Origin of the sequence: Salinimicrobium sp. WS361 (assembly GCF_050750585.1) — a bacterium.
Lineage (GTDB): Bacteria > Bacteroidota > Bacteroidia > Flavobacteriales > Flavobacteriaceae > Salinimicrobium.
The window spans coordinates 111355-169025 of the sequence record NZ_JBOJLM010000007.1; the positions used below are offsets into that span (position 1 = coordinate 111355).

A 57671-nucleotide genomic window follows, 5' to 3' on the forward strand; every position below is an offset into this window, starting at 1 on the left:
GATAATTTAAAATTTTGGAGAGGTATAGATGTACCTAAAGGATTCTTTTTTCATGAATAAAAAATTAAAAAATGAATATAACAAGAACTACTGCACCTATTCCATGGGGCCGAGACAGTGAAATGATTATTCTCGCCATGTCAATAAATCTTGAATGGAAAGAAGACGAGAATAGATGGATAGTATCCATTCGGGAATATAAACAAGTGCCCTACCAAAATCCTGAACCGGGGACACCTCTTTATTACTACCCTACCCTCCTACAACAAAATGGAGAAAAATACAAGAAGAAAACCCGTACCCCCGAACAGGTAAATGCGCTATTCACCCAGTTTAATGTGACAATAGCACCCGGAGACAATTTCACAGATAAGTTTAGACACGTGATTGCCCTCTCAACTATTTATGAGAACCAGGTGAAGCCGCCTTATGCCTATGCTCTTAATCCGGCAGATCTTGAAATGGTAGATACCACCACTGAAGTTGCACCAGAACCAATAATTGAATGATAAATAACTCGGTACCCGGAATTACCCTAACAGTTCCTTTTTTTTTGATAAAGAAAATTTTGGGATAAGCCCTAAAAAACAAAACCAGGAAGACCTGGGATAATCTCCCGGTACCGATTTTAAATAACCTACTTATGAAAAAACCCACACCTCAAATCGCCTGGCTAAAAGAAGCCGCATTCAACATTGGCAGCCTGCTTGGCAACCTCTTTTTGATCATCCTTGCTCTTGTGCTGTTCGTGCCGCTTTTTATAGTGGCAATGCCCTGGAAGGTATGGGTGAGCTTCACCCGGGATAACAGGAAGGCCCGCGAAATACTTTCGGGCACCGGGAAGTTCTTCGTGGGTATAGCCATTGCGATAGATCAGTTAGGCAATGTTGCTTTTGCCGGCCTGTTCAATGATGTTCTTGTGAAAGACGCCTCTATATTTGCTTTTGGCCGCACGCACGAGACCATTAGTGAAGTGCTTGGCTGGAACGAGTACCTGAAGAACCTTACCAGCACCGGTAAATTTTTGGTAGCCGCGGTAAACTTTTTTGACTTCACCAAAGAGCAGCATTGCGCCCACGCCATGGCCAGCGGCATAGATGAAGCGAAGTACAAGATCGCTTTTCAGAAAAAAGCCTTAGTGCAGCACGAAACTATCATCGCCTCCAAAGAATTCATGGCAAAATATTGATATGAAAAAACCCGCCCCTCTACTTAACCGCCTGTCCCTGGGAATAATTTTAGGGTTATGTATGTTTGCCTCCCTCCCAGCCGCCGGGCAAAAGCTGTACACCAACGCTCCAGATGTGGTTTATCCAATTTTGGAAGAATACGTGGCCGAGAACTACCTGCGGCAGGAAGGAAGCTTTGAAATGATCCACCGGCTTGACAGCATCATAGTGACTGATATTCCGCTTATTCTTATTCCCGCGACCAATGACAGGCCTGCCATGATCAAAAAAGTATATGGGCAACATGTCATTAAGGGAGACAAAGAATGGATAGAAATCGATTCTTCACTCCTTGACAATCTCAGGAAATTCCATGCTACCCTGCTCCACGAACTCAAACATGCCGCCGGGCAAAAGGAACATGTAAATGCATCCGGCTATAGCTACGACCATCCAATCTATGAAGACCTCATGGCCATTCCTGCCTATCCCTACTACATCCCCGATGACAAGTGGGCACGCATGAAGAAAAAATACTACGATTCACTCAAAACTTCCCAACCATGAAAAAAATATTCCTGCTCCTCATTTTACTTGCCTGCTCATGCGGTTCTTCAAAACCTGAATGGCCTAGAAAGGCAAAATTAGTAATGACGGTTTCCGAAATATCGGGAGACTCGGCCACGTTGACCTCGATAAATTCGAGTGTGAAGTACTTTGTGTCTTCAGACGGACGCAACCTTCATGAACAAAAAATGTTTTTCATGTACGTCCAGCCCGCCGAGTTGCCGGGGGAATTCTATGGCAAAGTATACCAGGCATTTTCACTGGCCGATACCATTGGTATTAGGCGCCAAATGAAGATGGAAAGCTATCTTAAGCTAAACCCAAAACTATAGCATGAGTAGAAGTGTCATTCCTGTACACATAACTCCTCACCTTGTGCCTTTCTTCTTTGAAGAATTTGAAGGCATAGAAGCGCTCTACCTCAATAAGAGGGTGAAGGCTGCAAAGATCTCCACAAAAAAACCATTGGGCAGGATCCTTAGAATGTTGGTTGAGCAGTCTCCTTCTCCTGCCAAGGCCGAAAAATTCCACATGTACCTTTCCATCCAGGACAGGGAGCAGTCAAAGAATTTCTTTGGACAGTTTTATAAATGCTCCTCGGGGAATAATACCTGGTTGCGTCTTCCCCAGGTTGGGGTGCAGCTAATCAATGATCACCTGGAGAATATCTTCAGGACATCAATGATGTTTTTTGTGAAGGGTCATATTACCGATAATGATGCCGGTGAAATTCGAAGGGCTGTAGATCTCTTTCTTATTGAGTACGACCTGTACGAGTATGGCTTCGAGAATGAGACCCTGCGGCGATATTATTACCGCGTGATGAAAGACGGGTACTTCCTTAAAAAGATGCAGCACGAAGGCCCTGTGAAGTTCAAAAAGAAGGAAAGGCAAAAAGCAGATCCCGTAAAAACTCACATTTTTCCCGTCGGGCAAACTTCGCTTTTCTAGCAGTTAACTTGTTGTCACACCTTAAACCTATTCTTCGGGGTAAACTTGTCTAAACATTACCCCAAATGGCCAAGAGAATTGTAGACGAAGAGATGAGATTTTCCATTGTGATCAATGGAAATGAAGCTCAAAAAGAAATGTTTGAACTGGAGCGATCTACCCGAAAGCTTACCCAGGAGAATAAAGATCTGCGTGCAGAAAAAGCACGTCTCAAGGCCCAGGGCAAAGAGGAGTCTGCCGAATATAAAAACCTCACTGCCCGCATCAAAGAAAACAGCCTGGCATTGTCTTCAAACAAAGCCAGGACAAAAGAACTTCAAAAAGAAATAGGGATCACCGGCCTAACCATGGCGCAGCTCAGTAAAAAAGCATCGATGCTAAAGCTGGAGCTGCGAAACATGATCCCCGGAAGTGCAGCTCACAAAAGGATGCAAGCAGAGCTCCAGGCCATTAATGCCAGGATGAGAGAATTGAGTCTGGGTGCTAACCAGGCAGAATCTTCTATTTCAAGACTGGCCCAGGGCTTCAACAAATATTTCATTCTTGCTACTTCTGTGATCGCAACCGGTACCGGGGTGGTATTGAGCCTTCAAAAGGTGATCGACTTCAACGGGAAACTCTCCGATTCCCAGGCAGATGTCATGAAGACCACCAACATGACCCGGGAGGAAGTTGATGAACTTACCAGGTCATTTGGAATGATGAAGACCAGGACAGCAAGGATTGAGCTGCTCAATCTTGCTGCCGATGCCGGAAAACTTGGTGTTACCGGGGTTAAAAATCTGGGGGATTTTGTGGAGCAAATGAACCAGATGAAAGTGGCCCTGGGAGATGATCTTTCTGACGAGCAGATCAAGGAAGTGGGGAAAATCACCGACATCTATGGTGTTACAACTCAAACAGGAAAAGAATTAGCCGGTGCCATGAATGCCGTGGGATCTGCAATTAACGAGGTGTCAGCTTCCGGTGCGAATGCTGCACCTTTTTTGGTTGATTATCTCAAGAGGCAGGCAGGTATTGCCAAACAGGCGAAGATAGGAGCCGATCAAAACATTGGGTATGCTGCGACCTTTGACGAAATTGGGCAGAGCGTGGAAGTATCAGCCACGGCCATGAACAAGGTGTGGCTTGATCTTTTTGATGATCCGGCAACTTATGCCAAGATTGCAAAAATGGAATTGCGGGATTTCAATAACCTGCTGCAGACAGATTCTAATGAAGCCATGATACGATTCCTGGAAGGCTTGAACGGGAATAATGAAGGTCTTTCTGTCATGGTTCAAAAGCTTAAGGATATCGATGTGGGAGGGGCGCGTGGTGCTCAGGCACTTTCTGCCCTGGCAGGAAGTACAGATAAGCTTCGGGAAAAACAGGAGCTTGCAAACAAATCCCTTATTGAAGCCACTTCCCTTACCGAAGAATATAACATCAAAAATAACAACTTCGCCGCCACCATTGACAAGATCAATAAAAAGGTGATGGGCTGGTTTGCCAGTGAAGCTATTGTTTCCCGCCTGGAGAGCTGGGCTGTAGCCTTTGCAAAATTTATTGGAGCTACAGAGGATGCTACGGGGGAAGTGGAGATCTGGAGAGAAAGGTTACTGGCTGCTTTTAAAGTGCTTCTTGTCCTCGTTGCTGCCGTATTGAGTTATAAAGCTGCTATTCAGCTTTCAGCAATTTGGACGGCAAGGGCCAGCGCAGCAACCAGGATTCATTATGCCTTACTTATAGCCCAGGAAATTGCCACTAAATCCCTGGCCATTGCAAAGGCGCTGCTTACCGGGAACATAAGGAAGGCCGTGGCGGCTTACCGGGCTTTAACTGCCGCGATGGCACTCAACCCTATTGGGGCTGCAGTTGCTGTAGTAGGTGGTCTTGTCGCTGCCTATTATGCTTTTTCTGAAAATGCAGAGAAAGCCGCCACAGCTCAGTCTATTCTTAATGACGCCCAGAATGAAGCGATTAGGACTACACGTTCTGAAGTGAATGAGATCAACGGCTTGTTAGCAGTTGCAAGGGATGAGAAGATCAGCAAGGAAGAGCGTATCAAGGCCATCAATAAACTCAATGAAATTTCTCCGGAATACCTGGGCAACCTTTCCCTGGAGAACATCAATACGCAGGAGGCAACTACCTCGCTCGATAAGTATGTGGAGAGCCTGGTGAGAGCTGCCAAGGCTAAGGCCTTGAAAACTCAGCTAGATGCCAAGGCAGAGGAGCTGGCAAAAGCTGAAGGATCTTCATTGCAGGAAAATATCAAGTGGTATGAGGAGCTTTGGAATAACCTTTCTTCTCTTAATGATCCTTATAAATCGATGTCCAAGAACCTTCAGACGGCCATTGAGAATAAAAAAGAATTTGTTGAAGCTACTAAGGCAGAGCTAAAAATCATTGAGGAGCAATACAAGTTACAGCTGAAAGAAAACGCCCAGGCGAATGGGAATAATGAACCCAAAGGCCCCAAAGAAGGAGATACACAGGTAATTGGGGAGCAGCTTTTCAGGTTCACCAATGGTAAATGGATGGCCGTAAAAACTCCTGGACCACAGAATGATCCCGGAGGGAAGAAAGCAGAATACAAAGTAGATCCCAAAAAAGAAGAGGCAGAGCTTCGCAGGATCCAGGAAGAAAATGATAGGTTAAAAGCTACGCTCATTAGCGATTCCTTTCAAAAGGAAATTGCTCTTTCTGAGGCCAATCATGCTGCCAAGATGCAGAAGCTTCGCGAGCAGATGATTGAGGAGGCAGAGCTCATGAACCTGGATCTTGAGATCGATAAAGCTGAAGCTGCAGGCGATAGTAAAAAGGTTGATCAACTGAGTAAGACCAAAGAAATATGGCTTCAGCGAAATGCCGAGCTTAATAACCAGATGCTGTATGAAGAAGAACTTCACCAGCTGGAGATTGGCAAGCTCATCCAAAAAGGCCTGGAGGAAGATTTCCAGGACAAGCAAAAAGCATATGAGCGGGAAGCCTTGTTGCGGGAAACTGCACACAACAATGAAATGGCTGCCCTTGGCAATAATGAAGTTGCCAAAAAAGCCCTGCAGGAAAAATTTAACCAGGAAGAATCTAAAAGGCAGGAAGAACATCTTCGGGAATTAATTTCCGAGATGAACGCCATCATGAAAAGTGGCAACTTTGAAGGTTTTGACCTGGAACTGCTTTCCCCTGAGCAGAAAGAGGCGCTTCTGGATTTCCTTGACCAGGCAAACCTTAAGCTATCAGATCTTCTCAATAAAATGTCCTCTGCCGGTAAAGGCGGGGAGCCTTCGGCTACCGGTGATTTTGCTTCGGGTGTGGATATCCTGGGCATGTCACCAGACCAGTGGATTTCCATGTTCGACAACCTCGATACCACGGCAGGCAAAATTGAGGCTGCCCAGTTTGCCGTTCAAACCATGTTGGGTGCCTGGTCCATGTATAGTGATTACATGAACAAGCGGGAGCAAATAGAATTGCGAAACTGGGAGCAGGCACAGGAAAAGAAGAAAGAATCTTTAAGCCGTCAGCTCGATGCCGGTTATATTAACCAACGCCAGTACAATTCAGCCGTGGAGGCCATGGAAAAAGAGGCTGCCAGAAAAAAAGCAGAACTCGAGTATAAGGCGGCCAAGCGTGAACGTGCTATGAACCTTGCACAGGCTGCCAGTGGAACTGCCTTAGCTGTCATTAACGCCCTCCAGACGAAACCTTTTGTGCCTATGGGCTTAATTATGGCTAGTGTGGCCAGTGCTATGGGGCTTGCTCAAATGGCTATGATTGCTACCACTCCGCTGCCCGCCAAAGGATATGAGACCGGTCTTTACCCCGTTCAGCGTGAACAGGATGGAAAGATGTTCAATGCAGCCTATGGTGGGGAAACCCGCAGCGGTTTGGTTGACAAGCCTACGTTGTTCCTCGCCGGGGAACGGCGTAAACCCGAGATGGTTATTGATGACCGCGCCTGGGCAAAGATGGATCCAGATGTGAAGAATTCGGTTTACCGGGAGCTTGGCCGCCTTGGCCGGGTTCCAGGTTACGAGGGAGGATATTATTCCCCCCAGCCCCCAAAGGGGGAGAGTGAGGGTCCAAGGCCTTCGGGTGAATCACCTTCCGGAGATTATATCCTTTTTGTGAAAGCCCTGGATAGGAATTCTTCAGTGATGGAAAGGCTCGAAAATTCAGGCTTACCGGCCTACCTGGTAAGGAACATGGAGAATACCAAAAAAATCAGGGATGACCTGAAAGATTATGATAATCTGAGAAACGAAAACAGAAAATAAATGGCCTACGATAAATATTCAGTAAAAAAAGTCTTCAGCAATGAGCTGGTAAACATACACTGCAACAAATTATTTGATGCTGTGTATAGTGCATTCCCCGCTTCAGAAACAAAGCTCATGGCCGGGGGAGATCTTTCCCGTATGATCCAGGGGATGGAAAAGGTATCGCTTCCTGTGGTAGAACTAGTGACCAAGGATGCGGCGATCTACAGTTACCTGGTGAAAAACCTGCAGGGGATTGTGAGTGTTGAGACGCAGCTGTCTTTTACGAACAGGATTCAGTTCACTACTGCCCAGGCTTTTTTTGAGATTTGGATAGACCAGGCAGCCACCGCAGTCAATGTGGATGAAGTTTATTGTCAGGATCTCGGTGGCGCTTATCCTGCCCCGGTGCCTCCATACAACATTCTACTCCTGGAGGAGCAGGCTTTTGCAGAAGTAGCTCAAAATGAGCTTTATTATAAAGACTGGAGTTCAAATATTGAAGCTCCTGTTAATGTGATCTCGGTGGTGGGTGCTGCTTCGCCTGCGCCTGTTCCTATTGAGGTCCAGGTGGAAAATGTTTTTCTCTCGCAGCCAGAGGGAAAATACAGTGGCTTCAAAATTCAGACCCGGGTGGCCAACTGGGTTTCTTCCAGCAATACCGCAAATTACGGCATCGTCTCATTAACCGGTGATGTCAACGTGGTTTATCCAGGGGACAATCTCCTGGAGGCCGAACTTTTGCGGAGCATTACTACCAATTTTTCGGTTTTGGGATATGTCGAGCCCGGAACGTTCACCTGGGATCTTCTTATTGAAGTTCACGGGGTGCGTGTGGATTCGGGATTTACAGATCGGGCTATAACCAGTTATAAAATTCCTTTTTCTCTGCTTATCCTGGCCGAGGATGAAATTTCAGCAAACCTGGAGAATATTGTTTTAACTCATGTTAGGAATGAACTTCCGCTTGCGGGGCAGGAAATTCAGGTTATTACAGGTAGCAATTTTGCCTTTACGCTTCCTAATGTTTTTGAAGTCACGGGTGGCAATGTTGTTGAACAGGCACCCATTTACAACCGGCGCATTTATCACGGGACAGGCAGTCAAAATTTAACAGTGAAGGCTACTGCTTCGCTGGACGCACATGTTGGTAACTTGTTTAGCGGTTCTTTTCAACTGGGCACCCTTGGATCATCGGGAGGAAGAATTCGTAACAGAAAGTATTTTAATGGTACCATAAATGCCCATATTTTTGAGGAGCACGGCATCTTCGTTAATCCAGAGGCTCTTGAATTTTTTGTCATAAAAGGAATTCAAGCTGCAGTTCCCCAGGATCTCGAGGTAATCTCCACCCAGGCATTTACTGTGGAGCATCCTTTTTGGCTGCAGGTATTTCCTCTTTCCGGTCTCTATTTTAAAATGCTCAAAGTGCAGCCTATCAATGCTGCCAATCTTGTTTCGGGCGAGTACTTTGGAAACATTGTCATCACTTCGGCATCGGCCCAGATAGAAGTGCCGGTCACCCTAACAGTTGTGGAAAGTATCGATGAAGGTTTTTCTTCTGAAAACCTGAATTTCACCCACGACAATAAGAAATTCACCTACATGTACAGCGACAACCCTGCAAATCGTGCTTCCTGTAATTTAAAAGTGAATGCTTATAATTTCAAAGGTTTTCCCTCGCTTACCGAGCTTAATTTTAAAGGCACCTTTTTCAACAACCGCTTTAAGATTCACCTGGGCGACATTGTTGCCCGAAGGTTTGCGGCGCTGGATGCACCTTCGCAAATAGGTTTTAAGCATTATAACCTGGAGGAAAACCAATACCCACTCTTCAAAATTTATAAGTATTACCGCCCGGCCAGTGCAAACATTAGCCTGGACATTGAAGAGCGTGCCACAGGCATAGTTGCCGAAAATGAGAATTTTGAGGGGGTTCTTTTTGTGCGTGGCCGGAAGCCGAAAAAATTCAGTGATGACTACGGCATTCTAAATTTTGAAGCAGGGCCTGTGCGGGTTACCGAAAATTCACAGCTCCTTTTCAATTTTGCGCGGCGGTTTTCCCAGCATGAAATAAAAATCTATCGCAATAATGCCCTTTTTAAGACCCTACCACATTCCCCTGGCAACGATTCCCTTTTTGGATTGGCCATGTTCTTCAAGGACTTTCGCCCGGGGGATGTTATTGATGTGAGGCTGGCCGATATTCATGTACAGCAGTATTTGATGTTCCCCTCGCAGCAGCACAGCAATCACTTGGTATTTCTCAATGAATACAATGTAGTGGAGGCATTTGAATTTACGGGGGAATATGAGTTTTTCACCGATAAAAAAGTGACTTCGGCGAGGCGTTACAAAAATTTGGTTGAGCATATAGAGAACCTGGAGACAGGAAAAGAGCAGCGGTTCAGGATCAATACCGGGTGGATCTTAAGATCCAACCAGCTTATTGTCGATGCCATTACCGATGCACAACATGTGTGGCTGGTGCACCATGGCCGGGAAATATCCCTGAGGCCTGTAGATATGAAAATGAGCAACCATGATTCCACCAGGGATCTTTACCAGTACGATGTAGAATTTATAATCAACCGCGAAAATGAACTTGAAATTTACAGCCTCTAACTTTGAGCTTGATCTTTACGGACTCAATTTGAACATCGTGGAGGAGAATCACTGGTTTTCTGACCAGTTTTTCACCAAGTACTCTTTCCCGGTTGAATTTGATATTACTGATGATCTCGATGCTGCGCTGCAAATGATTACCCATAACAATACAGCCCGCAGTGCAAAAACTTTTCCCGGGTACCTCGAGCTCTTCGGGAAAGAGCCGGAGGCCTTGTTGGTGATTGAGCGCATACAGGGAAAAAAGGCACAGGGAAAATTCCGCTATGGATTTGAGGAGTTTCCCAACTATGACAAGAAGCTTTCTGAACTTGACCTTGAGCGCGAAGAGTTGACGGTTCCTATTACAGATTTTGCTGTTCCTTTTTTAAATAAGACCTATCCTGAAGTTAATTACAACTTCCCACAGGCGATCGTCGATAAATTTGACACGAGCACAGCACAATGGCAGTATTTTGAAGGCATTTTAAATAATTATTCCGGAGGAGCTTTCCTGGTCAATGAATTCGACACAAACACCCAGGAGCAAATCAACAGGAATATCATGCAGCCTTTCCCTTACCTGTTATATGTGATCGCACAAGGTTTTGCAGAAAAAGGACTAGAGCTTCGAGGTGAGATCCTCACCGATCCCGATTTAAAAGATGCCGTGATTCCCATGATCTCAGATTACTACAGCACAGCTTCTGAAGGAGGAAGTGAATGGGTTGTCAAGGCAAATCAATATGACAATCTTGAAATGATCGAGGCTTTTGTGGCACCTTTTATTGTAGATGTAGAAGTGGGGAATTATTCTAAAACTATCACACTTGATTCCCCAGGCGTTTATAAAATAGCAGGGAACGCAATTTTAAGAAGTGAAGCGAACACTGCGGTGGCCGAAATTAAGCTTGATGGGCGCAGCGTATGGAAAGCAGCAAAAAAATATGTTTCATATAGGGAATACTATTTTTCCATTGACAGGAATGTAGAGATCTCTGTAGAAGCCGGATCTGGTATTCTTACATTTACGAGTCAGCAGCTGCCTTATGCTAAGATAGACGAGAACCAGGATCCCGAAGCAATAATTTTAGATCTTACCATTACCAAAATTGCAGGTTACGATCAAAATGGTGACCTGGTACCAACACTTGTGTCTCCACAAGAAATTAACCTTCAAAAATGCGTTCCCGATATGACTTTTGGGGAGCTGTTGAAGGTTGTCAAGAACTGGAAAAATTATGATATAGCTATTGGGGAAGGTTTCGTGGAGATGAATAAGATCCAGAACCAAATAAAAACTGCACAGGTTGTGGATCTTTCGGGTTTTGAAGTGAAATATCCGGTAAGAAAATTTTACCAGGATAATACTTTTCTTCTCCAGTTCCAGGATATTTCTTCGGAAGAATACGAATTCGAAAAAGTATTTGTGGATGCAACGGGGAGTAGAACATCCTCTTTTGTGAAGCGGGAAGACACCCAGGAGATCACCATTAAGGGGCTGCCACTTCCCTTGAAGCAGAAAGGCCCTGTAAACACGGCACACCTTTTTACCGATGCAAACAACATTTTGATCCTGGCTATTTACCCCGGCCTTGTGAACGACCTAAACCTGTGCCGTGACGCTTCAAACCTTCTGGTTCCTGCGGTGTACGAAAGTGACTGGCGGGAGTGGCTTGATTTCAGGATCAATGCCGAAGGTTTTGAATGGGAATTTGAAGTATACCCCGAACTTGCCGGCAAGATCTCCAGGGATTCCAAAATTGCAGCGTATGGCCGAAGCTTCATTGTAAGAAGAGTGAGCAAAAAAAATACCAGCCGGTGGTTTTGGATGGTATCTTTAGAATGTGACGGAGTGGATTAGTAAGAAGTGCGCAGTGGTCAGTAATCAGGCAGTATAAATTGTTATTTGGTTTTTTTCTCTAGTTTCTTTGCCGAAGTGACAATATAATCTTTCAAATCCTCCAGGTTTTTTTGGTTGAACGAATGATCTAAACTCTTTTCCGATTTCTTTTTTCGGAAAGTAGCTGTGGTAACGCCCATTGCTTTTGCGGCTACTTCAGCCTTCATGCCGAAGGTGTCTATTATTTTTTGTATTTCCTTCATAGGGTGAAAGAGAAACCCCTTTGAAGTTATCGCCGGGGACTCTCGAAGTTTTAAAATTTTACAAGATTATTTCTTACCATTTTTTTTGCACCATCTCTTCTACTGTAAGAAGTATCAAATTTATAAAGCACTTCTTCATAGTCACTAAGACTTTCTTTGTTGATCACTTTCTCTTGGACATCATTCATTTGTCTTTCAACTAATTCAACCTGATCAGTAAATTCTACAGGAAGAAGAGTTTCAGGATTGATTTCTACAACTTTAACTCCGTTGGTAGATTCAAATTTATTGCTTGCAAAATCTTCGGCGGCTTTTTGATCTTCCGCATTGAAGTCATAATTGATGTTTTTGATAGTTTCTGTGCTGTAAGTGGCTCTGTAAGTTTTCATAATCGAGAGTTTTAATTGGTTACTGTTTCAATTTCTATACTGCTAATATACGGTACAAAAACATACCGTGCAACAAAAAAGAAAACTTTAACTTTTACCACAGGTTATCCATGATTTTGATCTTTTCACAGGCTTCAGATTCTACGATGTGGACATAGATCATAGTTTCCGAAATTTTAGAATGGCCAAGGATCTTTTGGAGATCCTGGACCTTCCCCCCCATCCTCAGGAAGTTTGTGGCAAACGAATGCCTGGCCACGTGAAAGCTGATGTTTTTTTGAATCCCGCACAGTGTGGCCACAGTCTTGAGAACCCGGTTTATTTCTTCCGGCGTTGGAACCTGTACAAACAACCGGTCATCGTGATCAAGGATTTCCCTTAGTTTTTTTGAAATGCTGATCCATTGCCTTTTTTTTGATTTAACGCTGATGAACTGAAACATATCCTCCTCCAGCTGCTTTCGTTTTAATTGCTGAACATCGGAGATTCTTAGACCCGTAAAGCAGGCAAAAAGAAAATACCCGGCTGTGAGTCTATATCTCTCATTCATGAAGGGAGAAAAGAATAGTTGATGTATTTTTTTTATTTCCTCGGGTCTTAGATCGGTTCTGTGGCCACTCGTGCTCCCAATTTTTATATCATCGCTTGTAATGGGCATTCTTATACCTGTTTTCTTGGCTGCATTAATATATTTTTTGACTACAGCCATGTTAGACTCAATTGTGGTGGGCTCATTTCCAAGGGACTTGAAATGAGAACGCATTTTTAGAAGAAGAGATTCATCGATTTCTGTAAAGAAAATTCTCTCTCTCCAGTTCCTAAGTTTAGTTACTATAGATTTGTGTCTCCGCACGGTACCTTTGGCTAATATTTGTTTTTCCTGTTTGATCTGGTATTCCATGAAAGCCAGGAAATCAATTCGGGGAATACTATTTTGGAATTCCTGAATAAATTTTTCCATGGTTAACTGCTTTTCTGCCAGCCTGAACATTGTGCGAATGCCGGTGATCTTGGAATCAACGTTATCCAGGATAAGATTGATATCACGGGCCTTTAAGGAATCGCTCTTGAGGCGGGCCGTTTTTGGATCCCACAGATCTGCAGGGACGTAAATATCCAGGGGGATCCTTTCCCTTTGATAATTTTTTGTGACGTGCAGGTAGAGAAGAGATTCTCCTTCTGCATTCACATAATTTCTTTTTACAATTTTGGTTTTCATTTTTGACACAAACATTTTCTTTGTGTCAACCAGTGTGTCAAATACCTGATCTTGCAGCATAATTTTCACTTATTAAGGGGTTAAAAAAAACGCGGTATCTTGGGATAATCCCTGATACCGCGCCTTTTAATAAGTGTTGCTGCTAAGCCTAGTGACCCCGGAGGGATTCAAACCCCCAACCCTCAGAGCCGAAATCTGATGCGCTATTCAGTTGCGCCACGGGGCCTTTTAAGAAGGCGCAATTTACATAAATTCTTTAAACTGTAACAAGAAATTTACGCTCTTTCCATCTGAATTAAAGGTGTCAAAAATGCATTTTTTGAAAGGTATTTAATTGCATACTTCTGACTTTGTAATTCTAAAATCACACTTCTAATTTGCCAGCTTCTTCTTTACTATTGCCGATATGGTTTTACCATCGGCCCTTCCTGCAAGTTCTTTTGAAGCCATTCCCATTACTTTACCCATATCCTGCATGCCATTGGCACCAGATTCAGATATGATCTTATCCACCTCTACCTCAATTTCCTGTTCACTCATTTGTTCCGGAAGGAAACCTTCTATAACAGCCGCCTGGTCCAATTCGGGTTGAGCTAGATCTTCCCTTCCCTGCTCCTTATATATAGCCGCACTTTCTTTGCGCTGTTTTACGAGGCGCTGTAAGAGCTTTAATTCTTCATCTTCACTCAATCCATCTTTGCCCGAAGCATCTGTGCGAGCAAGTAAAATAGCACTTTTAACCGCTCTTAAAGCTTCTAGTTTATTGCTGTCTTTTGCTCGCATGGCATCTTTCATTTCGGCCATGACCTTGTCCTGTAAACTCATTGTATTTGGATTTTTTATTCGTTATGCGAAGATAAGGAAATCGGGCAGTGCAAACTCTTCTGAAATAAAAAAACCTTTCGTTCTGTATAAGCCCTTGGTTTTTGTCCTGCCACTCTAACCTCTCCTTATATTATTCCACTTGAAGATTTAAAAAAAGGCTCCCATACGCTCCAGGTCATCATTGATCAGGGTTCCGTAGAGGGTTCGGGCTTTAGCCACTGGAATGTGTCAGGTGTACTTGTGGGTGAAACTGTGCAGGAATAATCAGAAATGCGTTCGTTATTCTCACTTTCATTCCTGTCTGTCTAAATTGGGAGGTTAAAGAGCAACACATCAAAACCAAAAATCAACTTTCAGCAAATAAAAAACCCGAAGCCGGTATTGCCGCTTCGGGTTCTCATTTATAAAAGGACTTTCTTAATCTACATTGTCATGTAAAAAGGAATTATTTGTCCTAAACCTCAACTCATCATCATTGCCGCTTCCCAAAGTAGTGCGCGACAACTTTCCCTCTCCGGGTTCGGTGTGGTCAAGGTCTATACCCTGTCTTTTGTATGCAGGTTGTCTTTCATACTCGTCAACCTTACTTACGTTATTCCTGAACTTATAATTGAACTCCTTCATCTTGGCTCTTCTCTCGGCCGATCTTTTTATCAAATTTTCATTGATAGGAATATTAAAAGGATCTACGTCATCTTCGGGCGTCTCCTTATTTTCTTCGGGTGCAGGATTTCCTTTTGAAACAGGAGGCTGCACCGGTGCTGACTGACTCTTAAGTTTTGGCTCAGGTTGTGGCTGGGGCCTGCTCTTCTGCACAGGCTGAGAGCTCTTCAGCATTTCTTCCACCTGCATGTAATCCTGTAGCGAATATCGGGTCACCCCATTTTCAGTCTTTGCCTGTATCGCACTTTCCTTCTTTACAGAATTTTTTGCTTCAGTATCTTCAGAAAGCGTATGAATTATACGTTGTTCCTTTGCAGGTTCTTTATGCTCTCCTGGTGTAGGTTGTTCCTGTTGCGCCTTAGGCTCATTTCTTTCTTCTGAAGCATTGTTCTTAGGCATGTCAAAAGTAAACATGAACTGTTGCTCCTGCGGCTCTGGCTCAACAACCTCAGGTTCCGAAACCTCTACATCCCTTACGCTGTCAGTAATAATAAATTCAGGTGCTTCTTCAGGCTGAACTTCTTCGTACTCCACATGCATATCCCTTACAGCATTTGAAGGATGGTTAGTTTCGGGCTCTCCATCTATATCTTCATCTTCTAGTGATAGGGTGTGAACTATCTTATTTTCTTCTTCTGGCGCCGGGGCAGGCCCGTCGTAAACCGAAGATGTTTTCTTTGGAGAAAGCTCGTGCTCTGCCCTTTGCTCATCTTCAAGAGTGTGAATGATCTTCTTGGTTTCGGTATTTACAATATCATTTTGTTGCTCAATGTCGAAACCCGTAGCAATGATAGTTACAGAAATTGCATCATCAAGATTTTCATCTTCACCAACCCCCATGATGATGTTGGCACTGTGCCCGGCTTCTGCCTGAATATGATCTGAAATCTCCCCAATTTCATCAATAGTAATTTCTTCGGAACCGGAAATGATAAGCAGCAGCACATTTTTGGCACCTGTAATTTTATTATCGTTAAGCAGCGGTGAATCTAACGCCTTTGAAATAGCATCCTGGGCACGGTTTCCACCTGAAGCCTGTGCAGATCCCATAATGGCAGTTCCACTATTGCTAAGAACGGTCTTAGCATCCCGCAAGTCAATGTTTTGGGTATAGTGATGCGTAATTACTTCGGCTATTCCTCGAGAAGCTGTGGCCAAGACTTCATCGGCCTTAGAGAATCCTGCTTTGAATCCGAGATTTCCATATACTTCCCTTAGTTTATTATTGTTGATCACGATCAACGAGTCAACATGACTTCGCAGGTTTTCTACTCCCAGTTGTGCCTGCTCGTTTCTGGTCTTTCCTTCAAACAAAAAAGGACTGGTTACGATCCCCACCGTAAGTATCCCCATATCTTTTGCCTGTTTGGCAATGATTGGCGCAGCACCTGTTCCTGTACCACCGCCCATTCCTGCCGTGATAAATACCATTTTTGTGTTGGTATCCAAAAGGGCTCTTATTTCGTCAAAACTTTCCTCTGCTGCTTTGCGACCGACTTCAGGATCGGCACCTGCACCAAGGCCTTCTGTTTCTCTTACTCCCAACTGGATCTTGTTTGGAACAGGGCTATTTTCAAGAGCCTGTGCATCTGTATTACAAATGACAAAATCAACCCCTTTTATTCCCTGCTGAAACATGTGGTTTATCGCGTTGCTACCGCCTCCACCTACACCAATAACTTTTATGACGTTCGATTGATTCTTGGGGAGATCGAATGTGATGTTTCCGAATTCTGTGCTGCTCATAAATTCTTTTTTACTGGTTTTCTACTTCTTTTATTCTTTTTCATAGTTATTTCCTCGCCGATCTACTCGGCGTTGTCTAAAAAATCCTTGAATTTTTCAAACCATTTTTCAAATATTGTTCTGCGGGGCTGGCTTATGGTAACCGGCTCTTCCCGCTCTTCTGGCTCCTCTTGCGGCACTGCTGTAGGCGTAGCTCCAGAGGCTACTTCTTCCTGCTCGTCTTCTTCGTTTACATGGTGCCTGCTGTTAATCTCGAGGCTGTTCAATACCAACCCAACTGCAGTGGCAAAAACAGGACTTGTAGTCTCGCTGTCACTATCTCCTGCCAGGTGCTCGTTTGGATAACCTATTCTCGTGTCCATCCCGGTAATGTACTCTACCAGCTGTTTTATATGCTTTAACTGGGCACCGCCTCCGGTTAGTACAATCCCGGCGATAAGTTTTTTCTTCTGCTCTTCGTGACCGTAGTTCTTGATCTCCAGGTAAACCTGTTCAATGATTTCCACAACCCGTGCATGAATGATCTTAGAAAGGTTCTTTAAAGTAATCTCTTTTGGTTCCCTGCCTCTCAGGCCAGGGATAGAAACAATCTCGTTATCTTTATTTTCACCCGGCCAGGCCGAACCAAATTTCACTTTCAGCAGCTCTGCCTGCTTTTCAATGATAGAGCAACCTTCTTTGATATCTTCAGTAATAACTCCGCCACCAAAAGGGATTACAGCGGTATGCCTGATTATTCCGTCTTTAAAGATGGCTAAATCTGTAGTTCCACCTCCTATATCGACTAAAGCCACACCGGCTTCTTTTTCTTCCTGACTTAGTACTGCATTTGCCGATGCCAAAGGCTCTAAAGTAACTGCCGAAAGCTCCAATCCCGAACTTTTCACACACCTGCCCACATTCCTAATCGATGATACCTGGCCAACTACTACATGGAAGTTAGCTTCCAGTCTTCCGCCATACATTCCAATAGGTTCTTTAATCTCTGCCTGCCCGTCAACTTTAAATTCCTGCGGAAGCACGTGAATAATCTCTTCTCCCGGAAGCATAACCAGCTTGTGCACCTGGTTACATAAAGTTTCAATATCCGAAGCGTCTATCACTTCATCGGGGTTGGGGCGCGTAATATAATCGCTGTGTTGTAAACTGCGAATGTGCTGGCCGGCAATACCCACCACCACATCTTTTATCTTCATGCCGCTATCGGCCTCTGCCTCCTGTATGGCCTGCTGTATAGATTGTATAGTTTGAGTAATGTTATTTACAACTCCACGATGAACCCCAAGGCTTTTTGCCTTGCCTATACCAATGATCTCCATTTTACCGTAATCATTCTTACGGCCTATCATGGCTACAATCTTAGTAGTACCAATGTCTAATCCTACTGCGATGTCGTTCTGTTCCATACCTTACTTTTTAGTGCATACAACCTGATTACCAAATTGTAGATCCACTTTTTTATATGCGTCAAGCTTTTTATCCTTAAGTGCCTTTTGATAAAAAGCTTTAAAATTTTTAAACTTCAATTCAATGTCTTTCACTTCGCCAAAAACCACCTCAAAATCAAGTCGCCTTAAATGTATCTCGTACTTCCCTTTTGGCTGGCGGTTAATACCCGTCACGTGCTGCGTAAGAAACTCATCGGCATTAATAAAGGCCATAAGCGGATGCAATTCTTCCAGCTGCTCATCTTTTACCCCGGTCACCAGGGGCACCCTTGCCGAATAGTACTGTGACAGTGGCATCATCAACCCCTGCCTGTCGAGGTAGAACGGTGCACTGGCCATTACCCTTGCCAAAGGCTGCCTCTGGGTGATCTCTACCCCCATCTTTCCGTCAATAGTGAGGAACACTTCAGCATTCTCAACCATATCATGCGATTCGAGCAAAGTTTCGACCCTACTCAAATCTAAAGTTTCTTTACCTATACTTCTGGGTCTCACCTCATTTTGTATTAACAATTTATTAACCGCTTCTTCAGTGAGATACAGATTTTCGCTGTTCGTAAAATGCAGATTAACTTCGGAAAGAACCCGCGCGTGATTGCGCTTTTCGGCGAATGCAAATAAAAAGAACACTACGCCAATGAGCAAGAATGTTTTTATGTAATTCCAATTAATTTTCACCACTCAGTTCTTTACGTATTTTCTCTACTTCTTCCCCTATATCACCGGCTCCCATAAGCACCACTACCTCAGCTTTTTTAGCTTTAATTACTTCGGAAAGATCCTCCTTTTGAACCAGCTCTTTTTTGTCATTTTTGATCATCTTCAGAAGCCATTCTGAAGAAATTCCATCAATTGGCTTTTCCCTCGCCGGATAAATATCCATCAGCAGCAGCTCATCAAAGAGATTTAAGCTGTCTGCAAAGCCTTCAGCAAAGTCTCTTGTACGGCTGAAGAGGTGTGGCTGAAATACTGCCAAAACACGTTTCCCCGGATGCATTTCCTGCACCGCCTGGTGTACTGCAGCGATCTCGGCCGGGTGATGTGCATAATCATCAATTAATACCAGGTCAGTACGTTTAATTCGGTACGAAAAACGCCGTTGCACGCCTTTAAAAGAAGCCAAAGCTGTGGCAAGGAACTCGGGGGGGGCACCGTATTCCATTGCCATAGCCAAAGCTGTAACTGCATTCTGTAAATTATGTTTCCCCGGAAGGCTCAATTCAAAGCCTGTGTAGGTTCTTTCTTTTGTTCTTAAATCGAAGTGATAACTGCCATTTTTGACACCTATGTTCACGGCAGCTATATCTGCATCGTCGTTTACGCCTACAGATGTCCCTTTTAGAGGCAGCCCGTTAGCGTAAAACAGCTTCCTATCTGTGGGTACCAGGGCTGCAAAGGCATTAAAAGACTCTTTTATTTGAGAATCTTCCCCATAGATATCAAGATGGTCGGCATCCATTGAAGTAATTGCTGCAATATTGGGTGCAAGCTTCAAAAAAGACCTGTCAAACTCGTCGGCTTCCACTACCATAGCTTGGTCTCCGTCGAGAATGAGGTTGGAGTGATAGTTCTCGGCTATACCTCCCAAAAATGCCGTTATCGAGCTGCCTGTTACCTTGAGCAAATGGGCCAGCATACTGCTGGTAGTGGTTTTTCCATGAGTTCCGGCAACAGCAAGGGTAAAATGCCCTTTTGTGAGGTTCCCCAGTACAGCAGCACGTTTCTCCATGGTATAACCATCGGCTGCGAAGTGCAGGTACTGCGCATGATCTAGCGGAATAGCTGGCGTATAAACGATAAGCGATTGTTTATCTTCTAAAATGGCATCTGGAAGATCTTCAACTTTGGGGGAAGTGATCACCTCTATACCCTCTTTTTGAAGTTCACGGGTGAGCTGTGTTTCAGTTTTATCAAACCCTGAAACATTTTTCCCCCGGGCACTAAAATACCGGGCAAGAGCACTCATCCCGATCCCGCCGATACCTATAAAATAGATGTTTTGTATGTTATCGTAGTGCCCCATTTATGGCCAGGTTGTCAATAATTTTTCAACTTCATTTACAATGTTGGCAGTTGCATTCGGCTTTTCCAGCTTCTTGATGTTCTTCCCGAGATTTCGCATCTTTTCATCAGATTGTACCAATGGAAAGAAGATCGACCTGAATCCCTGCTCCAGGTGACTTTCAGAAAGGATCACTGCAGCATCTTTTTCGGCTACTGCCATAGCGTTCTTAGTTTGATGGTCTTCGGCCACATTAGGTGACGGAATAAAGACCACTGGTTTGCCAACAATACACAGCTCAGACACCGTACCGGCACCAGCGCGTGAGATGATCACATCTGCCGCGGCATAAGCCAGGTCCATCCTCTTTAAAAAGGCAAAAGTCTGGATGTTTTCAAGTTCTGCATATTTGCTGTAATCTTCAAAATATAAAGTTCCGGTTTGCCACAATACCTGTAGGTTGTGTTTTTCAAATTCCTTCAGGTTGTCTTCTACCAGTTGGTTTATCTTTCTTGCACCAAGGCTTCCTCCCAAAACGAGCACCGTCTTCCTTGAGGGATCAATTCCGAAGAAATCCTGAGCCTCTTTCCTCTTTTCATCAACCTTCAGCAAATCCTGGCGTACAGGATTTCCTGTAAGCACGATCTTTTCTTCAGGAAAAAACCTGCCCATATCTGGATATGCAGTGCAAATAGTATTGGCTCCTTTTGCAAGAAGTTTATTGGTGATCCCCGGATAGGAATTCTGCTCCTGTATCAACGTGGGGATATTCTCCCTATTTGCCATTTGCAGTAAAGGGCCACTGGCAAAACCGCCAGTACCAATCACTACATTGGGTTTAAATTTTTTAATAATATCGCGAGACCTCCACAGGCTCTTTACAAGTTTCACCGGGAATAGCAGGTTTTTGGCGGTAATACGTCGCTGTAAACCGCTTATCCAAAGCCCCTCGATTTCATAACCGGCCTCGGGTACTTTTTGCATTTCCATTTTATCCTGTGCCCCAACAAAAAGGATCTCGCAGGAAGGGTATCGCAACCTGAGTTCATTGGCAATAGAAATTGCCGGAAATATATGTCCTCCCGTTCCGCCACCCGATATGATCACTCTCAATTGTTTTTTCATATTGCCTCACTTAATATTTCCAACGGATTGTCTTCATCCGCTTTGGTTTCCTGTTCTATTTGTTCCAGCTCCTCTTCCCGCTTGGCGCTTACACTTAACACCATCCCCAGGGCAAGGCAGGTCATCCAGATAGAAGAACCCCCGCTACTTATGAGCGGCAGGGTTTGCCCCGTCACAGGAAATAATTCTACCGCAACTGCCATATTCACCAACGCCTGAAAAACTATGGGCAGGCCTACCCCAATCACCAGTAATTTCCCAAATACAGTATTGGCTTTTGTAGCCACAATAATTATTCTAAAAAAGAGCAGCAAATAAGCAAACATGACCCCAATACCCCCAATCAATCCCATCTCTTCGACGATAATGGCATAAATAAAATCTGAAGAAGATTGCGGAAGAAAATTTCGTTGGACGCTTTTTCCTATTCCCTGACCGGTCACTCCCCCACTTGCAATAGCTATTTTGGCTTTTTCAATTTGATAATCGGCTTCGGTGACCTCATCATTAGTAAAACTTTCCACCCGGCTTATCCAGGTATCTACCCGGTTGGGAAACAGCCCGGGAAAAGCCTTGGCAGTTAAAATAAAGATACCCAGCATAACAACTCCCACCCCTATGATACCCAAAAGATACTTCCAGGGATACCCTCCAATAAAGGTGACCAGAAGAACCATGAGAAATAGTATAGCGGTTGTGGAAAAGTTGGCGGGCAAAATGAGCCCCATCACAACAGCCACGGGCAACCAAAGCGGAAGAATGGTCTGTTTAAAAGTATATGTCTTGTCCTTGACTCTTGCCATATACTTGGCTACGTAGGTCAACAAAACTACCGAAGCCAGTGTAGAAGGCTGAAAGGTCTTATTAAGAATAGGAATATTGATCCACCGGCTGGCGTTGGCACCGTCTATTACCACTCCCTGTGATACTGTAAACAGCAACAAGAGAATTAACAGCGGCAGCGTAATGATTGACAGGCCTACAAAGTAGTGGTAAGGCACTTTGTGCACAAAGAACATAATGACAAACCCAAGGAATAAATGGATAAAATGGCTCACCAGGTAAGGCAGCGTGCTGCCGTCACCGTAAAGGTAAGCCAGGTTGCTACTTGCACTGTACACCGGCAGAAACGAAAAAATCGCCAGCAGTGCAGCCGCAGCCCAGATTGTTTTATCTCCTTTTACCCTTGAAAAAAATCCTGTCATTTTCCCCTTTTTGACACTTTAGTTGTTATAAATTCCTAACGGCTTCCTTGAATTGTCTTCCCCTGTCTTCATAGTTTTCAAATAGATCAAAACTTGCACAGGCCGGTGAAAGCAGTACCGCATCTCCTTTTTCTGCCAATTTGTAAGCCTGCTGTACAGCATCTTCCATAGACCTGGTTTCTAGAATAGTATCAACGCAGTTCCCAAATGCATTAATTATGGGCTCGTTATTGATCCCCAGGCATACAATAGCCTTAACTTTCTCATTGACCAAAGGCAACAGCTCGGCATATTCATTGCCTTTATCTACACCTCCAACAATCCAGATAGTCTCAGATTCCATACTCTCAAGCGCGTAGTAAGTAGCATTTACGTTAGTAGCTTTAGAATCATTAATGTATTGTACACTATTTATTTTAAGCACCTTTTCAAGCCGGTGTTCTACCCCTTGAAAACTCTCCATGCTCTGTCTTATGGTCTCTTTTCTAATGCGTAGTAATTGTGCAACTGTTGCTGCGGCCATCGCATTCTTGGCATTATGTTTTCCTTCTATGGTTAAATTGGATGTTGACATGGTCATTTCTGAATTATCTGTACGAATAATAAGTTGTTCATCTTTTATAAAAGCTCCTTTTTCCAGTTCCTCCCGAAGGGAAAAAGGCAATTTCTGAGATAGTATCGGGTTTTCCTGGAGCCACTTCATGATCACAGGATCGTCTGCGTCATAGATGAAATAGTCTTTTTCTGTCTGATTCTTTACAATTCTGAATTTACTGGCTATGTACTGGTTAAAGTCATGCCGGTAACGGTCCAGATGATCTGGTGTTATATTGGTTAATACCGCAATGTGCGGCTTAAAATCTTCAATCCCATCAAGCTGAAAGCTGCTTAGTTCAAGCACGTAGTGATCTGCATCGGTTTCGGCCACCTGTTTGGCAAAACTCTGCCCAACGTTACCTGCCATTCCTACATTGAGACCGCCATTTTTCAAAAGATGATGGGTTAGCTTTGTAGTTGTGGTTTTGCCATTACTTCCTGTAATTCCCACCAAAACAGCGCTGGTATAAGTGTAGGCAAACTCGATTTCAGAAATTACGGGAATTCCTTTTCCTCTAAGCCGGCTGACGAGGGGGGCATCGTCAGGTATCCCCGGACTTTTCATTACTAAATGAGCTTCAAATATTTTTTCTTCGGAATGCTGTTCTTCCTCCCACTCAATCTCATGTTCATCAAGCTGGGCTTTAAAGTTGTCTTTAATTTTCCCTTTATCTGAAACAAATATGCGGAAACCCTCCTTCTTGCCCAGGATAGCCGTACCCACACCGCTCTCGCCTGCGCCAAGAATGACCAGTAGATTTCGTTCTATGTTTTTAGCTCCTTTAGACATTATCGAATTTTTAGGGTTACAATGGTGACAATCGCCAGGAAGATCCCAATGATCCAGAACCTTACAACAATTTTACTTTCATGAAATCCGGCTTTTTGAAAGTGATGATGCAAAGGTGACATGAGAAAGATCCTCCTGCCTTCGCCGTACTTCTTTCGGGTATATTTAAACCAGCCCACCTGCATTACTACAGAGAGGTTTTCAATCAAAAACACCCCGCAAAGGATAGGAATAAGCAGTTCTTTTCTTGTGGCCAGGGCAATTACCGCGATAATTCCTCCAATGGTCAAACTTCCGGTATCTCCCATAAAAACCTGGGCAGGAAAAGTATTATACCAAAGGAATCCTACCAATGCTCCTGCAAAAGCCGAAATATATATTGTCATTTCCCCTGTCCTGGGAATGTACATCACGTTAAGATAATCGGAGAAAATGATGTTTCCCGAAACCCATGCAAAAATACCCAGGGCGAGCACAATGATCACCGAAGTTCCTGCTGCAAGTCCATCAATTCCATCGGTGAGATTGGCCCCGTTTGAAACCGCGGTCACAATAAAAATCACAATGGGAATAAAGATCAACCAGGCGTACTTAGCATATTCAGGATTAATCCAGGTAATTAGGCTGGCGTAATCAAACTCATTGTTCTTCACGAACGGAATAGTGGTCTTCGTAGATTTTTCTTCCACAGAAGTAGTGACAGGATTTTCAGCTGAAGAGATCAATTCCACCGCCTCTGTATTTCCAGGTAACTGCGGATTTTCATTTATGGTAATATCGGGATGAAAGTAAATAGTTGCACCTACTATCACACCAAGCCCCACCTGGCCTACTACCTTAAATATGCCTTTTAACCCCGCTTTGTCTTTGCGGAAGGTCTTTATATAATCATCCAGAAACCCAATGGTACCCATCCAGAGGGTAGTTACAATTAAAAGGATGACGTAAATATTGTCCAGCTTGGCCACCAGCAGCACAGGTATGAGCGTGGAAATAATAATGATGATCCCACCCATGGTTGGCGTACCGGCTTTCTGGCTTTGACCTGCCAGCCCCAGGTCCCTTACGCTCTCGCCTATCTGTTTCTTCTGAAGGAAATTGATGATCCTTTTTCCGTGTATGGTCGATATCCCTAAAGACAAAATAATAGCCACAGCCGATCTAAAGGAGATATACTGGTAAAGTCTCTCCCCGGGAAAGGTATAGGCATCTTCAAGATATTCGAACAGATGGTATAACATATTCTTTTGCTTCTTCTCCTGGAGAAATTATTTTTTTAACTCGTTTAAATATTCACTTACAATCTTGAAATCATCAAAATCTTTCCTCACGCCATTGATCTCCTGATAGGTTTCATGACCTTTCCCGGCAATTAAAATGATGTCATTTTTGTTTGCCAGCTGGCAGGCTGTCTTTATGGCCTGTAACCTATTGGTGACCGACATTACCTTTTTGAAGTGCTGTGGCTCTACTCCTGCCTCCACTTCTTCGATGATCTTATCGGGGTCTTCGGTACGCGGATTATCGCTTGTAAAAACCACTTTAGTGCTCAATGTCGAGGCAATATGCCCCATTTTTGGCCTTTTTGAGCGGTCACGATCTCCGCCGCAGCCCACAACAGTAATTAATTCCTCATTTTTTGTCCTGATGCTGTTAATGGTATCGAGCACATTCTGCAAGGCATCGGGCGTATGAGCGTAATCTACAATAGCAGTGATCTTCCCTTCGGAAATATGATATTGAAAACGACCACTAACCGCATTGAGCTCACTGATGTACTTCAGGCTTTCCAGAGTGGTTAATCCAAGTAATTCTGAAGCTGCGTAAATAGCAAGAATATTATAGGCATTGAAGTTCCCAATCAATTTGGTCCAAACCTCCTGCTCATTGATCTTCAGCAGCATTCCGCCGAAACCATTTTCAAGGATCTGAGCCTTATAATCGGCTACCGATTTTAGCGCATAGGTATATTTCTTCGCTTTTGTATTCTGCAGCATCACCCTTCCATTCTTGTCATCTCCATTGGTAAGGGCAAACGCCGAAGCAGGAAGCTGGTCAAAAAAGGTCTTTTTGACATCCCTGTATTCGGCAAAAGTCTTGTGGTAATCGAGATGCTCGTGGGTGAGGTTTGTAAAAATTCCACCGGCAAACTTCAATCCGGTAGTGCGGTGCTGTGCAATGCCATGAGAACTTACTTCCATATAACAGAACTCCACACCGGCCTCATTCATCTTTTGCAGATATGAGTTGATGGTAAGGGAATCTGGGGTGGTATGGGTTGCAGGAAATTTCTCTTCTCCCACCATGACATTTACTGTAGAAAGCAATCCAACTTTGAACCCTGCTTTTGTGAACAGTTGGTACAGGAGAGAAGCAACAGTAGTCTTTCCGTTAGTACCGGTTACCCCCACCAGCTTCAGGTTTTCTGATGGATTTCCGTAGAAATTATCGGCCATAAACGCCAGTGCTTCCTGGGAATTCTTAACTTTCACATAAGTAATCCCGTTGATCACGTTCCCTGGCATTTCTTCACAAATCACGGCCAGCGCCCCCTGCTCTACTGCTTTCTCTAGATAGGCATGTCCATCGGTTTGCGTTCCGCGTATTGCCACAAAAACATCATTGAAACCCACTTTTCGGGAATCAAAATGAATGTCGTTTACAGCAATGTTGGTGTTCCCAACCACTGCCTCAAGAGAAACCCTGTATAATATGTCTTTTAAATAAATCAACTCAATTTTAATTTTATGGTAATATTTTCAGCAATGCTTGTTCCCGGCTTAACTGATTGCTGACTCACCTCTCCGTTTCCGGATAATTCAAATTTCACCCCCAGGTTCTCCAAAAGAGAAATCGCATCCATGGCGGGCATTCCTCTTAGATCGGGCATCACTTTCCCCGAGTTCCTGGCGGTGGCAAAATATTTTTCGTAATTCTTCTCAATAGCCGGATCAACCAGCTCCAGCGTTTCAAACTCATCGAGCACAGGCGTATCAGTAAAGATCTTTTGGGCAATCCTTTTAAAAACAGGTCCGCTAACATCGGCACCGTAGTACCCGGTTTTATTGTTAGGCTTATGAATCACCACAATGCACGAATACTTCGGATTTTTTACCGGAAAGAATCCGACGAATGATGAGATATACTGCGGATCTTGCGCCCAGCCTTCTTTCCAGTACTCTGTTTGCGCAGTTCCCGTTTTACCTGCCATAGAAAAATTAGGGTCGTAAAGACTCTTTCCGGTACCTCTTTCCACCACATTTTTAAGCAAATCGGTTACTTTAGCCACTGTTTCAGGGCTGCATATTTGAGGGTCTATTACCTTCTTCTCAAACTTCTCTATGGTTTTATCCCACTCCTTTACTTCTTTAATAAAGCGTGGCTTCACCATTTCACCACCGTTAGCTATGGCATTGTAAAAAGTGAGGGTTTGCAGCGGGGTGATTTGAATACTCCCATATCCATAAGCCATCCATGGCAGGGATAAACCACTCCAGGTCTTGTCTCCGGGTGTAGGGATATAAGGTGTACCTTCTCCTTTAATTGCAAGGCCAAGACCTTCATCAAGGTGCATGGCTTTTAGTTTGTCTACAAACTTCCCGGGCTGATCTTTATAATTTTCATAAATAAGTTTCACGATCCCCACATTCGAAGAAACCTCGAAGGCCTTCCCTGCCGAGATTTTCCCGTAACCCCCGTGTTTGGAATCGCGTACTCTTCTTCGGTAAATGATCATCTGCCCCTTCTCTGTATCTACCACCGTGCTGGTATCAATCACCTTATCTTCCAAAGCCACGATCATAGACATCAGCTTAAAGGTAGAGCCCGGTTCATGAGCTTCCCCTACTGCGTAGTTCAGCTTCTCAAAATAACTACCTTTAGAAGTACGCCCCAGGTTTGAAATAGCTTTGATCTCGCCGGTTTCGGTTTCCATTACCACTACAGAACCGTGGTCGGCTTCATATTTTTCGAGCTGCTTCAGTAAAGCGTGATGGGCGATGTCCTGAATTTTGACATCTATGGTAGAAATAAGATCATATCCATCTTTTGGCTCCACTTCATTATTGTCGCTAATAGGCTTCCATTGGCCTTTTGCGATTCGCTGCTTAAGGCGCCTACCTTCCTTACCTCTAAGGTATGGCCCAAAAGCGCCTTCAAGACCCACACGAGTATAGTACCCGCTGTCGTCCTGCCGCTCATAGCCCACAGTACGTTCGGCCATTTTCCCTAAAGGATGCTCCCGCACTGTTCTCTGTTCCACAATAATTCCGCCCCGGTTTGAACCCAGTTTAAACATGGGGAAATTCTTTACCTTAATATATTCTGAATAACCCAGGTTGCGTGCAATGAGCAGATACCTGTGCTTATTAGCCCGTGCCGAACGCAGTTTTCTCGCCCAGCGCGAAGAAGATTCTCCAAACATTTTGGCTAATTCTTCGGCCAGAGGACCAACATTCTCCTGAAAGTTCTTATCTGAAACAGTAACCGCATCAAACCTAATATCGTACTTGGGAATGGATGTAGCCAGCAAATTGCCGTTTACATCATAGAGATTACCGCGGTTTGCAGGAATAACAAAATTCCGGTAAGTGCGCTGTTCGGCCATCTTCCGGTAATTATCCCCCTCAACGATCTGTATATTGAGAAGCTTAAAGCCCACAGCAACAGCGAGCAGGAACATAAAACCTGCCACAACATAGATGCGGTAAAGTATGTGCTTCTCGGTAGTCGCCATTACTCTTTTTCTTTAACTATAATCTTGGTAGGTGGCACATCAGAAGGTTTAATTCCCTTTTGCACCATTCTTCCTGTAATTGTTGATTCCATTTTAAGCTTCATGAGGTTAGACCTGCCGTCAAGAAAAGCTGTTCTCAACTCCAGCACCTCATCATTAAGCCTTGCGATCTCATGTACTTTTTGCTCTGCACTGTGAGAGCTGCCAATCATAAAAATGGCCAGCACGGTACAAAAAAGTATAAAACGCCAATTATTAAAGGCGTCGTTACTAATAAGGAATTTCCCTTTCAGGATGTTATATAAGCTCTCTTTCATTCCGCTATTCTTTCAGCTATTCTCAATCTTGCACTTCGCGCCCTGTTATTCTCCTTAATTTCTTCGGAAGAAGGCACTATCATTTTTCCCACTTTTTGAAACGGAACTGAAATATTTCCGTAGAAATCTTTTTCCGGCTCCCCTTCAAACATGCCGCTTCTTATGTATCTTTTTACCAGCCTGTCTTCTAAAGAATGATAGCTGATAAGGCTTATCCTGCCCCCGGGATTCAATAAGGTCTCGGTTTGAAGTAAAAATTCTTTAAGCACCTCTATCTCCTGGTTCACCTCTATTCTTATAGCCTGGTACACCTGGGCCAGCACTTTATGCTCACGCCCCACAGGCAAAAAAGGATGCAATATCTCTTTCAATCTTTCACTGGTTACGATCTCTCCCTCCTTACGGGCAGAGATTATTGTGCGGGCTATTTTTGGCGCACTTCTTAATTCTCCATAATTAAAGAGCACTGCCTGCAGCTCCTTTTCTTCATAGTTATTAACCACATCAAAAGCACTAAGCGTACTGTTCTGGTTCATTCTCATATCGAGATTTGACTCAAATCGCGTAGAAAATCCGCGTTCGGCTACGTCAAACTGATGAGAGGAAACGCCAAAATCCCCCAGAATACCATCTACTTTCTTCACATTATAGAATCGCAGAAACCGCTTTATAAACCTGAAGTTTTCGTTGATAAGCGCAAATCTTTCGTCTTCAATTTTATTCGCCAAAGCATCCTGATCCTGATCAAAAGCAAAAAGCTTTCCCTGCGGACCCAATCTTTTAAGGATCTCGCGGGAATGCCCGCCACCACCAAAAGTCACGTCCACATAAATTCCCGAAGGCTGAATATTCAAACCATCTACACTCTCCTTAAGCAATACAGGATTATGATAAGCCATTTCCTTCTACACTTTTATTACCCATTACACGTTCGGCGAGTTCCGCAAATTCTTCAGGCGGCGTATCTATAGCTTTCTCATACTCTTCCTTATCCCAAATTTCTATGGTATCAATTGGAGAAGTGATCACCACTTCTTTATTGATCCCCGCAATGCGAATAAGGTCTTTTGGAATGAGAAGCCGCCCGTTGGTATCCACTTCTACAATTTTAACACCTGCCGTAAATTTTCTTATAAAATCCATATTCTCTTTGACGAACCTGTTAAGCTTCCCTACCTCCTGCATTACCTCGGTCCAGCGTTGCATGGGATAGAGCTCCAAACAGTTTCCAAAGAGGGAACGTTTAAGCACAAAACCGTCCTGAATGATGGGTACAAGCTGCTTTTTCATAGGCGCCGGGACCATCAAACGGCCCTTCGCATCTACTTTGCATTCGTATGTACCAATGAGATTTACCACTCCTCCAGTTTATGATTCAAATATATTGAAATTTAAACCACATTTTACCACATTTTACCACATTGTTGATAAATTTTCCCCTTCTGCCCACTTAAGCACCTGTTAAACCAACTACTTGAAGCAGTTTTAGTTGTAAGAAGAATTTGTTAAAAAATTTTTGATTTTTTTTAGGGGTTAACCGGGAAAAATGTGAAAATTGAACCATTGAAAATTATGGCAGCTTCTGCAAAATCGATATACTTGTAGGGAAATCATTATATTTGCGAAGCTAACAGCAAAGGCATCAATGGAAAATAATCTAAGGGAAGAAGGAAAATTTAGTTATGTGGAGGAAGGTGAAGGAACACCAATAATAATTCTCCACGGTTTAATGGGAGGATTGAGCAACTTTGAAGGTGTCCTTGATTTTTTCCCGAAACAGGGATATAAAGTTATTCTACTGAAGTTACCCCTGTACGAATTATCCCTCTTAAAGACGAGTGTTGCAACCTTTGCCAAGTACCTGAAGGAATTTATCGATCACAAGAATTATTCGAAAGTCGTTCTTTTAGGAAATTCCCTTGGCGGGCATATCGCATTACTTTGTACCAAACTTTATCCTGAATCTATAAAAGCACTGGTAATTACCGGAAGTTCTGGCCTCTACGAGAGCGCAATGGGCGAAAGCTACCCAAAAAGGGGAGATTACGAGTACATCAGGAAAAAAGCCGAAAATGTTTTTTACGATCCAAAAGTAGCAACAAAAGAAATTGTTGATGACGTTTTTGAAACGGTAAACGACCGTAATAAATTGATCAAAACTTTGGCTATTGCCAAGAGTGCCATTCGCCATAATATGTCTAAAGACCTTCCAAAAATGCAAACTCCCACCTGCATTATTTGGGGCCGCAATGACAATGTTACTCCTCCCGAAGTCGCCGAAGATTTTCATCGCCTGCTACCCGATTCAGACCTTTACTGGATAGAAAAATGTGGCCATGCAGCCATGATGGAACATCCCGATGCTTTCAACGAGATCCTCTTTAGGTGGTTCACTACCCGAAAATACTAAAACTACCTTATGAAGATCAAATCGGCCGAATTTGTGATCAGCAATTCCGATGTTTCCAAATGTCCGGAAAGTAAGCTGCCCGAATATGCTTTTATTGGCCGCAGTAATGTTGGGAAATCTTCCCTCATCAATGCTTTAACCAATAGAAAAGATCTCGCAAAGACTTCAGGCAGACCTGGAAAAACGCAGCTTATCAACCATTTCCTGATCAACCAGAGCTGGTTTCTGGTAGATTTACCCGGTTATGGATATGCCCGCGTATCAAAATCGGCTAAAAAGACCTTTCAAAAGTTTATCACCCAGTACTTTGAGAAACGCGAACAAATGCTTTGCGCTTTTGTGCTCATAGACAGTCGCCATAAACCACAGGCTATAGACATGGAATTTATGACCTGGCTGGGCGAGCACCAAATTCCCTTTTGCATCATCTTTACCAAAGCCGATAAATTAAAACCCAATGCCCTGAAGCGCAACATTCAAAATTACCAGGAAGAAATGCTGCAGGTGTGGGAAGAAATGCCGCAGTACTTCGTGACCTCTTCGGCAAATGGCCTGGGAAGTGAAGAAGTTTTGGGATACATCCAGAACATCAACGACAATCTTCAGAAATAAGTACTCAAAATGCCTTTTTAAAAAGGTGACTTTTTTGCCACAGATGCACAGATGATTTCTTTTCTAATATTCGTTCCTACTGAAATGTTCAACTAAGTTGTTAGACCATTTTTTTCTGAAAAAGGTCTAAAAACGTCTTTTTTGAAGGATAAATTTTCTGCCACGAATTCACGAATGATCTCTTCTGAAGAAGCTGTTCACTCTATATACTCGACCAAGAGTATTAGTCTTGTTTTTCCTGAAGAAGGTTCGGAAAATGTCATTAAAAACAGTTTCTAAAAAATGTCATTTTTAAAATGTCATTTTTTAGAAGAATCTCAGCCACAGATGCACAGATAATTTCTTTTCTAATTCTCGCTCCTTCTGAAATGTTAAGACCAAACTGTAAAAACCATTTTCTGAATAATGTTCTGAAAATGTCATTATTGGAGGGTGATTTTTCTGCTACGAATAATTTCTTCTGAACAACCTGTTTACTCTGATCTCAACCAAACGTCTTAGTGGTTTTTCTGAAAAAGGTTCTGAAAGTGTCACTTTGGAAAGAATTTCAGCCACAGATGCACAGATAATTTCTTTTCTAAAAACTCATTCCTTCTGAAATGCTAAGACAAAACTGTAAGAACCATTTTCCGAATAATGTACTACCCGACGAAACCTGTTAATCAGGTATTCTGAAAAGGGTCTGAAAATATCATTTTTGAAGGATGATTTTTCGGCCACGAATGCACGAATAATTTCTTCTAAAAACCTGCTTACTCTGATCTCACCCAAACGTCTTAGTGTTTTTTTTGAAAAAGGTTCTGAAAGTGTCACTTTTGGAAAGAATTTCAGTCACAGATACACAGATAATTTCTTTTCTAATCCTTGTGCCTTCTGAAATGCTCAACCAAACTTATTTGTCCATTCTCCCCGAAAAAGGTTCTGAAAATGTCATTTCTGAAGGGTGACTTTTTTGCCACGAATTCACGAATGATCTCTTCTGAAGAACCTGCTTACTCGGATACCTCACCCAAACCTGTTAATCATGTTTTCTGAAAATGCCCTTTTTGAAGGATAACTTTTCTGCCAAGAATTCACGAATAATCTCTTTCCAAAAAATTCTGCATACAACTGCCTACTGCTCTGAAGCACTGATCACTGAATACTGAGCACTGACCACTAAAAACTACTTCTTAATCTCCATTTTTTCAGCGAAGAAATCACAGAAATCCTTCATGGTATCGCGCATCTTTTCATCTTGTGTAGCCCTGTAGAAGGTGTCGCTCATAGTGACCATGGTTTGGTGAAAGAACATCTTCATATCGTCAAGCGGCATATCTTTGGTCCACAAGTCGATTTTTAGAGTCTCCTTTTGTTCGGCATCCCACATAGAAAGCAGCATAGCCTTGGCCTCTTTGTTTTCCACTCCCCCGTCTTCGGCACTCCAGTGGAGTTCTTCGGGTACGCGGTTTTCGTCTAGGGATACTTTAATATTGATGTTTGATTTTTTTGCTATAGCCATTACTTTCGGGGTTTGTATTTTGATTTTTTGAATATTGTTTCGGCATCTGTTTCTATCATCTCCTTAACAGAAACGTCATTTTTTTCCATGAATTGTTGCACAATTTGCCAGCCTAGAAATTGTCCTAGTCTGGGCGGTGCCTCAGCATCGAGCTCCAGGAAGAACTTAGAGAAAGGTGCAGGGTATAAGAATCGGGTCTGCAAATCGGAATCTGACGAATACAGCAATTCCCGCTCTACAAAATACCTCCATATCTGGTCTTCATTCGCTTCGGCCCATGAAAATTCTTCGGGCAGGTACGTCATTTTTTCAGCATCGGTTTTAAACGGCAGTAAAATATCTTTCAGGTAGAGCATTTTTCCGTAGTAAACCATGTGCGCAAGAAAACTGCGTGAAGACGGCCCCGGCACTACGGTTTGAGCAAAAGCCCCGGCCGCATCAACAGCAATTTGATCTTTCTGCATCTCCTTTTTTATGTAATCCTGCACCCCTGTGTACAGCGGGTGATCCATCCCCAGGTAAGTATCAAGCGCTACCAGCAGCAGGGAATCTGCCCACACCACCTGGTTGCGATAGTCAACATCAGAAGTGAGGGTAATTACCTTCGGAATTTTGCGCTGTGGGAAATAATACTTTATATGCTGAAAAAGCTCCTCCAGTTCATCTTCTGTCTCCCTGAGATCGGGGAATTGTGTAGCCACGGCTTCATTGAGCTCCAGTTGTATGGTGTCTTCCATTTTTTGCACCCAAAGAATGTCGGGATACTGGCGCGGAAAAAGAAATGAAAACTCCTTTTTGAGTGCCGGGAGACTATCAGCCGTTGCATTTGCAAAGCGCTGATCAAATCTTTTCAGCTCAAGATCAATAGGAATAGCCGCGATCTCTTTCTCCTTACTGTCGTCTTCGGCGCAAGATAAAAGGCTGGCAAACAGGCAGTAAAAAAGGATTTTTTTGAACATAGGCAAATTAAGAATGGTTTAACGCAAGCTATTTCCAGATGATTAACTGAAGAACTATATTTGTTAACAAAGATATATCTCCAAAAGAAACTGACCAACAATTATGAAAACTAAACAGGTAATTGACCACATTGTAAACTGGTTAAAAGAATATGCTTCCCAGGCAAAGATGAACGGTTTTGTTGTTGGTATAAGTGGTGGTGTAGATTCGGCAGTGGTTTCTGCACTTTGCGCGAAAACGGGATTGAGAACCCTGTGCGTAGAGCTTCCTATTCACCAGTCGCAAGACCAGGTGACCAGAGCCCAGGAACATATTGCCAATTTGAAAAAGCAATTCGCCAATGTAACCGATGTACAGGTTGACCTTACCCAAACCTTTGATGTATTTTCACAATCTGTACCCCAGGCAGAAGAAGGCCCCAAGTTACATCTTGCTATGGCCAACGTGCGGGCAAGACTACGCATGACCACCCTTTATTATTTCGCAGGATTGCACAACTACCTGGTAGCAGGAACGGGCAATAAGGTTGAAGATTTTGGCGTGGGATTCTTTACCAAATACGGTGACGGCGGTGTAGATCTATCTCCCATTGCCGATCTTATGAAAAGCGAAGTCTACGAAATTGCCAGAGAACTGGATGTTATAGACAGCATCGTGATCGCGGCACCCACCGACGGACTTTTTGGAGACAGCAGAAGCGATGAAGACCAGATAGGTGCCAGCTACGACGAACTCGAATGGGCCATGAAAGAAGCTGAAAAAGGTAAGACTGAAGCCGATTTCAAGGGACGCCAGCAGGAAGTTTTTCGCATCTATAAGTCCAGGCATAGTGCCAATAAACACAAAATGGAACCAATCCCGGTATGCACTATCCCTCTTGACCTGAAATAATTGCAGTTTATCGAAAAAATTATTTTTCGAGTAAATAAGGCAGTAAATTTCATTCTCCCCCTGACTTTACGATTAAAACTAATAATCAGCAGATTGCGATGGGATAGCCCATGGAATTTCTTGTGCTAAAATTCGAACAATGATTAAAATTCTAATTGCAGACCACCATCCCATAACACGAATGGGGATATCTTCTCTGCTAGAGAAGGAAGGTGTATATGAAGTAGTGGGAAAAGTTACCAATGGTAGGGATCTTTTTAAGGCCTTAAAAAGCAAAACTCCCGATGTGCTTATCCTGGAAATTGACCTGCCCGAGATTAACGGAATTACCGCTCTGCGGACAATAAAATCTGAAAACCCGGGGACCAAGATCCTTATCCTTAGCTGCCATCCCGAAGAAATGTATGCTTTGAACTCCATCAAGGCAGGTGCCTCTGCTTACCTCTCAAAAACGGCATCTACAGATGTGCTTAGTGAAGCAGTGCACCAGGTGGCACGTGGAGGTATTTACCTCAACAAGGAGATTAGTGAAAAGATCAACTCCGGCACCACCCGCTCCAACAACATTGTTTCCCGCTATAAAAAACTCTCAACCCGTGAGATCGAAGTACTCAACCTGCTTTCTACCGGAAAAAGAAATAAAGATATAGCCGAAGCCCTGGATATTAATGAAAAAACGGTGAGCACCTATAAGACCAGGCTGCTCAAAAAATTAAGGGTAGATAACCTGGCAGATCTTATTAACCAGGCGCGCCTGTTGCAGATAAGACCTACATAACCCGGTTTAACTTGCCCGAAAGTACCTTTTTGAGGGTGATATAATCCATGATATCCTGTAAGACACCCGTAGACTCTTCGGGAGGAACTTCTTTTATTGTTCTGTTAAGTTCGTTTATCTTCTTGTTGACCAAAAATCTCCTTAAAGCAAGAATAGTTTCATTCACAAGACGACCAATTTCCGCTTTTTTACCCTTCACAAAAATCTCCATCCTTTCCCAGTCGTGAAGCACATACTGCTCTTCATCCATTAAAATACTGGTAACTTCCGAAGCATTTTCGGGAGTGAGTTCATTTATAAAAGTATCTATAGAGAATTCCTGCTCCTCGTTGTATTTCTTGATCACCAGTTGATAGATCTTCTGGAAATGTTCGTTGGCAAAAGCCACCTCATCTTCCTGTAGATCAAGGAAGATCTTTTCATAAACCTTTGCCGTCATCATTTCGGGCTCCAGTGAGATTTCGCCCTTGTCATCTACCTTCACCACCAGGTCTTCAAAATCTTCTTCCATCATGCCGTAATGCAGCAAAAGACTAATAATGGTTCGCTCCAGCACATACAGCTCATCTACTTTCACCTGTGGCCCCGGTTCATCCCTCACCACTTCAAACTGCTTTGTCTTTTTTGGAGCTGTTTTAGCAGCTGGTTTTCCGGCCAGTTGAGCTAAAGTGGTAAACAAAACATCTTCAGAAATATCCATGATGCGCGAAGTCTCCTGCACATAAACTTCCTGCTGAATATTATCGGGGATCTTTGAGATACTGCTCACCATATCCCGTATAAGCGAGGCTTTCTTTACCGGGTCATTCTTCGCCTCCTCCATTAACAGGGAAGCCTTATAATTGATGAAATCCTTGGAATTTTGCTCCAGGTACAACCTTGTATCTTCTTCGGAATTCTTCTTTGCAAAACTATCGGGGTCTTCCCCTTCCGGAAAAGCACACACCTTCACGTTCATGCCCTGCTCCAGAATAAGATCTATCCCCCGAATGGAAGCACGCTGCCCCGCAGCATCGCTGTCAAAAAGTACGGTGATATTCTTGGTGAGCCTGTTAATAAGCCTAATCTGCTCTGGCGTCAAAGCCGTTCCCGAAGAGGAAACCACGTTCTCAATACCCGCCTGATTAAACTGTATCACATCTGTATACCCTTCAACCAAATAGCAATTATCCTCTTTTGCAATCGATTGTTTAGCGTGGTAAATCCCGTAAAGCACCTTGCTTTTATGGTAGATCTCACTCTCGGGACTATTGAGATATTTCGCAGCTTTCTTATCATTTGTAAGAATCCTCCCTCCAAAGCCCAGCACCCTGCCCGACATTGACTGTATTGGAAACATCACCCGACCTTTAAATCTGTCGAATTGCTTATCTTCTTTAACTATAGTGAGCCCGGTTTTCTCCAGGTATTCCAGCTTGTAACCTTTGCCAAGGGCTTCATTGGTAAAAGCGTTCCAGTCATCAAGACAGAAACCCAATCCAAATTTTGCAATGGTTTCATCGGTGAAACCGCGTTCCCTGAAGTAGCTTAGGCCAATTGCCTTGCCGAGTTCGGTTTTAAGCAAGTTATTCTGAAAATACTTTGCAGCAAATTCAGATACCAGGTACATGCTTTCCCGTTCATCGGCCTGCTCCTTTTGTTCCTGGCTCTGCTCAGTCTCCTCCACCTCAATATTATACTTCCTGGCGAGATACTTTATGGCTTCAGGATAAGTAAAATGTTCATGTTCCATCAGGAAAGCCACGACATTGCCTCCTTTGCCACTGGAGAAATCTTTCCATATCTGCTTAACCGGGGAAACCATAAAACTGGGGGTGCGTTCCTCACTAAAAGGGCTCAATCCCTTATAGTTACTACCCGATTTCTTAAGTGTCACAAAATCACCTAGCACCTCCTCTACTCGGGAAGCTTCAAAAACTTTATCTATGGTGTTTTTTGAGATCAAATTTTACTGCGGAAATTTTGGCAAATGTAAGGTATATATAAAAACCAGAAAGTTATTTGGCTATTGAAAATGTTTGCCTGGTTCTCTTGTGAGCTTTACAGTAAATTCTCTTCTAATAATACTTACACCTTCAATTTAAAAGGATTTTGCAGACTGTACCAGATTGTGAGGATGGGCGTATTAAAAATTTCTTCTGGCACGAGTGAACTAAGCTACTCCTTTAGCCATTCTTAAGTTTCGCGATCCACTTCTTCATTAGTGAAGAACACCCCTTTCTTATATTGTTCTATTGCAGAAATTTTGTCTTCAGTTATGACGTTTTTTTTGTGGCGATTCATTATGGGAATTTTTTATAGATATCCTTACGGTGCAGCACAGTTACAAAACGTATAGTGTTTGGTTTAAGAAATTGTATTCCCATCCTATAATCCCCAATTTTAACTCTGTAATAATTAGAATAGCCGACAATTTTCCTGATATTTTTAAGGTCCTTCAAAGCCGTTGCTTCTTCAAATTGCTGAATTAAGAATTCAATAGTTTCAAAAAGCTTCTTGTCCCTAATTTTTTCAAGTGCCTTTTCAAAACTGCGGTCAAACTCTAGCTCCATTATTACCTGAGCTTCTTCAATATCGAAGTCTTACTCACATCTCTGCCGGTGATTTCAGCATTCATGATTTGCCCTAATAGAAAATCTTCCTGCTCTTCCTTAGAAAGAATCTTTCCTTCTTCTCCCAATCTTTTTACCAATTCAAGAATCAACTCGGCATTTTCAGATTTCTTTGTATTAATTATTAGAGTATCCATTTATCGTGATATTGTTCTTTGTTTTAAAGATAATAAAAAAACAGGTTCTTTTTTATCCCAGGCATGGATGTGATATTTACAGCAGTCCTTTTATTTGTAATGAAATTAAACTTCTTAATTCACATCAAATCTAAGTCCCACAGAAACATTATGTAGATCTGTAGCCTGGTCTTTAAATATTGGGTTGAGATCGTATTTTACATACAGTGCTGTTCCCCCAAAGCCCATGTAACCACTGAGTCCGTAGATAAAATCATTCGTGTTGTAATCTCCTTTAAGCTTCTCCTTTACCTTCTCTCCATCTTCTTCATACTTCAGTTTTTGGCGTTCTCCCAGGTTTATTCCGGCATACCCACCAAGTCCGATTTTGAATTGATTTCGGGTAGAGAACCAAACACTTCTTGAAGACTCCACCTTCTTCGACGGACCAAATTCAAAGTGTACCGGAAAAACAAGGTTATCCATCCTAAACTTCGATTTGTCTAACTCAAGCGGAAATTCTTCAAGCCTAGTCTCACCCTCGTCTTCAACAAAATATCGATTATCTGTAGGTTTCAAGCCGTTAAACTGAAATGAAAATCCGTACCTGAGCCTCATAAAATTCGATTTTTCGAACACCCTCGTTCTCCATGCCATCCCAATTTCAAAGAAACGGCTACCTCCTACTTCAAAATCTGAATCATTGACCGACTGCCCATCGCTCAAAGCATTATTAAACCCAACCGCCATAATGAGGTGGGTAGAGGTGCGGCTGTACCGGCTCTTGTCAAACCAGTTGTCATCATGCGCATCTTCTTCATCATCTGCATCTTCCCATGTCCACTCATCGGTTGTCTCTTCTCTTGTGAGCAGCGCAATTTGGTTATCAATAATAGCCACCCGGTTCTGTATGTTCATTGCGTGTTTGCGGGCAGCCTCACTTTTAAGTTTTTCAGCTTCTTCCCAGTCAATCTCCCTTGCTTCGGCGCGACGGTTAATAGCTTCGACTTCTTTTTTAAGAGCTTCTTTCTCTTCATTGATGATCTGCTCCTTTTGCTTTTCCAGTTGTTCGATCTTTTCAGGATTTGTTTTTTCCTGCGCAACAGCAGGATTCACAACTACCGAACAAAAGATGAGGAACATTAAAAAGATATTTTTTTTCATGGTTCTGGTTTTTATAGGCTTTTTAAAAGCCCATTAATGATTGATTGATGAATTATTTGAGATTAAAAATCGCGATTGGCCACTGCCGTTTTAGCTCGTGAAATGCCTTCTTTCACCATCTCAAAGACCTTTTGCCGAAAAGACTGCTCCAGCTCGTATTCTACCTGGTAAAGCAAATCTTTAGAATTTACGGTAAAGGTGGTGTCAGATTTTAATTCGGCCGTTGCAAGCAATAACAGGGCTTCTACTTCATTATCACTCACTGCAGCACGGTTTTCATTTACGGCAATTTCACCATAAACTTCGGCAGACTGGATTTCTTTTAGCGGCTTTTTTTCTTCGGTTGCTTCGGAAAAACTCCCGGAAGCTACTAAGTTTTCAGCTTCAGAAACCCTGGCTACAGGGGCCTCAAAAATGGCATTTTTGACAGGTCTTTCTGCGGAAGGCTTTTCTTCCTCTTCTACTTTTTCGTTTTCTTCAGAAGCAGCTATATGAATCACTTCGGGTTCTGAGGTCTTTTCCTGCAGTACAGGCGGTGCAGGATTTTCCTCAACTACCTGCGGCTCTTCCGAAGTAAAAGGCGAATCAAAGAAAGTGCCCAGTACAAAAAACAAAGCTGCAACGGCTGCAACTGCGGTTATCCACAGCAGGTAAGTCGGTTTTTTCCTTCCTTGCTCCAGGCGCTGCTCCAGCTTTTCCCAGCCGGCGGCCGATGGCTGAATCTCCCGTTCCCTAAGAACCTTTTTTATCTTATTTTCAAACTTTTCCGGTTCCATATGCTGTCTTGTTTTCGTGTTCCAGTTTTTCCTGCAACATTTTTCGCGCTTTAAAAAGCTGTGATTTTGAAGTGCCTTCAGAAATGTTCAACATTTTTGCTATTTCCTGATGTTTATAACCTTCAACGGCATACATCAAAAACACCATTTTATAACCTTCAGGCAAACTATCAATCACCTCCTGGATGTGCGCTGCATTGAATTCCGAAGTAAAGGAGTACGAAAAATCGGCATTTTCGGGCACCTCATCTTCAGCAAACATGCTGCGTTTATCGGTACGAAGAAAAGAGATGGATTCCCGTACCATGATTTGCCGCATCCAGCCTTCAAAGCTGCCTTCATCCCTAAAATCTTTCAGGTGGTTAAACACCTTGAAAAATCCGTTGAGCATCACCTCCTCGGCATGGTGCATATCTTTGACGTATTGCCTGCAAATGCTTAGCATCTTCCCCGAATGTTTCTCATAGATCTTTCGTTGCGCCTGCCGGTTGCCCGCAGCTGCACGTTTTATCAAAAGAGAATCGTTCTTAAAGAGTTGAATTACTTTCACCTGCTTAGCTTTTCAAAAGGCCTTCTATTAACATAGACGAGAGAAAGTTACAAAAGGTTGCCTGAGGGTGTGGATTTTTTTTTAGAATAACATTCTATCATATCATTTATAACACCCAAAAAAGGGGAAATCCAGCCGGGATTTAGGGGGAATCGGATTTTAAAAACTGGGGAAAAACTTATCTTAGGGGCCTTAACACCCCTACACCATGCGCTACTTTTTAAGCCTTTCCTTCCTCTTTTTTTACTGCCTCTGCCCCGCACAGGAACGTTATTCAGAAGATCTTTTTGAAGTTGAACCCGCCATTACCGAAACTTACGCCACAAAAGATGGTGAAGCTTTAAAACTGGATATTTATACCCCAAAAAATGACACCGCCCGTTCAAGGCCTTTGATCGTGTTTATGCATGGCGGGGGATTCTCTGGTGGCAGCCGAAATCATGAAGATTTGGTGAAGTTTGCACAGGCTGCGGCACGAAAAGGTTATGTGGCGGTCCAGATTTCCTACAGACTCACCCGAAAAGGAAAATCCTTTGGCTGCGATTATGAAGCTTCCGGAAAAATAGAAACCTTTCAAAAGGCCGCTGAAGATTTTATGGATGCCGTGCAGTTCATGCTTCATAACAAGGAGCAGTACCGCATCAACCCTGAACAGATCATTGTGGGCGGTAGCAGTGCTGGCGCCGAAGCTGTGTTAAATGCTGTTTACAATCCCCAGCTCATGTTCAGCGAACTAAATAAATATCAGGATATAGATATTGACGGAGTTTTCTCCCTGGCCGGCGCCGTTGTTGATGCCCGCTACCTTACCTCCAAAAATGCCGTCCCGGGAGTATTTTTCCACGGAACTGAAGACAACCTCGTGCCCTACGCCACCGCCCCGCATCATCTCTGCGAACCAGGTGCGCCTGGTTACCTGATGCTGGACGGCTCTAAAACCATCGTTCAAAAACTGAAAGAGCTTGACACCTCCTACCTGTTGTACAGCTTTGAAGGCGGTAAACATGAACATTCGGGTGTGCCTTTTAACGAGCTTAGCAACGTTTTTGATTTCTTTCAGCGGGTGTTTCTCAACAACGAACAGCTACAAATAGAAGTCGGGCGCTAACATTTAAAAAGCCCTAAAATGAAAATCTTTACCTGTCTATTTTGCTTTTTCACATTTTTGGGCACGGCAAATGCCCAGCGGCAGGTGCAAAGCCTTAATTCGGCGTAACGGCGTGGGCGCCAACTGGCTCAAAAGGATGACCATAGGCACTAATAGCCTGTGCCGTATGGTCATCGGTCATAATGGACACAATATTTGGCCTTTTTGGCTCCTCTTCCTTTTCCTTCTTTTTGTTCCCGATGTTACAGGAGGTCGTGATCAAAAATTCTTCATACCTGTACTCCGGCTTTTATAGATCCTGCTTTACATCAGTTTAGCACAGTCCTTTTCCAGGTATTGTGTCACCCCGGTCTTTATTCAACCAGCGTAAAACTCCCCTGCATCTCACAGTCTGATGTGCCACCCACAAAGAATTCAAATTCTCCCGGCTCATATACATATTCCAAAGACCCGTTATAAAACTTAAGGTCTTCTACAGTAACAGGAAACTCAACGGTTTTTGATTCTCCAGGTTTAAGGTCAATTTTCTCAAAACCTATAAGTTGTTTTTTTGGAGGGGTAAGGCTTCTCACCTTATCGTGAATATAGAGCTGCACAACTTCTTTACCAGCCTTCTTCCCGGTATTGGTAACCGTGGTGCTAATAATTATGCTCCCGTCTGGACGTAGGGTTTCGCTGTTAGCTTTTATTTCAGAATACTGGAAATTGGTATAGCTTAAACCATGTCCAAACGGCAACAGCGGGGAATTGACCACATCGAGGTAATTCGATTTAAACTTCTGAAATTCTTCGGTAGCAGCGGGTCTTCCGGTTATTCTTTCCCCGTAATACACCGGGATTTGCCCTACGTTTCTCGGCCAGCTCATAGTCAGTTTTCCTGAAGGGTTTTCATCTCCAAAAACAACATCGGCAATGGCATTTCCGGCTTCCACACCTGGGTGCCAAACCTGCAGGATGCTTAGGGGCATCTCCATTTCTTCGGAAATATCAAGAGGGCGACCGCTCATGAGCACAAGGGCTACAGGTTTCCCGGTGGCAACAAGTTCTCTAATAAGCCTTTTTTGGCTCTCCGGAATCTGAATGTTGGTACGGCTGGCCGCTTCCCCACTCATTTCACTGGCTTCTCCTACCACAGCCACAATTACATCGGCTGCTTTGGCTACTTTCAACGCCTCCTGAAGTAATTTTTCGGGAGAGCGATCAGAAATTTCCACTTTTGGTCCAAATACATTTACTTTTTTAGCATAGGCTGTATCATTGGTGATGTTCGCACCTTTAGCATAAGTGATTTTCGCCTTTGGTGCTACATTTTTAAAACCTTCAAGTACAGGAATTGAAAGTTTAAAATCGCCTGTAGGCGCCCAGGTTCCCAGCATATTCGATTGATCATCAGCCAACGGACCAATGAGTGCGATTTTTGCCTTTTTTGACACCGGCAGTACATTGTTATGATCTTTAAGCAGCACAAAAGACTGGGTTGCTGCAAGACGTGCCAGCTGCCTGTTCTCTGCTGTCAGGATATCTTTTTCGGGCCTGCTTGCATCTGAATATCTATAAGGATCATCAAGTAAACCTAATTTATGCTTGGCTTCAAGGATCCTGCGGGCGGCAGTAGTGATCTCTTCTTCGGAAACCCTTCCTTCATCTACAGATTTTTTCAGGGTGGTTAAGAATCCTTCGCCTACCATGTCCATATCCAAACCTGCTTTTAAAGCCATTGCCGATACATCCTGAAGGTCTCCCATTCCGTGGGCGATCATCTCATTTACAGAAGTATAATCTGAAACTACAAATCCGTCAAAACCCCATCTTTCGCGAAGCAGGTCGGTAAGCAACCATTTGTTCCCGCTTGCCGGCACTCCGTCAATATCGTTAAAAGAAGTCATCACGCTTCCCACGCCGGCATCCACAGCGGCCTTGTAAGGCGGCAGGTATTCATTGAACATCTTGGTGCGGCTCATGTCTACGCGGTTATAATCGCGACCACCTTCGGGAGCACCATACAGCGCAAGGTGCTTGACCGTTGCCATCATGGTTTGAGGTTCGGCAAGATCATCCTGCTGGTAACCTTCTACCATCGCTATCGCAATTTGAGAACCTAAATATGCATCTTCGCCAGCGCCTTCGGCTACACGGCCCCATCTTGGATCGCGGGAAATATCTACCATAGGAGAAAAGTTCCAGTTGATCCCATCAGCTGTAGCTTCTTTTGCAGCCACTTTAGCTGTTTCTTTTACCAGGTTCATATCCCAACTCGAAGAAAGCCCCAGCGGAGTAGGAAAAGTTGTTTTATAACCATGAATAACATCGGATCCGATAAGAAGCGGAATTCCCAGGCGCGAGTTTTTAACCGCAATTTCCTGGGCCTGGCGCACCCTCTCTGGACTCGACACTCCAAAGACACCACCTACATGACCGGCCTTAATCTTGGCTTCAACATCTTCACTCACTACAGATCCTGTAGCTACTCCACCACCGGGAGTGAGCAGGTTGAGCTGTCCTATTTTTTCTTCTAAAGTCATTTTCTCAAGGAGCGCCTCCACTTGCGGAATTCTTTCCTGTGCCTGGAGATATGAAAGCCCCATAAAAAACAAAAATGCGACTGAAAGATTAATTTTTCTCATTCTTATATTCTTTAAAATTTATTGAATTGTCTATTCTTACTTTACTTCCCGGATCTCAGTTTTTTCTGAAATTCCGTTCTCATTAAATGCTTCAATACTGAAGTAATACGTGGTATTCTTATCAAGATTCCGCATAAAATGTTCGTTTTCACCGTAGATCAACCACGACTGGTATAATTTATCGGGTGCTATTCCCCAGCGGATATTGTAACCCTGGGCTCCTTTCACCGGCTCCCATTCAAAGGCAGCGTCTCTTCGGTCTTCCTGGCGCACTACACTGAAACCTTTTACTTTCGCAGGTTTTTTGCCTAATCCTTTTCCAAATACCCTGATCTCAGAAAGAGCCAAGTTCTTTCCCGGAACTTCTATGTTGTTATAGCGCACGTATTTTGCCTTTACCGGTTGATTAAGCGGTATGTATGCATTAGGTGCATCTTCATAGCTGCCACTCCTGTCTACCACAGTTATCCAGTCTTTACCATTTTCTGAAACTTCAAGGGTAAACCTATGTCTTAAACCTTCGGTGCGGGTGTAAATGCCCGATTCTTCATCATGAAAATTCAGCTGGAAAGCGTAAATATTTCCGGGAGCCAGCATTTCTATCTCCACCCATTGTTCCTCATCATTGGCTTCAGCAACCCAGAAAGATTTCGGACTTTCATCTGTAAGCACTTTAGAGATGATCTCTCCGTCGCTGTTCTTTTCGAGCGGCATTTCTGTGATATCAAAATCGCCATCCGTAGAGGTGCTCTTCCGAATTTGCATTTGTGAAGAGGAAACTGTCGCTTTTCCTTTATAAGACAGCAACATCCAGCCGGTATGCAGCCCTGCTTTGGTAGGGTGACTGGGCGCATGTAATGGATAATCGCCATAACTGGTGTTGGTATACATCAAACCTTCTTTATCAAAATAGGTAGGAAACATAGCCAGCCGCCGCTCCCAGTGTGAATTGGAAGCCAGGGCCATAGTTGCAAAATGCCAGTACTGCCCATTAGTTTCTTTCACCGTAATGCCGTGACCGGCACCATTGGCGAACCCACCGGGCTTAAAACTGTAGGGGTTGTTCTTCATGTACTTGAAGGGGCCCAGTGGGGTTTCACCAACGTAAGCTGCATCGGCATACACATTGAATTGGGTGCCCGGCGCAGCATACTGCAGGTAATATTTGCCGTTGTGTTTTGTCATGGAGGCACCTTCCATATAGCCTTCTTTTAAAGTTGGATGGAAATTATTTTCACCAAATCGCTCCCAGCCGTGCTCTTCTTCCACCAGGTTGATCAATTCTTTTTCAACACCGATTTCAAGAAAACGATCGTCTCTATCCAACATCTTTACCTTAAGCGGATGTACGTTTGAAGAACCCCAGTATAAATAGGCCTTGCCGTCATCATCTATAAATAATTCGGAATCCTGGATGTTGCTGGTAATGGAAGCTGTGGGCGTCCAGTTACCACTTTTTGGATCGTCAGTGTAAAGAATACTTCCGTAGCCCGCAGGATCTCCGGCGAAATACACCAGCGAATCTTTGTAATTGAAAGCGGTGGGTGCATTGGAGCCTTCAAAAAACCACTGTTTTGGTTTAATGAATTCCCAGTTAACCAGGTCTTTTGAATGCCAGTAACCAAAGGAGCGGGTGACAAACATGTAATATTCACCACGGTACTCGATCACCGCAGGATCTGCCCCCGAACGGTAGGAAATATTTTTACTGGAATTGTAAACCATATAGGAGTAATCAATATCCAGCGGATTGATATAGGTCTTAGGCACTACTTCCTGCGAGCGCGCAAAAAAGCTGAAGAATACGACTACTGCTGTGATAATGTGGGGTAAGCCTTTCATTTATCTAATCATTTTTTTGATGAGAGAATAACCACGGCAGCAGGTAAGGTTCAGAAAAAGCCGAATCCCAGCTGTTGTGATTATCATGTGGATAAAGAGAGAGTTTTGCGTTACCGCCGGCAGTGTTGATCTCGCGAGCCATGGTTTTGGAAAATTCGGCAGGAACTACGTTGTCTTCTTCGCCGTGAAAGATCCAGATATTAAAACCTTCAGGGTATTTTTTAGCTATGGCAGGATCGGCGCCGCCACAAATAGCAAAAGCAGCAGCAAAGGTTTCAGGCATTCTGGAAAGGATCTCGTAGGTTCCCATCCCTCCCATTGAAAGTCCGCCCACATAAATCCTGTCTTTATCAATATAATCTTCCGAAGTAACAGAATTCAGAAGAGCCATCACCAAATGTAGGGCTTTGGTAGGCTCCTCCTCATTCTTAAAGCTAAATTCAAAAGGTGTTTTATTTCGGTCAACCTCCACTTTTGCCCAATAATCATCTTTTGGGGCCTGCGGAAAAATAACGATAGCCGGAAAGTCTTCCCTGTTTGCCTCTTTCAGGAATAAATCGCTCCCGTGCACGAGTTGCGCTTCATTATCGCTTCCCCTTTCACCCGCGCCGTGCAAAAATAGCACTACAGGATACTCTTTTTCTTCGGAAAAATTCTTCGGAAAGAGAATGCGATAGTTTAAAGTGTCGTTTTGCTGAATAAATTGCTTTTTCTGAAACTCTGACTGCTCCTGGGCCATTCCTGAAGCTGAAATAAGTATAAAAAAGCCTGCAAGCAGAAGAAAATTAAGGGAAATGTTATTTTTCATAGTTGTAATATTTAAAACTGACAGGTCTTAAAAAACCTATCCTAAAAATGTCATTTTTGAATGGTAAAATCCAGTTTTTTCAAACCTTCCTGTATTTCGGGAGCTTGCATAAAAAGATCCCAAATCAATCCAGACCGGTAATTCTCGATCATGACCACCTGCGGCCCCTGGTCTATTGCAAGGTAATAAGGTGCCACCCAGTCTTCTCCTTGAAGGCTGTAGGCATCATAAAAGCCTGCCGGCCCCCACAACAACTCATGTTGATCTTCATAAAAATACCTCATGGCATTTAAAGATTTCTCTGGGTTGTAAGGGAGTGAACTAATAGCCGCAGTGGGCGAAACCACGCCACGGTCATCATCGGGAGAGTGTGCAGAATATCCTATACCGTCGTCTTCATTTCTCGTGTAGCTGGCGGTAAGGCCCCAGGAATTTTCACTGTATGTTTCAAAATCTTTCGGATTATCCAGGGCATATTCATAATTGATGAGGCTATGATTTACATTTACATCCCAGTAGTTGGCGTACCTGTCGCTTAAGCCCTTCGGATTTAATCCGAGGTAAGAATAATGCGCCCAGAAAAGTGGTCCGCCTCTACTTCCTGAAGTGTTGTGCTTCAGAATAAGCGGTAGGCCGTAAGCTTCTTCATCAGTAACAATGTCACCACCCCTGGCCCAGCCTTCGTGATAAGCTGCAGGCGCTATAGCGTGATCTGGTGACGCCGCCGCCATGATATAAGTGATCAAACATTCGTTATAACCTTCTATCATAAAATCCATTTCCCATTCATACACAGGAGACCAGTGCCAGAAGATCCCATCCTGATTGTTGGTGTACCAGTTCCATTCAATGCCTTTCCAGAGAGCGTCGTACTTTTGGGCGACCGCCTGTTCTGCTTCTGTCCCGTTCTTGAGATACTCTCTCACAACGATAAACCCTTGTGCGAGAAAGGAAGTTTCCACTATATCTCCGCCATTATCTTTTTTTCCGAAGGCCTGGGTGTCGCCAGTTTCACCGTTGATCCAATGAGGCCATGCGCCATGGAACCTCGGAGTTTTATCAAGAAAATCGGCAATCTTGTTCAGTCGGGCAACGGCAGAATCCCGCGGTATGAAATTCCTTTCCATTCCTGCCACTATGGCCATGAGCCCAAAGCCTGAGCCGCCGGTAGTCACCACATGCGAGTCATTGCGCGGGTAATTGCCATCGGGATGAAAGCGCTCTCGGGCCATGCCGCTGTTGGGTTCGGCATAATCCCAGAAATATTTAAGGGTTTGCTTTTGCACGGTATCCAAAAGTGCCTCTTTTGACAGACTTTTTTGCTGAGATTTATCAGCTGGAAGCTCCTGCTCCTTTGTTTGGCCTTCTTTGCAGCCAACACTTAAAAGTAGTAGTAAAATAGCCAGTAAAGAATATTGTTTCAGCATTTAATTGTTTTTGTAATTTAATGTGATCTAGTAGGTAAATCCGAGTTTATCCAAGCCCGCCTGAATTTCTTCATTCGCCATAAAAAGCCTCCACGGAAGCCCGGTGCGGTAATTCTCGATCATGGCTACTATAGGCCCCTGATCTATGGCCAGGTACCCGTTAGAAAACCAGTTGTGTTCTTCAGAAAAGGCATCATAAAAGCCATATTCCCCCCAGAGTTCATCATTCAAATCTTCATAAAAATGCCTCAGGGCTGCCATAGATTTTTCCGGAGTATAGGGAAAAGCAGATAAAGCCGCGGTTGGCGTAATGACTCCTAAATCGTTGGTAGGGCTGTGCGCTGCATAACCCTCATGACTATCGGAAGCCGTTAAGCCCCAGGAATTTTCGCCATAACCTTCAAAGTTCTTCGGGTTGCGGACAGCGTATTCATAATTGATAAGCGTATGAGTGGTATTTTGCTGCCAGTAATTGGCGTATTGATCTTCAAGGTTACGAGGGTCTAATCCTATAAAGGAATAGTGACTGAAAAATAACGGTCCGCCGTAAGAAGGTCCCAACGGCAGGTTCATGCCGTAATGGTTCCTGTTGGTAACGATTTCACCATTTGAAGCCCAGCCGTTGGTATAAACGTCCTTGGAAATTGGATGCGTAGGTGACGACGCTGCCAGCACGTAAACAATTAGAGATTCGTTCCAGCCTTTAATGGGGAGGCCAATCTCAAATTTACTAGAAGGCGACCAGTGCCAGTAAAGCACATTCTGCCCGTTGGTGTACCAATCCCATTCTACATTCTCCCATAAAGTAGTGATTCGCTCATCAATTTCGGCATCGTCAAAATATTCACGGTTGATCAACAGGCCCTGAATCAAAAATGCCGTTTCTACAAGATCGCCGCCGTTATCTAAGTTGCTAAAGGGTCTTGTTTCAGCAGTATTTCCCATATACCAGTGAGAAAATGCTCCATGATAAGTAGGGACTTCTTCCAAAAAGGACAGGATCCTGTCTAGCCTATTCAAAGCTTCAGCTTCACTTATCCAGCCGCGTTCTACCGCTGTGGGAAATGAAGCCAGGCCAAAACCTGTGCCCCCGGTTGTGACTATATGCGGGGCATCGCCGCCGTAGGCATCATCCTGAGACCTTTCGCGGGCCATGCCGCTATTGGGTTCAGCAAAATCCCAGAAATAATTGAAAGTGCGTTCCTGCACCAGGTTGAGCAATTCTTCATCGGTCAATTGTGGCACCGGTTCTTCGCCGTTACCAGGATCAGGAATGTAGGGTTCCTGATATCCCGGTCCCGAATCATCTGAACATGCAAGGAAAAGCACGACAATATTCAGCAGGGAAAAGTATTTTAGAAGACTTTTCATTAAGTAGGAGTTTGTGAAAATTTTGAAAAACACTCCTCAAAAATGGCATTTTTGAGGAGTGTCAGAGCTTATGATCAATTATTCATATCGGCTTCAATTTCCTCTTCTGTTAGCGCAACCCGGTAAAAACGCAAGTCGTCTATCGCACTTTGATCGGAAAGGTGATTCCATTCCACAAAACGCGGAGCACCAGACATTACGGAAACAAGATCGGCACCTGTCCAGTCAACCCCTCCGGTAACAGGAGCTTCGGTTGCCAGGTTTCCATTGATGTAGATCCTGCTTTTGTTTTCGGTAATTACAAAACCTATATGCACCCATTCCCCGGCCGCCGGATCTATCAATCCGCCGTCATTCCAGCTATTCCCGTTTCCGGTTCCAACACTTGCTTTTATTCGCTGACTGTCGCCAGATGCTTCCCTAAATAACTGGAAGCCTTTGGTGAGGTTATTTTTATTGGCCCCTTCAGGATTTACAGCACTAATAGAAATAATACCGGCACGGTCTGGACTTGGGTTAACTTTATACCAAAAAGTAGCACTAAATTCTTCGCTTAACAGGTTTTGAGAAGGGAAGGTTAAATAAGCTCCATCGGCTCCTTTTAAAGCTTCACTTCCTTCTTTAGCATCTTGTGTAAACTGAGGAGATCCTACCACATTAATGCTTCGGCCGGAAACCTGTTCGTTATAATTTCCGTCGAAAGGCAGGTAAAGGGAAATATCTTCGGAAGGAGGGTTCACCATTAAGCTCACTTCTTCCGCAGTTAATGCCGCATCAAAGATCCTTAACTCATCGATAAGGCTTGGATCTGAATTATGACCCCAATCACTGAAGTTGAGTCCGGAGCCTATCACAAGATTTTCAACACCTGTCCAATCTATAGCAACATTATTAATCGTAGTTGCTCTTACCAGAACGCCATTAAAATAAATTGCTGTTCCTGTTGGAGAAACCGTAACAGTAATGTGCGTCCATTCGGGTTCTACTGTAGAAATAGTACCACCGTCATTCCAGATCTCACTCTCACCGGCACCTACATTTAACTTAATAACCTGAGCATCGGCGCCAGCAGATTCTCTAAATAACCTGAAGCCCTGATTTTTATCACTGTCATCGGTCGCTGTTAGAATTCCGGCTCTATCTGCGCTTGGATCGATCTTGTACCAGAAAGCAAGAGTGAATTCATCTTCAAGCTCTGCAAGAGGTATAGTTAGATAAGAATCTGCAGCACCCTTGTAAGAGCCTGTTCCCTCTTTGGCCTCATCTGAAAATCCTGGGTTTCCAACCTGGGTTGCGTCTTCCAGTTCTATAAGCTCCATGAAACTTTTATCAAAAGCCATGTAGAAAATCTCGTTCTCATACATAGCAATATATGGAGGTTCTTTGCTGAAAGTTGTGGTTTGCACAGTCTCTTTACCTTCCATATCTGTAGCCCTGACGGTAACGGTATGCTCACCCATGGAAAGACCTTCAAAAGTTACCTTTTTAAGCGCTATACGGTAATCGGTGAACTCGGTAAAGGTTTCTACCACTTCCCCATCAACAAGAACCACGATCTCCTGAATCTCGATGTCATCTTCGACAGCAAGATCTATAGTAATATTAGAAAGCTCTGAAGCTTCTTTGATAACCGTTCCCTGCTGGGGATATTTTATATTGACCTGGGGAGCTCCTTCATCCTGCCCGGGCTCTACCCTTGTGATAGGATCAATTCCTTCACGCTCACAACCTGCCAGGATAAACAAGAAGGCAAGAAAGCCGAAAATTCTGATATTTAAATTTTTCATTTTTACTTGTTTAAAGTTGATAATACTTTATTAAGTGCCGTATTAGTATCTACGTTAGTAGCTTCTAAAGGTAAGGCATCAACCTGTGCCTGTGGGTAAGGCAGGTACTCATCGCCGGCAGTGAATGTTCTGCCATCATAGCTTAGTTCATTGTATTTGTCAAGACGAATCATATCGTAATACCTGGTGCCCCATTCCATGGCGAGTTCGGCAAATTTTTCATCTAGAACCTGTTCTGTAGTAACCCCTGAAAGTGGCGGCATGTCTGCACGCTCTCTTACAATGTTTACTGCCTCATCTGCCGGTATTGCGGTAGCACTGGCACCTCTTGTCACAGCTTCGGCATACATGAGCAGGATTTCGGCATATCTTATCACGATAAAGTTTTTACCGGCACCGTATTCATTACGCCCATCGGTAAGTTGTACAGAGGGTAAATAATGTTTCCCACTGGAAAAATTTGCTCTTACGAAGTTGTTGATCACATCATCGGAAGGAGTCACATTACTAACAAATGACGGGATGGTATAACCTTCTGCCTGAAGTTCTGCAATCCCTTCGGGAGTAAATAACACGCTTGTTTCCAGACGTACCGTTTCATTCCTGTCAATCATAAAGGCAATAAACTTGTTGCTGGGCTCATAGAATCCCCATCCTGCCTCGGCGTTATTTCTCGCAGGTTCCCAGTTTTGTGGACCAAACGGCGCATAGAGATGGTAAAAAGCCTCTCCCGACTCAGATCCATAATCTGAATATTGAAATTCCAATATGCTCTCATTGCTTAATTCTCCCGGCTTTTTAAACAGCTCGTAAAAGTTAGGGTAAAGAGAGAACAAACCTGAATTTATAATAGCACCTGTAGCATCGGCCACGCCCTGGTAATTTTGAAGCTCTTGCTGTGCCAGGGCTTTCATCGCGTATGCAGTGTAACGGGTAACTCCTCCCTGAAGGTCTGTACGTTGATTTGGTCTTGAATCGGGAAGAAGCGGTATCACTTCATCCATTTCATTTGATATAAACTGCATCACCTCTTCTTTGGTAGAAACACCCTGCTCTAATTCGGCTTCAGGTTGATTTGAAGTAATGATGAAAACATCTTCCCAGGTCCTGGCAAGATTGAAATGAAGCCATGCTCTTATCACTTTTATTTCAGCAATGTACTGCTCGCCACGGGCAAAATCTGCTTCATTGGCGTATTCCATAAAAGTTTCTATCTGCAAGATTGCAGTATTCATGTTGATGATATCGTTGTAATGGGAATTCCATACCTGATTGTACATCCAAAAATCCTTGTTGTAGTTGTAAAGGTCGGTCTCGGTGTAAAGTGGCTGGTCTCCAAGCCCACCGGAATTCACATCATCACCACGCACTCCCAATAGCAAAGGCTCTTCCCAGCCAAGGCTACTTATTTCGTAATAGGCCCCTATTAAAGGATCTACCATTTGGCTTGCATCGGTATAATCAATGTCTCCTGTATTAAGCTGGCCTTCCTGGGTATCCAGTTTATCAGAACAGGAACTTAATCCCAGCGCCAAAACCAGCACAGAAAGACGTATAAAGATATTTTTTGAGGTTTTCATTTCGTCTGTCAATTAAAATTTAACATTTATTCCTACTGTGTAGATTGATGGTACGGGATAAGTTTGTCTATCCACACCATCGGGCACTTCGGGAGTAAATCCGTTGTAGTCAAAGAAAGAGAAAGGTCTTTCAGCAGTAACGTACACCCGCGTCCATGGCAAATTATCCTGCTCTACAGTATAGCCCAACTGGATGGTCTGGATCCTGAAGAAATCTCCGTCTTCAACCCAAAAATCACTTAATTTCTGGTTCCATGCTTTGCGCATTCCGGCAGAGGAAGGGTAGATATTACTTGTACCTTCACCATGCCACCTGTTGATGGCAAGATCGGCATCCATGTTTGTATCATTGGTGAAAATAATCTCCCCTCTTCTCCTGTTAAGGATTTTATTCCCGGCCTGGCCATAAAAGCTCATGGAAAAATCTAAAGCTTTGTAGTTCATTGCAATATTTCCTCCGTAAGTGAAATCGGGCAGGAATGATCCTAATACTACCCTGTCTTCATCGGTAATCATGCCGTCGTTGTTTTGATCTCTGTATATAAGATCTCCGGGAACAAGGTTATTACTTACTGCAATAGGATCTGCATCGATTTGCGCCTGATTTTGATAAACCCCCACTCTTTCATAGCCATAGAACCCAAAAAGAGGACCACCTTCAATAGTTCTTTGACGGAATTCTGCCGAGCCGGAATCTATGTACCCTCTATCGTCTTCAATTTGGGTAGCTTCATTCTTCAGTGTGGTGAAGTTTGCACCTATAGAAAATTCAAAATCTTCTCCTATGTTTCCGAAGTAGTTAGCGCTAAGTTCAAGACCCTGATTTCTAATCACACCAGAATTCCTGTCAATACTCGCATCTACAATAGGAATATATACAGGTAAAATAGCATTCTCTGTATCTCTGATGTAGTAGTCTGCCGTAAGAGAAAGCCTATTATCCAGAACCTTAAGATCGACTCCAAAGTTAAGTTCTTCTATGACCTCCCAGGTATTATTGGAAAATACACTTGTAGAAACTATCCCTGTGCGCGGGTCATCACCAAAAGGCACAGACACCACATCAATAGTATTAGAACCTGCACTGGCAGCAACATTATCATTACCCAGTTTACCCCAGGCAGCCCTGAATTTCAAAAAGTCAACAACTCCTACATCTTCCATAAAAGATTCTTCGGAAAGTACCCATCCTAGACCAACTGAAGGGAAATAACCCCATGGATCAAGTGTAAATTTTGAAGAACCATCGGCCCGGAAGGTTCCGTAGAACAAATACCTGTCCATGAAACTGTAGGAAACCCTTCCAAAATAGGACATTCCGTAATATCTTTTTCCTATTTCTTTCACGTTATTATTGAAAGACTCGGGATCGGCAAAATCTAAGTACCAGCTCGACTCCAGGCCTATACCCCTGATTCTTTCTCCGGTTACTTCAAGCTCATTTACAGCTTCATCTCTAAAGGAAGTACCCACCATGGCAGTAAACCTGTGGTCTCCAATCTGGTCTTTATAAGTTAGCACGTTGTCCCAGTATTGATTGGAGAAAGTATTGTTTTCCCTCTTAATTGAAGACTGTACTTCATAGTTGTTACCAAGGGAATATGGCATATTCACATAACGCTCTTCTAAAGCAGAAAAGTTATGACTGTAAGTAGTTTTTATGTCCAGCTTATCTTCAATGATCTCATACTGAAAATCCATAGTAGCTAGCAACTTCCTGATCTTTACGCGATCTTCATTAAAATCCATAATAGGAAGCGGGTTCTGAGTATTCCTGTAACCCAAAAGCTGAGCATTGGAATACCTCACCGGTGAAGCTGCAGTATTAAGAGGATCAAGAACCGGAAGTATAGGCACTGCAAAATACGCATTGAACCAGGCAGCATTATCGGGCTGGAACTGGGTGGCGTTACTAAAGACCATGTTAACACTCGTCTTGAACCTGTCGGTAATATCCACATCCATTTTAGAACGAATATTAAATCGCTCATAATCATTCTTCATGTCCAGAATTCCCTCCTGGGCAAAATAGTTAGTTCCCAACGAGTAAGTTACATTATCACCCCCTCCAGAAATTCCTATACTGTGGCTTTGAATGAAACCATCCCTTAGTATTTCGTCATACCAATCGGTATTCACATCGGGAACGTTAGGATTGATCCTACTCCGTCCATAACGTTGCATGGCATTGAGAATAAACTGGGCATCGGCCTGAGATCCCGACTCATAAGCCATAGTTGTGAATTGCTCGGTATTAGCCATTTTTACAACATCCTGAGCTCTCTGCACCCCGGTATAGCCGTCATATTCAATTTGAGGTTTCTGATTTATTCTACCCGATTTGGTTTCTATAATAATAACCCCGTTAGCAGCTCTTACCCCGTAAATTGCGGAAGAGGATGCATCTTTTAAAACATTGATCGACTTAATATCTTTTGTACTTAGAAAGTCTATGTTGTTATAGAGCGCACCATCAACAACGTACAGTACATTGGTACCACTTGTATAAGTTCCAAGTCCTCTCACCCTTACATTAGGGGAATTACCGGGAGATCCAACAGAAGTGATTTGCACCCCTGCCACTTTTCCCTGTAATGACTGCATGACGTTTGAAGTTGGCGTCTTTTCTATTTCTTCAGACTCAATAGTAACAATAGACCCGGTAAGATCGGCTTTTCTCTGGGTACCATAACCAACTACCACTACCTCGTCAAGGGCAGCAGCGTCTTCCTCTAAAGTAATCTGGTAGTCATTAGCTCCAATTACTGGTAACTCCTGAGGCTTAAATCCCAGGAAAGTAACTCTGAAGGTATCACCTTCAACCACTCCTTCGAGAGCAAAATTTCCGTCGAAGTCGGTAATGTCAAAAATATTCTTCCCAATCACCTTCACCTCCGCACCCGGTAAAGGCATACCATCGGCCCCAACAATGGTTCCCGAAATAGTTTTTGGTTGTTGAGCAAAGCCCATTCCGCAGAACAGGAGCGCCACAAATGTGAGTAATAATCTAATTTTCATAGGGTAAACCGTTTACAAAATTTGACATGAAAGTACATTAGAACCCCGCTACCCGAAAACGTTATAGTACACAAATGCTACATCAAAGCCAACTACTCATAAAGGCACTGTTTTTAAGCAGCTTACGAGCCTCATGAAGTAATATTTAAATCAAAAATTTATAGGCTGATGTAGTAATGATGTAGTGATTTTAAGGCTTTTTATAGGGTCTTAACCTTCTAAAAGTTGGCAATTAACCAGTTCGTGAGGTTTTCTGAAGTATCTACATTTATTTTCTTTCTCAGCCTGTACCTGTGTACTTCAACTCCTCTCACACTTATACCCATTAACGGTGCGATTTCCTTTGAAGTAAGATTCATCTTGAGGTAGGCACAAAGTTTAAGATCTCTATTACTTAGGTTTGGGAATTTGCTGAGTAGATCTCTAAAGAAATCTTCATGCAGCTCATTAAAATTAGTTTCAAAGACTTTCCACTCATCATCATTCTGAACAGCATTATTAATTTTATTCATAATGTGCTTGAGCCTGTACTGATTTGAAAATTTTGCTTTGTCTTTATTCAATTCCCCCTGTATCTGCATAAGAACTTCATTCTTCTTTGCAGCAATCACGGTAGAATTTGCCAGCTCTTTGCGCTTCATGTTTATTTCATTGATGAGCTGCTCCTTTTCAAGCTTATTCATTCTCTCTTCATGCTCCTTTTGATACTTGACCTTGAGTATCTTTCTATGTTGCTGAAGTTTCAGCTTATTTATGTAGTAGATGAGCACAACCAGCATCAACAAAGACAGGAGGTAGAGCACCTTCATGTAATCTTTTAAATACCATGGAGGATCTACCACAAACCTGAAAGCACTAAATACCGAAGCTTTCTGCTGAGATCCCACGGCTGTTAACCTGAGCTCATACTGGTCGTATGGTAAATTCTGAAACTGAATCTTTCCTTCCTGCACTTCACCTCGCACGGCAGCCGTATTATTACCCACGAGTTCGTATTCCATTCCCACAGCATCCGAAACCGGTAAACCGGT

General features: G+C 43.4%; 50 protein-coding genes, 1 tRNA gene and 1 pseudogene (2 of these 52 only partly in view). 16 read left to right on the top strand and 36 right to left on the bottom strand.

The annotated features are described in order from the left end of the window. The 9 genes from ACQ93I_RS09105 to ACQ93I_RS09145 all read left to right on the top strand — a co-directional run. Positions 1 to 60: the end of a hypothetical protein gene (locus tag ACQ93I_RS09105; RefSeq protein WP_431698226.1), read on the top strand. It extends 1344 nt beyond the left edge of the window; only the last 60 of its 1404 coding nucleotides appear in the window; the start codon falls outside the window, past its left edge; the stop codon is at positions 58 to 60. 11 nt (positions 61 to 71) lie between these two features. Beyond that, positions 72 to 509 (top strand): hypothetical protein, encoded by a 438-nt coding sequence (locus ACQ93I_RS09110; RefSeq protein WP_431698227.1) that lies wholly within the window; start codon positions 72 to 74, stop codon positions 507 to 509. 134 nt (positions 510 to 643) lie between these two features. After that, positions 644 to 1189: a hypothetical protein gene (locus ACQ93I_RS09115; RefSeq protein WP_431698228.1), complete on the top strand. Its 546-nt coding sequence runs from the start codon at positions 644 to 646 to the stop codon at positions 1187 to 1189. 1 nt (position 1190) lies between these two features. Continuing rightward, positions 1191 to 1736 (top strand): hypothetical protein, encoded by a 546-nt coding sequence (locus ACQ93I_RS09120; RefSeq protein WP_431698229.1) that lies wholly within the window; start codon positions 1191 to 1193, stop codon positions 1734 to 1736. Then, positions 1733 to 2068 (top strand): hypothetical protein, encoded by a 336-nt coding sequence (locus ACQ93I_RS09125; protein WP_431698230.1) that lies wholly within the window; start codon positions 1733 to 1735, stop codon positions 2066 to 2068. The genes ACQ93I_RS09120 and ACQ93I_RS09125 overlap by 4 nt, the downstream gene beginning before the upstream one ends. Position 2069: 1 nt before the next feature. Continuing rightward, entirely contained in the window at positions 2070 to 2687 is a 618-nt protein-coding gene (locus ACQ93I_RS09130) for a hypothetical protein (protein WP_431698231.1), read from the top strand. A gap of 65 nt (positions 2688 to 2752) precedes the next feature. Then, positions 2753 to 6952, top strand: coding sequence for a phage tail tape measure protein (locus tag ACQ93I_RS09135; protein ID WP_431698232.1), 4200 nt, complete (start codon positions 2753 to 2755; stop codon positions 6950 to 6952). Then, positions 6953 to 9559, top strand: a complete 2607-nt coding sequence (locus ACQ93I_RS09140) for a hypothetical protein (RefSeq protein WP_431698233.1) — start codon at positions 6953 to 6955, stop codon at positions 9557 to 9559. Next, positions 9534 to 11402, top strand: coding sequence for a hypothetical protein (locus tag ACQ93I_RS09145; protein WP_431698234.1), 1869 nt, complete (start codon positions 9534 to 9536; stop codon positions 11400 to 11402). The genes ACQ93I_RS09140 and ACQ93I_RS09145 overlap by 26 nt, the downstream gene beginning before the upstream one ends. Before the next feature lie 41 nt (positions 11403 to 11443). Here ACQ93I_RS09145 and ACQ93I_RS09150 read toward each other — a convergent pair whose 3' ends face one another. From ACQ93I_RS09150 to ACQ93I_RS09170, 5 genes are all read right to left on the bottom strand, one after another. Further along, entirely contained in the window at positions 11444 to 11644 is a 201-nt protein-coding gene (locus ACQ93I_RS09150) for a hypothetical protein (RefSeq protein ID WP_431698235.1), read from the bottom strand. A 50-nt stretch (positions 11645 to 11694) separates the two neighbouring features. Then, positions 11695 to 12033, bottom strand: coding sequence for a hypothetical protein (locus tag ACQ93I_RS09155; protein WP_431698236.1), 339 nt, complete (start codon positions 12031 to 12033; stop codon positions 11695 to 11697). 94 nt (positions 12034 to 12127) lie between these two features. Then, positions 12128 to 13312 (bottom strand): tyrosine-type recombinase/integrase, encoded by a 1185-nt coding sequence (locus tag ACQ93I_RS09160; protein ID WP_431698237.1) that lies wholly within the window; start codon positions 13310 to 13312, stop codon positions 12128 to 12130. 92 nt (positions 13313 to 13404) lie between these two features. Continuing rightward, positions 13405 to 13478, bottom strand: a tRNA-Arg gene (locus ACQ93I_RS09165). Positions 13479 to 13624: 146 nt separating this feature from the next. Next, entirely contained in the window at positions 13625 to 14077 is a 453-nt protein-coding gene (locus ACQ93I_RS09170) for a GatB/YqeY domain-containing protein (protein ID WP_266069238.1), read from the bottom strand. A 108-nt stretch (positions 14078 to 14185) separates the two neighbouring features. On the opposite strand from ACQ93I_RS09170, the pseudogene ACQ93I_RS09175 reads away from it, so the two are divergent. Beyond that, positions 14186 to 14341, top strand: a pseudogene (locus ACQ93I_RS09175) (peptide-N-glycosidase F-related protein); the annotation flags it as partial. A 153-nt stretch (positions 14342 to 14494) separates the two neighbouring features. Here ACQ93I_RS09175 and ftsZ read toward each other — a convergent pair. From ftsZ to mraZ, 13 genes are all read right to left on the bottom strand, one after another. Continuing rightward, entirely contained in the window at positions 14495 to 16486 is a 1992-nt protein-coding gene (ftsZ, locus tag ACQ93I_RS09180; protein ID WP_266069239.1) for a cell division protein FtsZ, read from the bottom strand. Between the two features lie 62 nt (positions 16487 to 16548). Continuing rightward, entirely contained in the window at positions 16549 to 17892 is a 1344-nt protein-coding gene (ftsA, locus tag ACQ93I_RS09185; RefSeq protein WP_266069240.1) for a cell division protein FtsA, read from the bottom strand. A 3-nt stretch (positions 17893 to 17895) separates the two neighbouring features. Next, entirely contained in the window at positions 17896 to 18615 is a 720-nt protein-coding gene (locus ACQ93I_RS09190) for a cell division protein FtsQ/DivIB (RefSeq protein WP_431698238.1), read from the bottom strand. Beyond that, entirely contained in the window at positions 18602 to 19957 is a 1356-nt protein-coding gene (murC, locus tag ACQ93I_RS09195; protein WP_431698239.1) for a UDP-N-acetylmuramate--L-alanine ligase, read from the bottom strand. The genes ACQ93I_RS09190 and murC overlap by 14 nt, the downstream gene beginning before the upstream one ends. Then, complete coding sequence (murG, locus tag ACQ93I_RS09200; RefSeq protein WP_431698240.1) at positions 19958 to 21061, bottom strand: undecaprenyldiphospho-muramoylpentapeptide beta-N-acetylglucosaminyltransferase; 1104 nt, start codon at positions 21059 to 21061, stop codon at positions 19958 to 19960. Continuing rightward, complete coding sequence (locus ACQ93I_RS09205; protein WP_345599243.1) at positions 21058 to 22266, bottom strand: FtsW/RodA/SpoVE family cell cycle protein; 1209 nt, start codon at positions 22264 to 22266, stop codon at positions 21058 to 21060. Before ACQ93I_RS09205 ends, murG begins: the two co-directional genes overlap by 4 nt. 25 nt (positions 22267 to 22291) lie before the next feature. After that, the gene (gene murD / locus ACQ93I_RS09210; protein ID WP_431698241.1) at positions 22292 to 23653 is read right to left on the bottom strand and encodes a UDP-N-acetylmuramoyl-L-alanine--D-glutamate ligase; all 1362 of its coding nucleotides are present in this window, start codon (positions 23651 to 23653) and stop codon (positions 22292 to 22294) included. Beyond that, complete coding sequence (gene mraY, locus ACQ93I_RS09215; protein ID WP_431698242.1) at positions 23653 to 24894, bottom strand: phospho-N-acetylmuramoyl-pentapeptide-transferase; 1242 nt, start codon at positions 24892 to 24894, stop codon at positions 23653 to 23655. The genes murD and mraY overlap by 1 nt, the downstream gene beginning before the upstream one ends. Positions 24895 to 24921: 27 nt before the next feature. Beyond that, the gene (locus tag ACQ93I_RS09220) at positions 24922 to 26385 is read right to left on the bottom strand and encodes a UDP-N-acetylmuramoyl-L-alanyl-D-glutamate--2,6-diaminopimelate ligase (protein WP_431698243.1); all 1464 of its coding nucleotides are present in this window, start codon (positions 26383 to 26385) and stop codon (positions 24922 to 24924) included. Beyond that, entirely contained in the window at positions 26382 to 28388 is a 2007-nt protein-coding gene (locus tag ACQ93I_RS09225; RefSeq protein WP_431698244.1) for a penicillin-binding protein, read from the bottom strand. The genes ACQ93I_RS09220 and ACQ93I_RS09225 overlap by 4 nt, the downstream gene beginning before the upstream one ends. Further along, on the bottom strand, positions 28388 to 28705 hold the full coding sequence (locus tag ACQ93I_RS09230; protein ID WP_431698245.1) for an FtsL-like putative cell division protein: 318 nt from the start codon (positions 28703 to 28705) through the stop codon (positions 28388 to 28390). Before ACQ93I_RS09230 ends, ACQ93I_RS09225 begins: the two co-directional genes overlap by 1 nt. Continuing rightward, on the bottom strand, positions 28702 to 29604 hold the full coding sequence (gene rsmH, locus ACQ93I_RS09235) for a 16S rRNA (cytosine(1402)-N(4))-methyltransferase RsmH (RefSeq protein ID WP_431698246.1): 903 nt from the start codon (positions 29602 to 29604) through the stop codon (positions 28702 to 28704). The genes ACQ93I_RS09230 and rsmH overlap by 4 nt, the downstream gene beginning before the upstream one ends. Then, positions 29591 to 30064 (bottom strand): division/cell wall cluster transcriptional repressor MraZ, encoded by a 474-nt coding sequence (mraZ, locus tag ACQ93I_RS09240; protein ID WP_423819752.1) that lies wholly within the window; start codon positions 30062 to 30064, stop codon positions 29591 to 29593. Before mraZ ends, rsmH begins: the two co-directional genes overlap by 14 nt. Positions 30065 to 30350: 286 nt before the next feature. On the opposite strand from mraZ, the gene ACQ93I_RS09245 reads away from it, so the two are divergent. From ACQ93I_RS09245 to ACQ93I_RS09255, 3 genes are all read left to right on the top strand, one after another. After that, complete coding sequence (locus ACQ93I_RS09245) at positions 30351 to 31115, top strand: alpha/beta fold hydrolase (protein ID WP_431698247.1); 765 nt, start codon at positions 30351 to 30353, stop codon at positions 31113 to 31115. A gap of 9 nt (positions 31116 to 31124) precedes the next feature. Further along, complete coding sequence (gene yihA, locus ACQ93I_RS09250) at positions 31125 to 31727, top strand: ribosome biogenesis GTP-binding protein YihA/YsxC (RefSeq protein WP_431698248.1); 603 nt, start codon at positions 31125 to 31127, stop codon at positions 31725 to 31727. Between the two features lie 141 nt (positions 31728 to 31868). Next, on the top strand, positions 31869 to 32006 hold the full coding sequence (locus ACQ93I_RS09255) for a hypothetical protein (protein ID WP_431698249.1): 138 nt from the start codon (positions 31869 to 31871) through the stop codon (positions 32004 to 32006). An 886-nt stretch (positions 32007 to 32892) separates the two neighbouring features. Here ACQ93I_RS09255 and gldC read toward each other — a convergent pair. Continuing rightward, on the bottom strand, positions 32893 to 33228 hold the full coding sequence (gene gldC / locus ACQ93I_RS09260) for a gliding motility protein GldC (RefSeq protein WP_266069255.1): 336 nt from the start codon (positions 33226 to 33228) through the stop codon (positions 32893 to 32895). Beyond that, a complete protein-coding gene (gene gldB / locus ACQ93I_RS09265) occupies positions 33228 to 34187 on the bottom strand; it encodes a gliding motility lipoprotein GldB (RefSeq protein ID WP_431698250.1) in 960 nt (319 codons plus the stop codon). Before gldB ends, gldC begins: the two co-directional genes overlap by 1 nt. A gap of 103 nt (positions 34188 to 34290) precedes the next feature. Here gldB and nadE point away from each other — a divergent pair, with 103 nt between their 5' ends. Together nadE and ACQ93I_RS09275 are read left to right on the top strand one after the other, a co-directional pair. Next, a complete protein-coding gene (gene nadE / locus ACQ93I_RS09270; RefSeq protein ID WP_431698251.1) occupies positions 34291 to 35079 on the top strand; it encodes an NAD(+) synthase in 789 nt (262 codons plus the stop codon). Positions 35080 to 35218: 139 nt separating this feature from the next. Next, entirely contained in the window at positions 35219 to 35857 is a 639-nt protein-coding gene (locus tag ACQ93I_RS09275; RefSeq protein ID WP_431698252.1) for a response regulator transcription factor, read from the top strand. On the opposite strand, the gene dnaG is transcribed toward ACQ93I_RS09275, so the two are convergent. From dnaG to ACQ93I_RS09305, 6 genes are all read right to left on the bottom strand, one after another. Further along, positions 35850 to 37802 (bottom strand): DNA primase, encoded by a 1953-nt coding sequence (gene dnaG / locus ACQ93I_RS09280; RefSeq protein ID WP_431698253.1) that lies wholly within the window; start codon positions 37800 to 37802, stop codon positions 35850 to 35852. The genes ACQ93I_RS09275 and dnaG overlap by 8 nt on opposite strands. Before the next feature lie 337 nt (positions 37803 to 38139). Further along, the gene (locus tag ACQ93I_RS09285; RefSeq protein WP_431698254.1) at positions 38140 to 38409 is read right to left on the bottom strand and encodes a type II toxin-antitoxin system RelE family toxin; all 270 of its coding nucleotides are present in this window, start codon (positions 38407 to 38409) and stop codon (positions 38140 to 38142) included. Between the two features lie 2 nt (positions 38410 to 38411). After that, complete coding sequence (locus ACQ93I_RS09290) at positions 38412 to 38606, bottom strand: hypothetical protein (protein ID WP_431698255.1); 195 nt, start codon at positions 38604 to 38606, stop codon at positions 38412 to 38414. A gap of 114 nt (positions 38607 to 38720) precedes the next feature. Continuing rightward, positions 38721 to 39749 carry a hypothetical protein gene (locus ACQ93I_RS09295; protein WP_431698256.1) on the bottom strand — a complete coding sequence of 343 codons (1029 nt, stop codon included), beginning with the start codon at positions 39747 to 39749 and terminating at the stop codon, positions 38721 to 38723. A 62-nt stretch (positions 39750 to 39811) separates the two neighbouring features. Continuing rightward, positions 39812 to 40525 carry a hypothetical protein gene (locus ACQ93I_RS09300; protein WP_431698257.1) on the bottom strand — a complete coding sequence of 238 codons (714 nt, stop codon included), beginning with the start codon at positions 40523 to 40525 and terminating at the stop codon, positions 39812 to 39814. Then, the gene (locus tag ACQ93I_RS09305; RefSeq protein WP_431698258.1) at positions 40506 to 41075 is read right to left on the bottom strand and encodes an RNA polymerase sigma factor; all 570 of its coding nucleotides are present in this window, start codon (positions 41073 to 41075) and stop codon (positions 40506 to 40508) included. Before ACQ93I_RS09305 ends, ACQ93I_RS09300 begins: the two co-directional genes overlap by 20 nt. A gap of 208 nt (positions 41076 to 41283) precedes the next feature. Between ACQ93I_RS09305 and ACQ93I_RS09310 the strand changes: the two genes are divergently transcribed. Next, positions 41284 to 42183 carry an alpha/beta hydrolase gene (locus tag ACQ93I_RS09310; protein ID WP_431698259.1) on the top strand — a complete coding sequence of 300 codons (900 nt, stop codon included), beginning with the start codon at positions 41284 to 41286 and terminating at the stop codon, positions 42181 to 42183. A gap of 94 nt (positions 42184 to 42277) precedes the next feature. Here ACQ93I_RS09310 and ACQ93I_RS09315 read toward each other — a convergent pair whose 3' ends face one another. From ACQ93I_RS09315 to ACQ93I_RS09360, 10 genes are all read right to left on the bottom strand, one after another. After that, a complete protein-coding gene (locus tag ACQ93I_RS09315; protein ID WP_431698260.1) occupies positions 42278 to 42445 on the bottom strand; it encodes a hypothetical protein in 168 nt (55 codons plus the stop codon). A 91-nt stretch (positions 42446 to 42536) separates the two neighbouring features. After that, positions 42537 to 44807: a beta-glucosidase BglX gene (gene bglX, locus ACQ93I_RS09320; protein ID WP_431698261.1), complete on the bottom strand. Its 2271-nt coding sequence runs from the start codon at positions 44805 to 44807 to the stop codon at positions 42537 to 42539. A 36-nt stretch (positions 44808 to 44843) separates the two neighbouring features. Then, on the bottom strand, positions 44844 to 46649 hold the full coding sequence (locus ACQ93I_RS09325) for a family 43 glycosylhydrolase (RefSeq protein WP_431698262.1): 1806 nt from the start codon (positions 46647 to 46649) through the stop codon (positions 44844 to 44846). A gap of 4 nt (positions 46650 to 46653) precedes the next feature. Next, positions 46654 to 47457 (bottom strand): prolyl oligopeptidase family serine peptidase, encoded by an 804-nt coding sequence (locus ACQ93I_RS09330; protein ID WP_431698263.1) that lies wholly within the window; start codon positions 47455 to 47457, stop codon positions 46654 to 46656. A gap of 50 nt (positions 47458 to 47507) precedes the next feature. Next, positions 47508 to 48884, bottom strand: a complete 1377-nt coding sequence (locus tag ACQ93I_RS09335; protein ID WP_431698264.1) for a glucoamylase family protein — start codon at positions 48882 to 48884, stop codon at positions 47508 to 47510. Between the two features lie 27 nt (positions 48885 to 48911). Continuing rightward, complete coding sequence (locus tag ACQ93I_RS09340) at positions 48912 to 50255, bottom strand: glucoamylase family protein (RefSeq protein WP_431698265.1); 1344 nt, start codon at positions 50253 to 50255, stop codon at positions 48912 to 48914. A 74-nt stretch (positions 50256 to 50329) separates the two neighbouring features. Then, positions 50330 to 52042 (bottom strand): LamG-like jellyroll fold domain-containing protein, encoded by a 1713-nt coding sequence (locus tag ACQ93I_RS09345; RefSeq protein WP_431698266.1) that lies wholly within the window; start codon positions 52040 to 52042, stop codon positions 50330 to 50332. A 2-nt stretch (positions 52043 to 52044) separates the two neighbouring features. Continuing rightward, complete coding sequence (locus ACQ93I_RS09350) at positions 52045 to 53622, bottom strand: RagB/SusD family nutrient uptake outer membrane protein (RefSeq protein ID WP_431698267.1); 1578 nt, start codon at positions 53620 to 53622, stop codon at positions 52045 to 52047. A 12-nt stretch (positions 53623 to 53634) separates the two neighbouring features. After that, entirely contained in the window at positions 53635 to 56640 is a 3006-nt protein-coding gene (locus ACQ93I_RS09355; protein ID WP_431698268.1) for a SusC/RagA family TonB-linked outer membrane protein, read from the bottom strand. A 218-nt stretch (positions 56641 to 56858) separates the two neighbouring features. Further along, positions 56859 to 57671 carry the final stretch of a LuxR C-terminal-related transcriptional regulator gene (locus ACQ93I_RS09360; protein ID WP_431698269.1) on the bottom strand. 1932 nt of this gene lie beyond the right edge of the window, so only the last 813 of its 2745 coding nucleotides appear in the window; its start codon lies beyond the right edge, outside the window — the gene reads right to left on this strand; its stop codon occupies positions 56859 to 56861.

Coding starts and splice junctions, on each gene's coding strand:
- yihA (WP_431698248.1), top strand. CDS start 31,125: ATGAAGATCAAATCGGCCGAATTTGTGATCAGCAATTCCGATGTTTCC.
- ACQ93I_RS09300 (WP_431698257.1), bottom strand. CDS start 40,525: ATGGAACCGGAAAAGTTTGAAAATAAGATAAAAAAGGTTCTTAGGGAA.
- ftsZ (WP_266069239.1), bottom strand. CDS start 16,486: ATGAGCAGCACAGAATTCGGAAACATCACATTCGATCTCCCCAAGAAT.
- ACQ93I_RS09245 (WP_431698247.1), top strand. CDS start 30,351: ATGGAAAATAATCTAAGGGAAGAAGGAAAATTTAGTTATGTGGAGGAA.
- ACQ93I_RS09310 (WP_431698259.1), top strand. CDS start 41,284: ATGCGCTACTTTTTAAGCCTTTCCTTCCTCTTTTTTTACTGCCTCTGC.
- ACQ93I_RS09130 (WP_431698231.1), top strand. CDS start 2,070: ATGAGTAGAAGTGTCATTCCTGTACACATAACTCCTCACCTTGTGCCT.
- murG (WP_431698240.1), bottom strand. CDS start 21,061: ATGAAAAAACAATTGAGAGTGATCATATCGGGTGGCGGAACGGGAGGA.
- ACQ93I_RS09325 (WP_431698262.1), bottom strand. CDS start 46,649: ATGAAAGGCTTACCCCACATTATCACAGCAGTAGTCGTATTCTTCAGC.
- ftsA (WP_266069240.1), bottom strand. CDS start 17,892: ATGGAACAGAACGACATCGCAGTAGGATTAGACATTGGTACTACTAAG.
- ACQ93I_RS09225 (WP_431698244.1), bottom strand. CDS start 28,388: ATGGCGACTACCGAGAAGCACATACTTTACCGCATCTATGTTGTGGCA.
- ACQ93I_RS09150 (WP_431698235.1), bottom strand. CDS start 11,644: ATGAAGGAAATACAAAAAATAATAGACACCTTCGGCATGAAGGCTGAA.
- ACQ93I_RS09120 (WP_431698229.1), top strand. CDS start 1,191: ATGAAAAAACCCGCCCCTCTACTTAACCGCCTGTCCCTGGGAATAATT.
- ACQ93I_RS09330 (WP_431698263.1), bottom strand. CDS start 47,457: ATGAAAAATAACATTTCCCTTAATTTTCTTCTGCTTGCAGGCTTTTTT.
- ACQ93I_RS09295 (WP_431698256.1), bottom strand. CDS start 39,749: ATGAAAAAAAATATCTTTTTAATGTTCCTCATCTTTTGTTCGGTAGTT.
- bglX (WP_431698261.1), bottom strand. CDS start 44,807: ATGAGAAAAATTAATCTTTCAGTCGCATTTTTGTTTTTTATGGGGCTT.
- ACQ93I_RS09145 (WP_431698234.1), top strand. CDS start 9,534: ATGAACTTGAAATTTACAGCCTCTAACTTTGAGCTTGATCTTTACGGA.
- ACQ93I_RS09135 (WP_431698232.1), top strand. CDS start 2,753: ATGGCCAAGAGAATTGTAGACGAAGAGATGAGATTTTCCATTGTGATC.
- ACQ93I_RS09115 (WP_431698228.1), top strand. CDS start 644: ATGAAAAAACCCACACCTCAAATCGCCTGGCTAAAAGAAGCCGCATTC.
- ACQ93I_RS09285 (WP_431698254.1), bottom strand. CDS start 38,409: ATGGAGCTAGAGTTTGACCGCAGTTTTGAAAAGGCACTTGAAAAAATT.
- ACQ93I_RS09125 (WP_431698230.1), top strand. CDS start 1,733: ATGAAAAAAATATTCCTGCTCCTCATTTTACTTGCCTGCTCATGCGGT.
- nadE (WP_431698251.1), top strand. CDS start 34,291: ATGAAAACTAAACAGGTAATTGACCACATTGTAAACTGGTTAAAAGAA.
- ACQ93I_RS09140 (WP_431698233.1), top strand. CDS start 6,953: ATGGCCTACGATAAATATTCAGTAAAAAAAGTCTTCAGCAATGAGCTG.
- ACQ93I_RS09205 (WP_345599243.1), bottom strand. CDS start 22,266: ATGACAGGATTTTTTTCAAGGGTAAAAGGAGATAAAACAATCTGGGCT.
- ACQ93I_RS09170 (WP_266069238.1), bottom strand. CDS start 14,077: ATGAGTTTACAGGACAAGGTCATGGCCGAAATGAAAGATGCCATGCGA.
- ACQ93I_RS09350 (WP_431698267.1), bottom strand. CDS start 53,622: ATGAAAACCTCAAAAAATATCTTTATACGTCTTTCTGTGCTGGTTTTG.
- ACQ93I_RS09275 (WP_431698252.1), top strand. CDS start 35,219: ATGATTAAAATTCTAATTGCAGACCACCATCCCATAACACGAATGGGG.
- mraY (WP_431698242.1), bottom strand. CDS start 24,894: ATGTTATACCATCTGTTCGAATATCTTGAAGATGCCTATACCTTTCCC.
- ACQ93I_RS09290 (WP_431698255.1), bottom strand. CDS start 38,606: ATGGATACTCTAATAATTAATACAAAGAAATCTGAAAATGCCGAGTTG.
- ACQ93I_RS09340 (WP_431698265.1), bottom strand. CDS start 50,255: ATGAAAAGTCTTCTAAAATACTTTTCCCTGCTGAATATTGTCGTGCTT.
- ACQ93I_RS09230 (WP_431698245.1), bottom strand. CDS start 28,705: ATGAAAGAGAGCTTATATAACATCCTGAAAGGGAAATTCCTTATTAGT.
- ACQ93I_RS09160 (WP_431698237.1), bottom strand. CDS start 13,312: ATGCTGCAAGATCAGGTATTTGACACACTGGTTGACACAAAGAAAATG.
- ACQ93I_RS09355 (WP_431698268.1), bottom strand. CDS start 56,640: ATGAAAATTAGATTATTACTCACATTTGTGGCGCTCCTGTTCTGCGGA.
- murC (WP_431698239.1), bottom strand. CDS start 19,957: ATGGGGCACTACGATAACATACAAAACATCTATTTTATAGGTATCGGC.
- gldB (WP_431698250.1), bottom strand. CDS start 34,187: ATGTTCAAAAAAATCCTTTTTTACTGCCTGTTTGCCAGCCTTTTATCT.
- ACQ93I_RS09110 (WP_431698227.1), top strand. CDS start 72: ATGAATATAACAAGAACTACTGCACCTATTCCATGGGGCCGAGACAGT.
- ACQ93I_RS09155 (WP_431698236.1), bottom strand. CDS start 12,033: ATGAAAACTTACAGAGCCACTTACAGCACAGAAACTATCAAAAACATC.
- gldC (WP_266069255.1), bottom strand. CDS start 33,228: ATGGCTATAGCAAAAAAATCAAACATCAATATTAAAGTATCCCTAGAC.
- murD (WP_431698241.1), bottom strand. CDS start 23,653: ATGTCTAAAGGAGCTAAAAACATAGAACGAAATCTACTGGTCATTCTT.
- rsmH (WP_431698246.1), bottom strand. CDS start 29,604: ATGGCTTATCATAATCCTGTATTGCTTAAGGAGAGTGTAGATGGTTTG.
- ACQ93I_RS09335 (WP_431698264.1), bottom strand. CDS start 48,884: ATGCTGAAACAATATTCTTTACTGGCTATTTTACTACTACTTTTAAGT.
- ACQ93I_RS09345 (WP_431698266.1), bottom strand. CDS start 52,042: ATGAAAAATTTAAATATCAGAATTTTCGGCTTTCTTGCCTTCTTGTTT.